Source organism: uncultured Bacteroides sp., assembly GCF_958445495.1.
Taxonomy (GTDB): Bacteria; Bacteroidota; Bacteroidia; order Bacteroidales; family Bacteroidaceae; genus Bacteroides.
The window spans coordinates 1-57671 of sequence record NZ_CAUCSQ010000023.1 but is presented as its reverse complement, the minus strand read 5'-3'; the positions used below and the strand labels follow the sequence as shown (position 1 = coordinate 57671).

Here is a 57671-nt window from a genome sequence, read left to right as displayed (position 1 = left end):
TCCGATTAAGCGCAAAATTAAAAGAAGATTTTCTCCTTTTTATTATCTTTGCAGGAAAACAGAGAGAAAAAATGGAAAAGAAAACTCCCTTAAATATAGGACTTGACATATTGGGAAATCTCGATATTGTCCGAAACCACAAATATCGTTTCATATCGCCGCATTTCGGATTTATAACCAGCTTTGCCAAACTAGAGTCTAATCTTATCATACTGAACCAACCCTACCGTATCAAAGAAGGACGTATCATAATAATCAAACAAGGCCATGCGCGTGTATTAGTCAATCTAATAAAGCAAGATTTCCAGGCCGGCAAATTACTATTAATCGTCCCGAATTCCATTTTTCAGATTCTAGAGATATCTCCAGACTTCGATATGCAAATGATAGCCATGGATACAGAATTTCTTCCCATATCCGAAAAAGACGACTTCTTCACCCGTCTCTCATATTTGCAGAGAAACATCATATTATCTCTAACCCAACAAGAATATACCCGTTTTCAAAGCTATTTCACATTGATATGGGACATATTGCAGGAACCGGTCTTTCGTAAGGAAGCAGTCCGGCACTTACTGGCAAGCCTTTTATACAGTATAGAATACCTTGCCCAGAACAACCAAAAAGAACACAACCGCCAGACACGGCAGGAAGAGATATTCCAGCGCTTCATATCTTTAGTCAATATTCACAGCAAACAAGAACGGAATGTCAATTTCTATGCAGACAGATTATGCCTCACTCCCCGTTATCTCAATACCGTTGTCAGACAAACCAGCCAACAAACAATAATGGACTGGATAAACCAGTCCATTATATTGGAAGCCAAAGTATTGTTAAAACATAGCAATCTACTCGTTTATCAAATCTCCGATGAATTGAATTTCCCTAATCCCTCTTTTTTCAGCAAGTTTTTCAAGCGAATGACAGGCATGACTCCTCTGGAATATCAAAAATCGAAATAAGGCTTATCGGGAAAATTCCTTAATTCTCTGTTCCTCCTCCAATTTACAAATCAACAAGGTATTCCCTTTCTCCGCGATGATATATCCGTCCAGTCCTTGTACGACCACCCGTTTTTCCTCACTTGCATGCACGATGCAATTTTTGCTTTCATACAAACGGATATCACTTCCCACCGTAGCATTTCCACATTTATCCTGTGGCAACAACCCACGCAGGGCTCCCCACGTTCCCAAATCAGACCAGCCGAAAGAAGATGGAAGCACATAGATTTCCTGCGCCTTCTCCATCACGGCATAATCTATAGATATGCTTTCACAGGTCGGGAACAACTTCCGGATTGATTCGGCTTCCTTTTCCGTATAGAAATCAGGAAAAATACGGTCGAAAATCTGGGAAATACCTGGAGCATACACACGCATCACAGAAGTTATGGTACGCACATTCCACACAAAGATTCCCGCGTTCCAAAAATAACTTCCTTCCGAAAGATATTTCTCGGCAGTCTCCCTGTCCGGTTTCTCCTTAAAAGAATCTACGACATAAATCTCTTTATCTGTCGTTATATGTTCTCCTGCGGCAATATATCCGTATCCGGTTTCAGGACGAACAGGTTGAATGCCAATCGTAACAATGGCACTGCTATCATCCGTAAAACGAAGTGCTTTTTCCACCACCCGACGGAATTCTCCCGTATCAATGACCAATGCGTCAGAAGGAGTCACCACAATATTGGCATTCGGATGCAGTTTCTTAATCTTCCAACATGCAAATGCGATACAAGGAGCCGTATTACGTGCACATGGTTCTGCCAGAAGGTTACTTTCCGGAATATCCGGCAACTGTTCGCGAACGATATCCATATACCTCTCCGATGTCACTACCCACATATTTTCTTTAGGGCATATACCGTCAAAACGAGCCGCCGTCAACTGAATTAGTGACTGTCCACAACCCATCACATCTATAAACTGCTTGGGACATTCCGGTGTACTCATCGGCCAAAAACGGCTGCCAATGCCACCGGCCATTATTACCACATGATTATCCATACTTATACTCACTCAATAAAAATATTTTCAGAATAACTTGTGCAAGTTAACCTAAAAAATTCTATTTTACAAGTAAATATAAAAGAAACCTGTTATTTTTAGTTTTTCGTCCTATTTTCTAATCCTATAAAAATCTAATACCTACGCTTTATAGACTCTAAAGCTATGCTTTGGTATTCGTAAAGCATAGCTTTATCCCCTATAAAGCACTACCTTATCATTTCCATCTTATTTCTTTTTCATTGAATTTATACCGGATAAACGGCCTTTCATTCTTTAATCTCAAACATAGGCGTTTTTATTTAGGTAATGACTTAGAAACGAGCGAACTTCTTTAATCTGCCGTGTTTTTCCATTGTTTCAAATAACTCTCCTACAAAGAAATAAATAATCCTTTAATCTATATTGCTAAATAAAATATATTTCTTTTGCAGAACTCTCAATTTTAGGTGTAAAAATGCAATTCAACGAAATTTGATTCGTTTTTACACCTAATCATCTCATAAATAGGCATATCTTTGTAAAAAGATAAAAGTATAGATATGATACAGTTACGTAAAATAGAAAATGAATCACCTCGTGTAATATCTCAGTTAGCAAATAACTATGAGATTGCTAAAAACTTACGTGATATATTTCCTCATCCCTACTCGATTGATAATGCAGTTTCTTTTATTGAATTAGCTAAAACAGGAGAATTAGGACTCGTGTTTGGAATATATTCAGAAAATGAATTTATTGGCTGTTGTAGCCTGAATCCTCAAAGCGATGTATATAGAATTAATGCCGAGATCGGATACTGGATAGGCGAACCATATTGGGGAAATGGATATGCAACAGAAACAGTTAGACTGTTAGTTGAAATGGCTTTTAATCAATTAGGAATGCAAAGAGTATATGCAAATATTTTTGAATATAATATGGCATCAATGAAGGTATTAGAAAAAGTTGGTTTTGAGAAAGAGGCTATTATCAAATCGTCTGTGATAAAAAAAGGACAAATATTTGATGAACATATATATAGTATAAGGAAAACATGAAAGATGAAGCAATAAAACATATAATCGGCAGATACAACTTAAATGATATTGTTGATATACTGTCTAATAAATTGAGTGGTTCAGAGTTAAATTCTTTGCTTTTAGAGGTGTTTGAAAAACGTGTTATGCAAGAAACTCCCTCTTCACTATTGGAAAAATACACTAAAAACAAACTCGTTAAACCTGCACAATTAGACTTTCTGAAATTTAAAGAAGAAGAGTTAGAGTGTTGTAAAATAGTAGCAAATAGTAATTTTGAATTAATTGAGTTATCTCCTGTTGCTCAATTAGGTACAAGTAGTGTAATGGCAACTGTAAACCAAAAGAAAGTTCTTACAGCACTCCGAAATACAGAAGTTCAGTCAGACCCAACAAATTCAATAGCCTTACATTACGCTTCATTGAAGAAAAACAACGAATTGTCGGGGAAAACGTATAATTTCAGCAATGTGTCGAGAGTTATACGGACTCAAGTTTTCTCTAATCCCAACTTTACACCTCATTTCCCTATTCTGTGTCTAATTTCCTGCGGTATGGATACGGGTAGTTTTGAATTTGAGAAAACAGAAATACATAAACACTTTGCTATAACTCAAGATGTATGCAAAAGTGTTTTTGGGTTTAATAATCTGTTTTTTGAGATTATTCCTTGTAAAGGATATGACAGCAACAGCCCATTGATATCTAATAGCTTATCACATATTAAAAATAGCGGTTTTGATGTTCGTATTGCCGAATCAGATTCACAAAATAACTATTACTACGGTATGAGAATTAAAGCCAAAATTATAGCTGATGGTGTAGAATACGAAATTGGCGATGGAGGATTACTTGATTGGACTCAAAAATTATTAGCAAATAAAAAAGAACGTATGCTGACTATGGGGTTAGGAATACAGTTGTTACACCTATTCAGAAAATAATATGTTGAAATCTAAAGTTATATATGAAGATGAAATAAACGACCATGTAAGGATTAAATATCCCTGCTTTGAGTTGAGGGATATTGTTGAATATTACTTTGAAATTACAACGGAAAGTAATTTAATAACTCCATTCTCAATAGTTGCTCTTCCTAATGTAAATATTGTCGCCTCTGTGAATCTTACAAGTAAAAGTCAGACGTTTAAAGTGGATAGAAAACTCGGTATCAAAGATACTACGGGCAATAAACTATGTGGTAGTTTGGCAGATGCAATGACCATAATACACGCACCGGGAACACATGAATTTGCAATTAAATTCAAACCGGGTGTGTTATATCCGTTTTTGAAGGATGATATTCCTTGCTTATTGGACAGTTACAAACCATTGGATAATTATATAGATAACACAATTATTGAAGAGCTAAAATCTAAAAAGACCTTTGATGAACGTGTCAGCTATGCAGAAAACTATCTTCTATCGAATATAGATATCTTCAAGTTTGATTATAAATTAGAGACCGTAATTAAAGCAGTTTATTACATTACTCATTGCGGTGACTTCAAATCGAATATGGTCAGTAAGAAAGTTTGGGTATCAACATCTACACTGAATAGATACTTTAGAGAGGTATTAGGTATGTCACCAAAACAATGCTTTAGAGCCTTGAGGTTTAAAATTGCTTTGATGAATTACCGCTCTAAAGGAAGCAGTAATTCGTATGATGAGTTGGGATATACAGACTTCTCTCATTTTGCAAAAGAGTCTCAATGTCTAACAAATAAAAAACCATCTGAGTTATAGCAGATAAATAGAATCATTCAATAGCAAAGCAAATGCTTCAATAAATATATAACGGAAAAAACTGCGGGAAAAGTTTAATTAACTAATTGTCAAGACGTAAAGAGTAGAAAGTCAGGTAACAGGTAACGAATTAGTAACGGTGCGGAGTCCTTTGCGTTTCTTCGCTCTGCTCTGATAACTTGATATAAATGTACAAAAATAGACTGAAAATAGGAAATAAATGCGGTGTTTTTTATTGGGGGATTTTTGAGGGTGAACGGATGGACGGAAAATGAAAGGGAGGGCAGAAAGAGGATTGCACTATGCATTTTTAGGAGTTTGTAAATCGTCGATATTCAAGATGTATTTTACAGATACAGGGTACAGCCATATATAGAGATATATCTGCACCTGCCCTATGACTTATCTTAAAAAGGGGGTGTATGTGAGGTTTTACGGATGGGGTTATGGCTGTTCGGAAGAAATGTATTATCTTCGTAGAAACCAAAGATAAATATATGCTGCGCTGATATGAAAACGAATAAGGCTGAAATATATAGAAATGCGTTCCGGCTGTTCTTACAGGACAATTACGAGAAAGTGACGGTGGTAAAACTGGAGAAAGCTATCGGATTGTCGTGCCGGGGCATTTACCATCATACGAAGGATAAACTGGGACTGTTCAAGGCGGTTGTAGATACCTATATCTTTGAACCGCACAAGGTGGAAAACAAGTTCGTGTTTGCGGAAGATATTTCATTGCGGGACTTCCTGCAAACCTATATCGAAGGAGTGGAAAGGACAATGGATTATCTAAGCAATGAACTGGGGGTGGATAGAAAGGAATGTGCCAAATGTTATTTTCAGTTCTTGTTCCAAGCGTACAAGTATTATCCGAACTTTGTGGAGAAAATGGATGCTATCTTTGAGAAAGACCAACAAATGTGGCGAAAGATTATTGAGAGGGCAATCGCAACGGGGGAAATCAGAAAGGATATTGCCACGGAAGAGATTGTCGATATGTTCCGAATGGCACATCTGGGAATGTCATACGTGCTGGCTTTTACCACGGGACTTGATGCCGAACGACTGAAACGGCAATTTGACGCTGTATATAAACTGCTGAAATGATTCTTTTTGAACGGCAATTGAATATCATTCAATCTTTTATGTGATATGTGAAGCACCTTTCGGGGTGCTTTTTTTGTGTCTGCACGAAATAATATACAGCAAACACTGTGTTTTCTGAAAGTTTGTGGTATATTTGGGGAAAATGGACTGCACCCGATGTAATTAAGAAGTTTGTTCTTGTTCCCGATTGCGGCATTTTAGGTAACCAACGACAAAGTATGTATGGGCGATTGGTGTTCGGCTACTCCACGCAGGGCGATTGAAAGATGGTGGAATAAATTTGGAAATTGCCCCTACAATCTGAGATGTAAAGTAATTAAGATTTAAATGTCTTTGATTAAGAGGAAGAAAAATAAAAAAAGAAGAATATGGATAAACTAAAATTGATAATACTTGCAATTGCTATATCTGTACCTGTTTGTAGCAGTTTAATATGGGCACTGTCAAAAACGTTTCGTATAGGAGGTCCTGCCGGTGATGGCATCATCCTATTGTTTATCATACCGGCAGTGATTTGTATAGCATTTCCAACCACCCTGATATTGGCTATTTATAAATGCAGTGAACCCGCAACACGCAATATAATCTGGGGGGTAATGATTACCCTTTATATTATTTTTCCCGTGTATGTGGCAATAAGCGAAGTTAAAAGACTGTATCATTGGCACGTGATAGATGAAGCACGGAAGAAACTTCGTGATGACAAGATTTCTTATGAGGGCCTGGTTACCGCATTGTCACGTGCCGGATATCGGGATAATCATCCGTTCAGCTATATGCTTAGCCAAAATAGGATTGATTTTGCAAAGCGCTATATGTGCGAAAATCCCAAAGCGGACTATGAGAATCTGCCAGATATTATGGTTTGGTACTATTATACAAACAAGATTCGTGATAATGAGAGCGATTGTAGCGATTCATTATCCATGCAAGCTGCTGTTATTACAGCATTTCTATTGGATAACGGGTGGGATATAAATGCTACCGGAACAAAAGAGTATAATGGCAGGGGAGGTGGTAGCATTGAGCGTACAGCACTATATCTGGCTATTTTAAACCGAGATTCTTACACGGCTAATTTACTTATTGAACGGGGAGCTAATGTGAACAGCGGTAGATATTCTTGTTTATGGATGGCTATTTTGGAGCATGATGTCAAGCGTGTGCAGATGCTTATAGAACGGGGAGCAAATCCGAATGAAGATTATCATAATGAATCTCTATTGTATATAGCTGTGAAAAAGAATAATACGGAGATTGTCAAAATATTGCTTGATGCCGGAGCAAAGCCCAGAAGTGGCGAATTATTATTGCTACTTGTTGATAAACAGACTAACCCCGAACTATGGAATCTGCTCACACAAGAATATAAATAGTATAAAGCGTTTATTGATATGGAAACAACATCAACATTAAGCCAAGAACTGTTACGGGCAGCGGTAACGACAGAACCAGAGATTGCGGAGAAGGTACAAGTTCTGGTGGAAACAATGGAAGGAATGATACAAAGCGGCAAGGATGCGGGGGAATTTGCCGGGCTGGAACAGCTTGCCGAGAACGGGCGGGTGATGCGGTTCGTGGCAGATACGCTGAACAAGCTGCCGGAAGCGGTGACGTACAGTGACAAGGGATTCGAGGCGTATGTGATGCCGGTTGCCTTGTTTCTTGCTATTTATCATAGCTGACTTATGGCTGCACAACTATAAAAACCGTTTAACAGCTATCATTATATCGGTAGTTACCACCACCGGAGCGGGATATTATTTGTATTATGCGGAATCGGGCAGATTACAAGTACATGATACAGATAAAGACTTTCTTTATCTATTTGAGTTGTTCCAAAGTCTCTTATTCATCCATCTACTTTTGGCAACAGGTATTTCGTGTTTCATAAAAATAACCAACAAAACAAAACTAAAATGAAAATAATACTGCATATACTTCTTTATTTACTGACCTTTTTCGCTTATCTTGAAGCACTGGAATGGGCTATTGAACATGGTCGTGCAAAAGTACCCACAAGCGATGCGATGGGGCAAGGTATGATAGATGCACTCAATACTGTGGTCTATACAGTTTTGGCGATTGCGGCAGTTTATGCCGTTAGCGTGCTGATTGCCAAGTTCCTTCTTAAAGAGAGTATTTTACTCTCGGCTTGTATCAATAGTGGATTGATAGTGCTGTGGATAGCCATCATCGTTTTTGCCAGTTTGAATCAAAAAGTACGACCTATCTCTGATTATCTGATAGTGGAAATAAATACTCCTTACCTTTATCCTATCACTGTTTGTGACTGCAAAATATCATTACCGAATGGTGACGCATATAGGCTTGGAAGAAAGGCATATAAATTGATAGCAGTGGAAAGCGACGCATGGGGAAAAGGGGGCGAAAAGATATATATTCTTTCCGATTCGCTTCCCGTACATATTGATATAAGCTATTTGTCTTATGTGGAAGATAAAGTGTACCATGTGGAAGAGGATTTACCCGTAGAAAAAATTAATAAGTTGTATTATGAGCGGTGGTTGAATGGAAGGAATGAAGAACAACATTATGACGGGTTGGTTATCGGGTGCGCTCCGTATGGAATCGTTCAAATATGGCTACGTAGTGATATACATGGGGGACGGCGTACCGAGGTGTGTTCATTCAAGGGAAAAGAAGAATTGGAAGCCCTGTGGGGGTACAAGATGGATTGTGATGGTATATATTATAAATACGATAAGGAGAAAGTTCGGAATGAGGTCTGGGAGAATCTGGAAGCGAACGGACTGCCGGACACTCTCTTTTTTGATAACAGCCATATCCGGTATAATTACCGTATCGTGGTTGAAACGGAATCGCCGGACGATAAATTGCATAATATGGAGTTGGTTCTCTGTAACGGAGAATATGATAATACTTCCCCAAAACAAACTCCCGATTGTGATTATAAGATGCAGGTCTGCCCTAAATATATTCGGTTGGAATGGCAGAACAGATACCAAAGTACCCACTTGGATTTCAAGCCCAAAGAGATTTTCGATTTTTTCAGTTCGTCATTCGGTGGCGACTGTTCACAACTGGGCGATTTCGTGATACGGTTGGATAAAAGTGGTGAGCTAAAAAATATAAGCCTGAAAATCGGAAAGAATGTGTATCGCTATGATAAAGACACAAAAAAGAAAGAATAAACGCAGCCGGACAAAAAGGGTGCTGATAAGGAGATTGAAGAATGCTATTCTCAAAGTATTACTTTGGATAGGAACAGGTATCGAGTCTCCGCTACTCGTGCAGACAGTTGCCTTTTTTAGAAACGGGGAGTACTTACCACCACATAAGTAACTCAACCCGGTGAAGCAGCCGAAAAGGAACATGTCACGGACGAGGTTTGTCTGCTTGTCCGCAAACACGGTATTGGCTATGGTTTGCAGTTCTTCTTCCGTGAGGTAGCCCCGGTCTGTCTCTTCCATTTCGAGCTTGTACTCGCCGAACGGGTCGGTACGGATAATTCCCCGTGCTTGTAAACGGTCAGGTATTTGTTACAGGCAGACTTTGCACGGAATTTCTTTTCCACCATGTCGCCAAATACCTTGTTCATGGTCTGAAAATCTTTCAAGATACCCGGAAAATCAAAACCTCCGTCATACTCGTCCATACGAAAGAAGCTGCCTCAAGGCAGCCTCTTCCACTTAATATATAATAACCTGCTATTCCTTACCTCATTTATACTCCTCCCAGCTCTTAACGGCTATATCGTCAACCCCCATCGTACAAAAAGCATGGATAAACGCACTTGCCAGACGGGCATTCGTAATCAGGGGAATATTCAAGTCGATAGCCGCACGGCGAATCTTATACCCGTTGTCCAACTCCCCGGCCGTCAGATTCTTCGGAATATTGACCACCATGTCAATCTCCCTGTTATGAAGCATCTCCAATGCCTGCGGATGCCCCTCCTCACTCGGCCAGTACACATGCGTGCTCTCAATGCCGTTTTCAACGAGAGCCTTATGCGTGCCGCCGGTCGCAAAAAGCCTGTAGCCCTTATCCGCCAACATGCGCGCCGCATCCATCATATCCGCTTTCTGCTTCATCGTACCTGTGGAAAGCAGGATATTCTTCTCCGGAATCCGGTAGCCCACGGAAAGCATCGCCTTCAATATGGCACACGAAGTATCCGTACCGATACAACCCACTTCACCGGTGGAAGCCATATCCACCCCCAACACAGGGTCCGCCTTCTGCAAGCGGTTGAAAGAGAACTGCGAAGCCTTGATTCCTACATAATCCAACTCAAAGAGACTCTTCTCCGGTTTTTCGACAGGAAGCCCCAACATCACCCTGGTTGCCAGCTCGATAAAGTTTATCTTCAAAACCTTGCTCACGAAAGGAAAAGAACGGCTGGCGCGAAGGTTACACTCAATAACCTTGATGTCATTGTCCTTTGCCAAATACTGGATATTGAAAGGACCGGAAATACTCAAAGCCTTGGCAATCTCGCGGCTGATACGCTTGATGCGGCGCACCGTTTCCACATACAACTTCTGCGGCGGAAACTGGATGGTCGCGTCACCGGAATGCACGCCGGCAAACTCGATATGTTCGCTGATGGCATACGCCATAATCTCGCCGTTCTGCGCCACCGCATCCATCTCCACCTCCTTGGCATGCTCTATAAACCGGCTCACCACCACCGGATGCTTCTTCGACACATTAGCCGCCAGCTTCAAGAAACGCTCCAGCTCCTCCCGGTTGGAACAAACATTCATAGCAGCGCCCGAAAGCACATAAGACGGGCGCACAAGCACCGGGAAACCCACTTCATCGACAAACTCGTTGATATCGTCCATCGAAGCCAGTTCGCGCCAACGCGGCTGGTCCACCCCTATACGGTCAAGCATGGCAGAAAACTTCTCCCGGTCCTCCGCATTGTCGATGCTCCGGGCGCTCGTACCGAGAATATTCACCTTCTGCGCATCCAGGCGCAAAGCCAGGTTGTTCGGAATCTGGCCTCCGGTAGATACGATAACACCGTGCGGATTCTCAAAATCCAGAATATCCATCACACGCTCGAAAGTCAGTTCATCGAAATACAGACGGTCACACATGTCATAATCCGTAGAAACCGTCTCCGGGTTATAATTAATCATGACACTGCGCCACCCCTCCTTGCGAATCGTATTCAACGCCTGGACACCGCACCAGTCGAACTCCACCGAAGAACCGATACGATAAGCGCCGGAGCCCAGCACGACAATGGATTTGCCGTCGTCCGGATAATGCACATCGTTCGCCGTGCCGCTGTATGTCAGATAAAGATAATTGGTCTGTGCCGGATACTCGGCGGCCAAAGTATCAATCTGCTTCACCACCGGAAGAACCCCCACACGCTTGCGGTGATTGCGGACATAAAGGATGCCGTCTTCCATATCCCCCTCGTAGCCGATGGCGCGGGCTATCTGAAAATCGGAAAAACCCTGCACCTTCGCTCTCCTCAGTAACGGCACGGGCAAGTCTGCAATCTGTTTGTGATTATCCCCCCAGCCGTGCAGCTCCTCGGAAGTCCTCATGATATTCATCAACTTCTGAAGGAACCACTTGTCAATCTTCGTCAATCCATGCACCTGTTCAACCGTATATCCGGCACGGAAAGCCTTGGAAATGACAAAAATGCGTTTGTCGGTCGGTTCACGGAGCGCCTTGTCGATATCCGGGATAACCAGCTCCTTGTTCTCCACAAACCCGTGCATCCCCTGCCCTATCATGCGAAGCCCCTTCTGGATAGCCTCCTCAAAAGTACGCCCGATAGCCATGACCTCCCCGACCGACTTCATGGAAGAGCCCAGTTCCCTGTCCACACCGTGGAACTTGCCCAAATCCCAACGCGGTATCTTGCATACCACATAATCCAGTGCAGGTTCGAAAAAAGCGGAAGTAGTCTTCGTCACCGAATTCTTCAAATCGAAAAGCCCGTATCCCAGCCCCAGCTTAGCGGCGACAAAAGCCAGGGGATAACCGGTTGCCTTAGACGCCAGGGCGGACGAACGGGACAGGCGGGCATTCACCTCTATGACCCGGTAATCCTCGGATTCGGGATCAAAAGCATACTGTACGTTACACTCGCCGACAATGCCGATGTGACGGACAATGCGAATGGCAAGCTCACGAAGCTTGTGATACTCGCTATTCGTCAACGTCTGGGACGGAGCGATGACGATAGACTCGCCCGTGTGGATTCCCAGCGGGTCGAAATTCTCCATATTGCAAACCGTAATGCAGTTGTCGAAACGGTCGCGCACCACCTCATACTCAACTTCCTTCCAGCCCCGAAGAGACTTCTCCACCAACACCTGCGGAGAAAAAGAAAAAGCCTTCTCCACCAGCACATCCAGTTGCCCTTCATCGTCGCAGAACCCGGACCCCAGGCCACCCAACGCATAAGCGGCACGGACAATCACCGGATACCCCAGTTCCCTTGCAGCCCGGCGGGCGGCTTCCGCACTCTCCACCGCCTCGCTCCGGATAGTCTTCACGCCGATTTCATTCAACTTCCGCACGAAAAGCTCCCGGTCCTCGGTATCCATAATAGCCTGCACCGGAGTACCCAGCACCTCCACATCATATTTCTCAAGGATTCCCTCCCGATACAAAGCCACGCCGCAATTCAGCGCCGTCTGACCGCCAAAAGCCAGCATGACGCCATCCGGCCTCTCCCTCCGGATAACCTTCTCCACAAAATACGGAGTGACCGGAAGGAAATATATCCGGTCGGCCACCCCTTCGGAAGTCTGTACCGTAGCGATATTCGGATTGATAAGAACCGTTTCAATCCCCTCCTCCTTCAATGCCTTGAGCGCCTGCGAACCGGAATAATCAAACTCACCGGCCTCACCGATTTTCAAGGCGCCGGAACCCAGCAACAACACTTTCTTTTTAGTTTCTTTCATGACTGTCGGTTATTTCAGAAGATTTACAAACTCATCGAATAAAAACTCCGTATCCGTAGGCCCGCCGGCAGCTTCCGGATGGAACTGTGCAGAAAACCAAGGATTCGTCTTATGCCTGATTCCCTCGTTAGAGCCATCGTTCATATTGATAAACAGCGGTTCCCAGTCCGCCCCCAGCGTATCACTGTCCACGGCATAACCATGATTCTGGGAAGTAATGAAACAACGCTCCGTACCCACCATCCGTACCGGCTGGTTGTGGCTGCGATGCCCGTATTTCAACTTATAAATCCTCGCCCCTCCGGCTTTCGACAACAACTGGTTCCCCATGCAAATGCCGAAAATAGGAAGACTCTCGTTCTTCATCGCCTTACGGATATTCTGCACGGCGGCGTCACAAGTGTCCGGGTCGCCCGGCCCGTTGGAAATGAACAACCCGTCAAAATCCAGCCCGTTGAAATCATAATTCCAAGGCACGCGCACCACCGCCACACCCCGCTTCAACAGGCAACGGATGATATTGGCCTTCACGCCGCAATCCACCAGCAACACCCTTTTCAAATGAGCATCAAAATCCGATAGCCCGGAATTGAGCTGTTCGCGGGAAATGCCTGCCGGAAAAACACGGGAAGCGCCGTCGGGAAGATAAGCGGTTATTTCCTTGCAACTCACCCTGTCCACAAAATTAATGTTCCCGTAACTCTCCGTTTCCAACCCTTCACTCTCCGCATCGTCGAAAACGATTTTTCCCATCATCACTCCATGCTCCCGAAGAACCTTAGTCAGTTCGCGCGTGTCAATGCCCGTGATACCGGGAACCTGTTCCCGTTTCAGCCAGTCGCCGAGGCTCTCCACCGCATTCCAATGGCTGTATTCATAAGAATAGTCACTCACGATAAGCGCCTCCGCATGGATTTTCCCGCTTTCCATGAAAACGGCAAGCCCGTTCGGTCCGACGGTAAAAGGAGGAACCCCGTAGTTGCCCGCCAACGGATAAGTAAGCGTCATCAACTGTCCGGCATAAGAAGGGTCCGTCAGACTCTCCGGATATCCGGTCATGGCAGTATTGAAAACCACTTCGCCCGCCACCGGCTTCTCATAGCCAAACGACTTGCCGGAAAACCGGCTCCCGTCGTCAAGGATTAATGTCACATTTCTCATTCTTCTATTACTGAATCATTGTACGGTTGTCAGAATTGATACAGTTGCTCAATGTAGTCGATAAATGCCCGGTTTACCATCTTCACACCCCCCGGCGTGGGATAGTCACCGCTAAAATACCAGTCTCCCTTATGGGCGGGACAAGCCTCACGAAGCCCCTTCAACGGCTGGTAGACGATTTCCACTTTCGCTCTCGTGCCCTCCGGAGTCAGCAACTCCGCCATCTTGGCGGAAATCTCCTCATCCGTAAACGGCGCATATATCTCCTTGACATAATTCACCATCCGTTCTTTCGGCAATCCCGCCTGATTTTTGGACTTCCGGTAAGCGGCCGCAACCACATCCATCATATCACGTTCCTTCAAAAGCTCGATAGCAGCCTTGAAAGCGATAAACTCGCTCATCTTCGCCATGTCTATGCCGTAATAATCGGGATAGCGGACCTGCGGAGAAGATGACACGATAACGATTTTCTTCGGTCCGAGACGGTCGAGGATACCGATAATGCTCTGTTTCAACGTTGTTCCGCGCACGATACTGTCGTCAATAATCACCAGACTGTCGACCCCCGCGACAAGACTCCCGTAGGTAATGTCATACACATGGGCAGCCAAATCATTACGGCTGTTCCCTTCGGCAATGAAAGTGCGGAGTTTGATATCCTTGACAGCCACCTTCTCGCTACGGATACGGCGGGAAAGGATAGCTTCCAGTTCCTCCATATCCGGATGATGCCCCAATACCGCAATCTGCCGTACCTTCTCTTCGTTCAAATACTTGTCCAACCCCTGCAACATGCCGTAGAAAGCTACTTCCGCCGTATTGGGAATGAAAGAAAAAACCGTATGGTCCAAATCATAACCGACAGCTTTCAGGATATTCGGGACCAGTTTCTCGCCCAGCAGCTTCCGTTCCCTGTAAATGTCCGCATCGCTGCCGCGGGAAAAATAAATACGCTCGAACGAGCAAGCCCGCTTTTCACGGGGCTTGTTTATCTGTACCGTCCGCAGCCTGCCGCTTTTGCCAATCAGCAATGCTTGTCCGGGTTGCAACTCTTTGATTTCTTCCACAGGGACGTTGAAAGCCGTCTGGATAACCGGGCGTTCGGAAGCAAGGACGGCGATTTCGTCATCCTGATACCAAAAAGCCGGGCGAATCCCCCACGGGTCACGGATAGCGAAAGACTCACCGCTTCCGGTCAAACCGCAAATGACATATCCCCCGTCCCAGTCACGGCTGGAAGTACGCAACACGTTCGCCAGGTCGATATGCTCTTCTATGTAATCGGTGACAGCCATCCCCGTAAGCCCCTCGGCCCCGGCAAGGTTGAACAAACGTTCCACTTCACGGTCCAGACGATGCCCCACCTGTTCCAGCATGATATAAGTATCCGCATATTTGCGGGGATGCTGCCCGATAGCGGTAATACGGGCAAAAATCTCGTCCACATTCGTCATGTTGAAATTACCGCAGAGAGCCAGATTCTTGGCACGCCAATTGTTCCTTCTCAAAAACGGATGCACATACGAAATGCCGGATTTGCCGGTGGTGGAATAACGCAGATGCCCCATATACGCTTCGCCGGCGAAAGGTAAAGTGCGTTTGGCGAATGCCACGTCATGCAACTGTTCCGAAGTCAGCTCTTTGAAGTTGCCCTGCACAGCCCCGAAAATCTCGGTAATGGCGCCGGCCCCCAGGGCACGTTCCCGGAACATATATTCCTCACCGGGATTCGCCTCCAGCTTCACGCAAGCCAATCCCGCGCCTTCCTGCCCGCGGTTGTGCTGCTTTTCCATCAGCAGATAGAGTTTGTTCAGGCCGTACATCCACGTCCCGTATTTCCTTTCGTAATATTCCAAAGGTTTGAGCAGGCGTACCATGGCGACGCCGCATTCATGTTTCAACTGTTCCATTTTTAATCCGTTCTTCTTGTTGGCGAATCAGCACATTGCCTTTCCATTTGTCCCGCCTTTACCGTTTTCCACCGGTTACCGGCTTTGCCGGATTCCCCGGCAAACTTACCCTTACATACGGCGATACGGCAGGCGGGCGGAACTGTCCTGTACATACTTCAATATTTTTATTCCGGCTGCAAATATACATATTACAAATAACATAAAGACAACAAATTCCCTATTTATTTGACATAAGCCAATAAAAAGCATGTAAACATATCAAAAAGTTAAATAATATATTGTTTTTGATTCAAAAAGAAACATCTTACAATCAAAGGGGAATTACAGGTATAAAACTAACGGATTGAAAGAACGAACGGCCGTTTTTTTTCACTTTTATATCATAAACGGCATCCTACAAACAAGTCTCAAGGCAGGGAAGCATGATTCCGGCTGTTTATCCTCAAACGGTTTTATGAACGTTTTCCTTTTTGTTTTGCCCCGCCGTTACGGTTTACCAGCATCACGCTTGCCAAAATGACAAATAGCCCGGACAATTGCACCGCCGTCACCTGTTCGCCTCCGAAACCGGCTCCGATAATCACCGCCACTACGGGATTGACGTAAGCGTGCGTAGCGACCTCCGTAGCCGGACGGACTTTCAGCAGCCAGACATAGGCGGAGTAAGCCAAGATGGAGCCGAAAAAAATCAAGTATGACAGCGACAACCACGCCTTACGGGGAACTTCCCCGAAATCCGTAGCCTGCACATCGCCGTTCAGAAAAGCGCACAGCCAGAACATAAGGCTCGCCGCAAACATCTGCCAGGCGGAACCGGCGAACTCATTCACGCTTTCCGTCCCACAGGAACGGTATTTCGTATAAAGCGTACCGAGAGCCCACGACAGGCAACCTCCGATAAGCAGCAGGATGCCGTATTCACTGTGCGTGCCCCGCGTTTCACCGCCCAGTTGCTCCATATACAGCAATCCCACCCCCGCAAAACCCAGCAGGATACCGCCGGCCGCCGACAGGTTCCTGAAATTCCGTTTCCACATCGGCACGTCGAGCAGCATAATCCAGACAGCCGTTGAAGAAGCCACGATAGCCACCAGGCTGCTGCTGACATAACGCTGTGCCAGCATGATGACCGCCATGTCGATGAAGAGCAGCACGATGCCGCTTATTGCAGAACGGACAACCAGATTCTTCCGGCAAACGGCCTCTTTACGGCAATGGCAAAGCACGAGCAACAACAGTCCCGCCATCGTGAAACGCAAGGCTCCGAGCAGGAACGGAGGAAAACCGCTCAACGCCACTCCGATGAAATAATAGGTAGAGCCCCAGACCACATAAACGAGAAAATAGGCGGTAATGACCGCAAGCCGCCTCTTCACAGTTTCCATATCCCCTCCCGTTTACATTCTGCCGGTGAACTTCCGAAACCTTTCCAAGCCTTCCTCCAGGCGTGAACGCGGACAGGCGATGTTCCAACGCATAAATCCCTCGCCAGCCTCGCCGTACATCGTTCCGGCATTGAGGTGCAGCCCGGCATCTTTCACCAATAATCCTTCTATCTCTTCCGAAGTGCGTTTCAGCCTGTGGCAATCCATCCAGACCAGATACGTCCCTTCCAACCGCATAACCGGGAAGTCCGGCAGGTACTTCCGGCAGAAACCCTGCATGTAGAGGAAATTGCCATACAGGTATTCCAGCAGTCGCGACAGCCATTCCTCCCCCTCGTTATACGCCGCGACGGTAGCTGCCACCCCGAAAGGATTCACATCGCAGACTTCATTGATGTTGATTGCCTTGTCGATTTTCCGGCGCATTTCTTCATCGGCGCAGACGATATTGGCTATTTGCAAACCTGCAATGTTGAACGCCTTGCTCGGAGAGACACAAGTTACGGAATGTTGCCGGAACTCGTCCGACAGCGCGGCGAAAGGCGTGTAAACATGTCCCGGAAACACCAGTTCGCAATGTATCTCGTCCGAAACGACCGTCACGCCGCGGCGCAGGCAGATTTCACCGATACGCGCCAGTTCCTCTCTCGTCCACACGCGGCCGGCGGGGTTATGCGGATTACAGAGCAACAGTATCCGTACCCGCCCGTCGGCCGTTTTCCGTTCCAGGTCGTCGAAATCTATCCGGTATGTATCGCCCGTTTGCAGCAAAGGGCTGCTTACCACCTCGCATCCATTGTTGCGGACAGACGAAAAGAAGCAATTATATACGGGTGTCTGTACCAATACCTTGTCGCCCGGAACGGTCAGCGCCTTAATGACGGCTGACACGGCAGGCACAACGCCCGAAGTGTAAATCATCCATTCCCGCCGCAGCTCCCAGCCGTGGCGGCGGCCGAACCAACCTATCACTGCGTCATAATATTCGTCCGGCACGCGGGTATAACCGAATATGCCGTGTGCCACGCGCCGTTGCAAAGCCCCGGTGATGCAGGGAGCCGTCCGAAAATCCATATCCGCCACCCACATCGGCAGCACGCCTTCCGGCTCACTGTCCCATTTATAAGAGTTCGTGCGGCGGCGTTCCACCGGTTCGTCAAAATCGTATCTCATGGCATCAGTCGCTAAAGCAAGTACATTCGTCCCAAAGTTTCAGTTCGCAATCGCCCGGAGCTTTAATATTCCCGTCGATAATAATCTCGCCGTAGCTTTCGGCGGTAATGCTGCCCGTGCGCGGATTTTTCACTCCGCCTATCGCACCTTTGACAGTCGCCCGCACCGAACTGTATTCAAAAGCGCGGTCGCAGTCCGGACCGAAAGTGCAGTTCTCCAATACGAGGTCATGGGCATAACACAGCGGTTGCTCGCCGGTGATGTGGCAATTCACGAGGCGCAGGTTGCGCGAGTGCCAGCCAAGGTATTCGCCGTTCAGCTCGGAATCGTAAATAGTCACGTTCTCCACCTCCCAGAAAGCATCTTTCGTGGTGATTCGGGCATTGCGGAGCTCCACATCCTTCACATACTGGAAGACATATTTGCTGTCGCTTTCCAACCCGTCGATGCGGATATGGCTGCTGAACATGAACGGATAAGTTCCCCCGTGCAGTTTCAGGTTTTTAATATCCAGATTCTTGCAACGCCAGAATACTTCGTCGGCATCGGTCATTTCCACGTTTTCGATTTCGATGTCGGTCATTTCGCGGAACATCTTGGGGGCATCGATACGGGTATCCGTCATTTTCAGGTGGTCGGAATACCACAGGGCGGAACGGCCGCCGACATCGAAGAAGCAGCGGTCAATCGTGAAGCCGTGTACATGCCAGAAAGGATAGTTTCCTTCAAACCGGCAATTGGTTGCGACGATGTTGCTGCACTCCTTAATGGCGGATTCTCCGGCAAGGATAGTCACATGGTCCAAGTGCAAGTCATGCGAGGCGAACAACGGGCGTTCACCTCCGAATTGAGTGTCTTTAATCAGTTTCATAATTGAGTTGTTTATGGGATTGTTTATTCGGATTTTCTTGTTCCTGCCGCAAAGTTCGGAAGAAGAAGAGATTTCCTTTGTAGACAAATTACAGATTGTATGACCCTGATTACAGATTTAGCGATATGGAGTAAAATGACAGGAGTCCCAATCCGCAAAATGACCGTACAGCCCCCGCGTACGACCGGTTCCGGAGGTAACCGGCAATTCCTTGCCCTTTTTTCGGCTTCTTGAAAACGTTTTCACCGGAACGGCCCGAATACGCTTTCCCGCCGTGAAGTACCGGAACACCGGTTTCAGTCATAGGCGTACGTAAAACCAAAACCTCCGGATACTATCGGCGGTTCGTTCCACATTTGTGGAACGGAAGGATAACAGATGTGGGACGAAAGGGAAACAGATGTGGAACGGAAGGGAGACAGCTATGGAACGAATAAGCGACAGCAGACAAACCGGTTAGAAACTACAGACCGGACGGTTCAGGACAGCAGAAAGGGCACATGAAAAACTGATTTCCCGCCCGACAGGGAGAAACGGCGGATTATTCGGCCGTCCCGTTAATCTTCCCGTAACATTTCCGCTCCAAAAACTCCGGGATTAACGCAGATTAGCATATAATTGCCCGATTTGCATTTTCTTTTTTATAATTTTGAGGGCAAACCCGATTTTAATCTATAAAACTAAAAAATCAGACAAATGAGTTTAAAGAAAATGATGATGGCTTCTGCCTTGCTAATGGTTGCCTGCTGCATGCAGGCGCAGACTAAAGTGATTGCCCACCGCGGTTTTTGGAAAACTCCGGGAGCTTCCCAGAACAGTATTTCATCACTTCTGAAAGCGGACTCCATCGGATGTTACGGTTCGGAATTTGACGTATGGCTTACCAAGGACAACAAACTGGTAGTCAACCATGACCCTGTATATAAAATGAGGCCGATGGAGTATTCCAAAGGAGATGCGCTGACGGGGCTCAAACTATCTAACGGAGAAAACCTGCCCAGTCTGGAACAATACCTGGAAGCCGGGAAAAAATGTTCTACCCGGCTGATTCTCGAACTGAAAGCGCTTAACAGCAAGAAACGCGAAACCAAAGCCGTAGAGGGAATTCTCGCCCTGGTAAAGAAAACGGGACTGGAAGACCGGATGGAATACATCACTTTTTCCTTGCATGCGATGAAAGAACTGATTCGCCTGGCTCCCGCCGGGACGCCCGTATTCTACCTGAACGGAGAGCTGTCTCCCAAAGAACTGAAAGAACTCGGCGCTGCCGGCCTTGACTATCACATGGGAGTGATAAAGAAACATCCGGAATGGATAAAAGAAGCCCATGACCTCGGTTTAAAGGTCAATGTGTGGACCATCGACGACGCGGACGAGATGAAATGGCTGATGGACCGTAAAGTAGATTTCATCACTACCAACGAGCCGTTGATTTTGCAGGAAACAGTAAAAAATAATAGATAACGGGAAGAGTTTCCAACCATCGAATATCCGGGTTGAAAGCCCCCGGTTGTTCCTTTAAAAGGAAACAATCGTTTCTCGGTGTCGAACAGGTGTTTCCTTTAAAAGGAAACACCCGTTTCTTTTAAAGGAACGACCCGGTCGAATAGGATATTGAATATCAGCATTTTACAAAACAGGATTTCTGTCTCGAAGAAAGAGGCAGGCTTATCCGGCAACATCAATAAAAGATTACAACCGGCTCACCTGAAATCATCCAGCACGTCTTTCAGTTCCTCCACCGTAAGCTCCCCTACCTGCCGCCATAGCTCATGGCCTTTATGCAACAAAAGGAAAGTCGGAACCGTTTCCACATTACGGGCGTCGGCCACCGCTCCATTTTCTTCCGTATTCACCCTTATCAATTCTACGGTTCTTTCCTCATAAGTACGAAGCACGGGCCCTATCCATTCATAATGAGGCGACCAATCGGCGTAGAACACGACCAATACCAAATGGCCGGTTCCGGCTGCCGCCTCCAGTTGTTTCTGCACATCCGTCATCTTTTCCATATCATTAATTCCATATTATTTAATACAGGATAGAACAACGAACGTGCAAAAAGGTTTGTCCTATTCAATAATCTTCGCATCCTCAATATTTTCCTTCTCCTGATGCGGAACCGGATTTTTCGGACGGCGGCGGGTAAACCTGAACCAGTTCACCAATTCGGAAAGCGAATAGACCAAACTGCTGATGCCGATAATGATAAAGGCGGTGTTACGCGCTCCTGTCGGATTGAACAAGGCGACAATCCCCGCAATCAGAATCAGGGACGGAACCAGGTAAAACGCTCCCGGAACAGGAGTCCAGCGGCGCGCCATCGACAGGGAAGCGATTTGCTGCACTCCTCCCATCATCAAGATAAATCCCAACAGGAACATCAGGACATCCGCAAAAAATTCGGGCATCACAATCAGCCAAAGCCCGAAAAGCAGGCTGCCGACACCCTCTATCGGGAAACGGGGGGCAACTCCCTCTTCCGATTTTTTACGCCCGAAATAACCTAAAAGGCTAATGACTCCGGGAATCAGAAAAGCGACACCTACCGTAATGACGATATAACCGGCAGCGGCATTCGGCCAAATAACCAGTACCAAACCTATCACAAGTGCAAAGAGAATGCGAATAAGGGAATAATTCATTGTTTTCATAACTTCTATTTTTTTAACCAAGTCTGTTTCAATACTTTTGCGAATATAAGTGTTTCCATTGATATATAAAAATAACAAACTGACATTGTAATAAGTTCGTAACAATATTGTTATAACCGTTACATCTTACTTGAATACTTTTGCAGAAAATAAATAAATAGAATCTCCATCATGAAATCAAGCGCAACCCCAAAGAAGCGTCCTTACGTTGAACGTGACATCAGTTGGATGTACTTCAACCAACGTATCCTGATTGAAGCGGCGCGCCCGGAAGTACCGTTGCTGGAACGGCTCTCTTTCCTCGGCATTTATTCGAACAACCTGGACGAGTTTTTCCGCGTGCGGGTGGCAACTCTCAACAGAATCGTCGAATACGCCGACAAAAACATGCAGAAAGAACAGGAAATAGCCAGGCGTACACTGAAACAAATCGGAAAGCTGCACAACCGGTACTACGTCCAGTTTGAAGAGACGTTCGTTTCCATCATGGAAGAATTAAAGAAAAAAGACATTTGCGTTATCAAGGAAACGGAGATGACGGACGAACAGAAAGCATTCATCACCTCCTTTTACCGCAACAGGCTGAACGGTTCGACCAACCCGCTCTTCCTCAACGGAACCCGGCCGCTGGACGACCAGACGGACGAGGATATTTATCTTGCCATCCGCCTGCTCCGCAAAGACGAAAAAGGGAAAATAAAAGAGAAAGACTATGCGGTAATCGAACTGCCCACCGGAGAATTCGGCCGTTTCATCCAGCTTCCCGATTCGGAAGGGAAAACCTATCTGATGTTTCTCGACGACGTAATCCGCTATTGCCTGCCGATGATTTTTGTGGGCATGAAATACACCGACTATGAAGCATACACGTTCAAATTCACGAAAGACGCGGAAATGGAAATCGACAGCGACTTGCGCACGGGAATGCTTCAAAAAATCTCCAAAGGGGTAAAAAGCCGTAAAAAGGGCGAACCGATTCGTTTCGTCTACGACGAGCAAATTCCCAAAGACCTGCTGAAAAAGCTGACCGACCGGCTGAACATCGACAAAAACGACACCCGTGTAGCCGGAGGACGGTATCACAATTTCAAAGACCTGATGAAATTTCCAACCTGCGGACACAACGAATTACGATATCCCGCCTGGGAACCCGTTTTCAAGCCGGAGCTGAACGGTCCGGAGAGCCTGCTCTCCCTGATACGGCAGAAAGACCGCTCGCTGCACTACCCTTACCACAGCTTTGACACTTTCATCCGCATATTGCGCGAAGCCGCCATCAGCAAGGAGGTGAAAACAATCAAAATGACCCTCTACCGGCTGGCAAAAGACTCCAAAGTGGTAAAAGCGCTGATATGTGCAGCCAAAAACGGAAAAAAGGTTACCGTAGTCATCGAACTGCTGGCACGTTTTGACGAAGCTTCCAACATCAACTGGAGCAAGAAAATGCAGGATGCGGGGATTCACGTCATCTTCGGAGTGGAGAGTCTGAAGATCCATTCCAAACTGGTGCACATAGGAACCCGCCACGGAGATATCGCCTGCATCAGCACGGGAAATTTCCACGAAGGAAATGCGCGGATGTACACCGACTATACGCTCATGACCGCCCACCGCCCCATCGTACGGGAAGTAAATGCCGTATTCGACTTCATCGAGAAGCCGTACACGCCCGTCAGGTTCAAAGAACTGATTGTCTCTCCCAACGATATGCGCAGCCGGCTGCTCGCGCTCATCAACAAAGAGATAAAGAATAAGGAACAGGGGAAAGAGGCGTATATCCTCGCCAAAGTCAACCACATCACCGACCGGCCCCTTGTTGAGAAACTCTACGAAGCCTCGACCGCCGGAGTCCGGATAGAGCTGGTAGTACGGGGCAACTGTTCTCTGGTGACAGGCGTTCCGAACGTCAGCGAAAACATATACGTCAACGGTATCATCGACCGTTACCTCGAACACTCCCGTATCTTTATCTTCGCCAACGGCGGAGAGGAGAAATATTACATCGGTTCGGCAGACTGGATGCCCCGGAACATGGATAACCGCATCGAAGTGCTGGCTCCCGTTTACGACCCTGAGATACGGGCAGACTTAAAACGGATTGTCCGTTACGGATTCCAGGATACGGTAAAAGGCCGTGTCGTAGACGGAACGGGAACCAACAGAGCATGGACGCTGCCTCTCATTCCGCCGCTGGACGAGAACGCTATCCCTCCTTTCCGCTCGCAGGAGAAATTATATGACGAATACAAAACTACAGAATGATAAATATGAAGAAAGTCAATTATGCGGCCATCGATATCGGCTCCAATGCCGTACGGTTACTGATAAAATGCGTAAACGAAGAAAATGCGCCCGAACTGATGAGCAAGGTGCAGCTTATCCGCGTCCCGCTACGCCTGGGAGAGGATGCTTTCACGACAGGGGTCATCTCCGCCGAGAAGGAGAAGAAACTGGTCCGGCTGATGAAAGCCTATAAACAACTGATGAAGATTTACGATGTCGTGAATTATCGCGCTTGCGCCACCTCCGCCATGCGCGACGCCAAAAACGGCGAGGCAATCGCCCGGCAGATAGCGAAAAAGACAGGAATCCGCGTGGAAATCATCGGCGGACAGGAAGAGGCGCACATCGTATATGACAATCATATCGAGCAGCTTTTCGCCTCCGGACAAAACTACCTGTACGTCGATGTAGGGGGCGGAAGTACGGAAATCAACCTCATCAGCAACGGAGAACTGAAAAGTTCCCGTTCCTACAACATAGGTACTGTCCGCATGCTCAGCGGCATGGTGAAAGAGGAGGAAAAAGAAGCGTTGCGTACGGACTTGGCGGGTCTCGCCACGGAGTACGCCCCCATCCATATCATCGGTTCGGGAGGGAACATCAACAAACTGTTCCGGCTGGCGGACAAAAAAGACAAAAAGACCTCTTCCCTGCCGGTGGAATCATTGCGGAAAATCCATGAGACGCTGAAAGAACTGCCGCTCGAACAGCGTATCAAGCAATACAAGCTGAAACCGGACAGGGCGGATGTCATAGTGCCCGCTGCGGAAATATTTCTGGAAGTGGCGACACACAGCCAATCTACGGAAATCATCGTACCGACCATCGGCTTGTCTGACGGTATCATCGACAGCCTGTACACACGGGACATGAAGACCTCTCCGGTCACTCCCTCTTAATGAGCGGACAGGCAGACGTGCGGGCAGGTGTTTTTCATCTGAAACTCGACACCTTTCATCGGCAATAAAAAAACCGTATCAACTCTGTTTTTGAAGTGCCCCCCAAAAGTTAGACACAAAACTTTTGGGGGGCGCTTCATTTTGAGTAATGATACGGTTTTTTTGTTTATCAGTCAGAATCTGTAACTGTTCCAAATGCTTGCGAAATTACATGTGAAAGGAGTGTTCATCCTTGTTTCGACACACTCCCCTCCGCCTTTCCTAAAGAGCCGTCTCCAGTATCTTACGGGCGACAGTTCCCGTTACGTTTCCGTTTTCCCCGTACCGGGCTCCCCGTTCATTGAAACGGCGTTCGATTTCCAAAATTGTTTCCTCACCGACGTTCTCCTCATGCAAGCGGGTTGTCAGCCCCAGCGAACGGAAGAATTCTTCGGTACGGCGAATCGTTTCGTCAATCCGTTCTTCCCTGGTACCGGAAGCGATTCCCCATACTCTCTCGCCGTATTGCAGCAGCTTATCCCCTTTAGCCTCCCGGAGCACCTGCAACGTGGCAGGCAGCACAATCGCCAGGGTATGCCCATGCGTCAATCCGTGCAGGGCGGTCAGCTCATGCCCAATCATGTGAGTAGCCCAATCCTGCGACACCCCCATTGCGATAAACCCGTTCAAGGCCATCGTAGCCGAAAGCATAAAATCCGCCATCAACTGATAATCATGCTGGTTCTTACGGATTTCCGGAGCTATCTCCACAAGGGTCTGCAAAATGCCTTCCGCCCAACGGTCCATCAGACGGCTTTGTCCGGCAACAGTCATATACTGCTCCATCACATGCACAAACGTATCCGCCAGCCCGCAAGCCACCTGATGGGAAGGCAAAGTAAAAGTCACCTCCGGGTCGAGGATGGAGAACAACGGGTAATTGGCATAAAAGGGATACTTCTCTCTCGTTTCACGGCGGGAAATCACCGCTCCGTTATTCATCTCCGAACCGGTGGCGGGGAGAGTCAGAACGGTGGAAAGAGGTACGGTACGAGTGACCGGACGGCCGGCAAGCACCAGGTCCCAGGCATCACCGTCATACAGAAGTCCGGCGGAAACCAGTTTTGTGCCGTCAATTACGGAACCGCCGCCGACAGCCAGCAGGTAATCTATCTTTTCCTCTTTTCCCAAAGCAATCGCTTTGCGGAGAGTTTCGACAGCGGGATTGGGCTCGATGCCCCAGAATTCCACGGTATAATGATTTTTCAGAGCTTCTTTCACCTGCTCATACACGCCGTTCCGCTTTACGCTTCCGCCGCCAAAAGTAATCATGATACGTTTGCCGGCGGGAATCTCATCGGCCAGCCGGGCTATCGTCCCGCGTCCCAGAATCAGTTTGACGGGATTTTGAAAGGTAAAATTTTCCATATCGTGTTCAACGTTATTAAGGGGTTATTATTCACATTCCCTGCAAATATACATGAAATCTCCGACACCTCTGCCGGAATCAGGCGATAAATTGCAGTACGGAAGAAGGTATCATGGCCGACAGCCACGGCTTCATATCCTCCGCTACCAATAACCAATAAAGCAACAATATAATAAAAATGGCGATGGCGATACCCACCAGGACTTTTCTCTGTTTCATAACTGTTTTTGATTAAATATTCAATATTTATAAGAACAGCGCAGGAATGAAATTGTTCTATATCATAAAAATGAAGCAGGCAGAGAAAAAAAGTAATATTTTGTTTGCCATTTCAAACAAAGTGTTTATATTTGCCCCCCATAAAATAACAAAAGACAATGAAAACAATGTTAGTAAATACATATTGGTGGTGGCGCCCGTTACAACTCCGACAGTCGTAAGGGAGCCAGTGCTCGTATGTATATACCTCATTAAAGATATAGAGATTTGAAAGAGCCCTGCCGCAACTTGCGACAGGGCTTTTTTATTTGCCGTTTTTTGGAAAATCAAGTAATAATATAAAATACAGATAAGAATATGAAAAGTTTTTTAGTCGATGAAGAGGGCTATTACGGAGAATTCGGAGGGGCTTACATACCGGAAATTCTCCACAAATGCGTAGAGGAATTGAAGGACAAATACCTCGAAGTCATTGAAAGTGAGGATTTCAAGAAAGAATTCGAACAGTTGTTGCGCGACTACGTAGGCCGTCCTTCCCCGCTCTACCCGGCAAAGCGCCTTTCGGAAAAATACGGCTGCAAGCTGTATCTGAAACGGGAAGACTTAAACCACACGGGCGCCCATAAAATCAACAACACCGTGGGACAGATTTTATTGGCACGGCGCATGGGGAAAAAGCGTATCATCGCCGAAACCGGTGCCGGACAGCATGGCGTGGCAACCGCCACCGTATGTGCGCTGATGAATATGGAATGTATCGTCTACATGGGAAAGACGGATGTAGAACGCCAGCACATCAATGTCGAGAAAATGAAAATGCTGGGTGCTACCGTAGTCCCCGTCACTTCGGGCAACATGACCCTGAAAGACGCCACCAACGAGGCGATTCGGGACTGGTGCTGCCATCCGTCCGATACTTATTACATCATCGGTTCCACCGTAGGCCCCCATCCGTATCCTGACATGGTGGCGCGCCTGCAATCCGTCATCAGCGAGGAAATCAAAAAACAACTTCTGGAGAAAGAAGGGCGCGACTATCCCGACTGCCTGATAGCCTGCGTAGGCGGAGGAAGCAACGCCGCCGGAACGATTTACCATTACATCAATGACGAACGGGTGAACATCGTACTGGCGGAAGCAGGAGGAAAAGGCATAGAAACCGGCATGACCGCCGCCACCATACAGCTCGGCAAAACGGGAATTATCCACGGGGCATGCACGTATGTCATCCAGAATGAGGACGGGCAGATTGAAGAGCCCTATTCTATCTCCGCCGGACTGGACTATCCGGGAATCGGCCCGATACACGCCAACCTCGCCGCACAGAAGCGGGCCCGCGTCCTGGCGATAAACGACGACGAAGCCATAGAGGCCGCTTATGAGCTGACTAAATTAGAAGGCATCATCCCTGCGCTGGAATCCGCCCATGCGCTGGGTGCTTTGAAGAAGCTGAAATTCAAGCCGGAAGACGTGGTTGTACTGACCGTGTCCGGACGCGGCGACAAGGACATCGAAACTTATTTATCCTTTTACGAAAAACGATAAGAAAATCATTCACCCGATATCATAATCTGCAATCCAAATGAAAACATTCAATTATACCACCCACAGCAAGCAGGTACTAGGAGACATGCATACTCCGGTCAGCATCTACCTCAAGGTTCGCGACATGTACCCGCAATCCGTATTGATGGAGAGTTCCGACTATCACGCCGGAGAGAACTCCCTCTCATTTATCGCCCTTTGCCCGCTGGCGAGCATCGGCGTCAACAGCGGTATCGTCACAGCCTCCTATCCGGACAACAGCCGCACGGAAGAACCACTGACGAAGGCATTCACCGTAGAAAAGGCGATGAACCGTTTTATCAGCCAGTTTCAAGTAGCCGGCGAGAACAAAAACGTATGCGGGCTCTACGGATACACGACCTTCAACGCCGTGAAATATTTCGAACAGATTCCCGTCAAAGAAAGCCATGACGAACAGAACGACGCACCGGATTTACTGTATATCCTATATAAATATGTGATTGTCTTCAACCACTTCAAGAACGAGCTGACTCTCGTGGAGATGCTGGCGGAAGGAGAAGAAAGCGCTTTGTCGGAACTGGAGGCGGCCATCGAGAACCGGAACTACGCTTCCTACAATTTTTCCGTGACCGGCCCTGTCAGCAGCCCCATCACAGACGAAGAGCATAAAGCCAACGTACGCAAGGGCATAGCGCACTGCCTGCGCGGTGACGTTTTCCAAATCGTCCTCTCCCGAAGATTCGTCCAACCATACGCCGGAGACGATTTCAAGGTGTACCGGGCGCTCCGCAGCATCAATCCTTCTCCCTATCTTTTTTATTTCGATTTCGGAGGATACCGTATCTTCGGTTCTTCGCCGGAGACGCACTGCAAAATCGAAGGCGAGCGCGCTTATATCGACCCGATTGCAGGGACTACCCGCCGAAGCGGTGATGTCGTGAAGGACCGTGAACTGACGGAAGCGCTGCTGGCAGACCCCAAAGAGAATGCGGAACATGTGATGCTGGTAGACCTCGCAAGAAACGACCTTTCACGCAACTGCCACGACGTACGGGTGGTTTTCTACAAGGAGCCGCAATATTACAGCCATGTCATCCACTTGGTAAGCCGTGTCAGCGGAGAGCTGAACGAAAATGCGGACAAGATAAAGACTTTCGTGGACACATTCCCTGCCGGAACGTTAAGCGGCGCTCCCAAAGTGCGCGCCATGCAGCTAATCAGCGAAATCGAACCCCACAACCGGGGAGCTTACGGCGGCTGTATCGGTTTCATCGGGCTGAACGGCGAATTAAACCAGGCGATAACCATCCGTACGTTTGTCAGCCGCAACAATGAATTGTGGTTTCAGGCAGGAGGGGGAATTGTGGCACGCAGCCAGGAGGAGTACGAGCTGCAAGAGGTAAACAACAAATTGGGGGCTTTGAAAAAGGCCATTGATTTGGCGGTAAACTTAAAAAACTGACCGTTCGAAGCAACGGTATCCGCAGGCGGTTGAGCATAAACCCAGAGCCGCATGCTGATTTCCTCAAACGGGAAACCGGGAAAACGATTGGATAATAAATCTTACAACAAGAATAAAATGAAAATATTGCTTTTAGATAATTACGATTCCTTCACTTACAACCTGCTGCACGCAGTAAAGGAACTGGGAATGACGGACGTAAAGGTGGTCCGGAACGACCGGATAGGACTGGACGAAGTAGAACAATTCGACAAAATCATCTTATCTCCCGGTCCGGGGATACCGGAAGAGGCAGGGTTGTTGCTGCCTGTCATAAAAAGATATGCGCCTACCAAAAGCATCCTGGGCGTTTGCCTGGGACACCAGGCAATCGGCGAAGCTTTCGGCGCGCGCCTGGAAAACCTGAAAGAGGTATATCACGGCGTACAGACTCCGGTCAGCATCCTGCGGCAAGACAAGCTGTTCAAAGGGTTGGGAAAAGAAATTCCCGTGGGACGCTATCATTCATGGGTAGTCAGCCGGGAGGGTTTTCCGGATTGCCTGGAAATCACGGCGGAAAGCCGGGAAGGGCAAATCATGGCGTTGCGCCACAAATCTTACGACGTACACGGCATCCAGTTCCACCCCGAATCGGTATTGACCCCGCAAGGGAAAGAAATCATCCAGAACTTTTTAAACGATTAAATTTATGAAACAGATTCTATACAAGCTTTTCGAACACCAATACCTGGGACGCGACGAGGCGCGTGCCATCCTGCAAAATATCGCACAAGGAAAATACAACGACGTACAGGTCGCTTCGCTTATTACAGTTTTCCTGATGCGCAACATATCGGTGGAGGAATTATGCGGTTTCCGCGACGCATTGCTGGAGATGCGTATCCCGGTCGATTTAAGCGAGTTCGCCCCGATAGACATCGTGGGAACCGGAGGCGACGGGAAAAACACGTTCAACATATCCACTGCTTCCTGTTTCACCGTAGCAGGAGCAGGTTTCCCGGTTGTGAAACATGGAAATTACGGAGCGACTTCCGTCAGCGGCGCCAGTAACGTAATGGAGCAGCACGGCGTAAAGTTTACCAGCGATGCGGACCGGTTACGCCGGAGCATGGAAAAATGCAATTTCGCTTATCTGCACGCTCCTCTGTTTAACCCGGCATTAAAGGCGGTGGCTCCTGTCCGTAAAGGACTTGCCGTACGCACTTTCTTCAACATGCTCGGTCCGCTGGTGAACCCCGCGCTGCCGGCTTACCAGCTTTTGGGAGTTTACAACCTCCCGTTGTTGCGCCTTTACACTTATACGTATCAGGAAAGCAAAACCAGGTTTGCCGTGGTCCACAGCCTGGACGGGTATGACGAGATTTCCCTGACGGACGAATTCAAAGTGGCAACCAGCGGAAGCGAGAAAATTTATACCCCCGAAAGCCTAGGCTTCTCCCGCTGCAAAGAGGTCGAACTGGACGGCGGGCAAACGCCGGAAGAAGCAGCCGTGATTTTCGACAACATCATGAACAACACGGCTACGGAAGCTCAAAAGAATGTGGTGGTAATCAATTCTGCTTTTGCCATCCGCGTCATCCGCCCGGAAAAAAGCATCGAAGAGTGTATCGCCCTCGCCAGGGAATCTTTGGAAAGCGGACGGGCGTTAGCCACACTCAAGAAATTTATCGAACTTAACAATTAGTTTCCGCGTTCATGCGGGGAGTATGCCGGAGGACAGGATTTTAACGAATATGCTTGCCGGGCGTCTCCTGCAACGGGAAAAACGGTTTATTTATTGAATTATGAAAGATATACTGTCAGAGATTATAGCAAACAAAAGATTTGAAATCGACCGGCAAAAACAATCGGTTTCCATTGAACAGCTACAGGAAGGAATCGGCGGAATGCCGCCTTCCCTTTCCATGAAACGGGCGTTGGTTTCTTCCGCTTCGGGAATCATCGCGGAATTCAAGCGGCGTTCTCCGTCCAAAGGGTGGATAAAACAAGAGGCGTGTCCGGAAGAAATCGTCCCTTCTTATGCGGCTGCCGGCGCATCCGCCTTATCCATCCTCACGGATGAGAGCTTTTTCGGAGGGAACCTGAAAGATATCCGCAACGCACGGCCTTTAGTGAGGATTCCTATTTTAAGGAAAGATTTCATCATTGACGAGTACCAGCTTTATCAGGCCAGAATCATCGGAGCAGACGCCGTGCTCCTTATCGCCGCCGCCTTAAAACCGGAAAAATGCCGGGAACTTGCCGAGAAGGCGCATGATTTAGGCCTGGAAGTCTTATTGGAGATTCACAGTGCTGAAGAACTGGGTTATATCAATGATAAAACAGACATGGTGGGAATCAACAACCGCAATCTGGGAACGTTTTTCACTGACGTGGAAAATTCTTTCCGGCTGGCGGGGCAGTTGCCTCAAGACGCCGTATTGGTGTCCGAAAGCGGCATCTCCGACCCTCAAACCGTAAAGCGCCTGCGGGCTGCCGGATTCCGGGGATTCCTAATCGGGGAGACATTTATGAAAACTCCGCAACCGGGAAAGGCTTTGGAGAGTTTCCTGCAGGCAATGAAATAACGAAATAATCCGATTATCCAAAACAGACAGCATCATGATTAACGGAAAAACCATCAAAGTATGCGGCATGCGTGAAGCTGAAAACATACGGGACGTAGAATCGCTTCAAGACGTGGACATGCTGGGATTTATCTTCTATCCCAAGTCTCCGCGCTATGTCTATGAACTTCCGGCGTATCTGCCTGTCCGCGCCCGCCGCGTCGGCGTTTTCGTAAATGAGAACAAGCAGGTGGTCAGCATGTACGCCGACCGTTTCGGACTGGACTATATCCAACTGCACGGAACCGAATCACCGGAATACTGCCGTTCATTACGCTCCACAGGAATAAAAATCATCAAGGCTTTTTCCATCGCCCGTCCGAAAGACCTGATAAACGTATATAGTTACGAGAAGGATTGCGATTTTTTCCTGTTCGATACCAAATGTGAACAATACGGCGGTTCGGGCAACCAATTCGACTGGAACATCCTGCACATTTACAACGGGCATCTTCCTTTCTTTCTCAGCGGAGGAATCAACCCTTACAGCGCCAACGCGCTAAAAGAGTTCAGGCATCCGTGTCTCGCCGGTTACGACTTGAACAGCCGTTTTGAAACCCGACCGGGAGAAAAGGACCCGCAACGAATCCGGACTTTTTTAAATGCACTAAAATGATAAATTCAAAACTCTAAATATCATGAACAGAATCAACCGACTTTTCAATAGCAACAAAAAAGATTTGCTTTCCATTTATTTCTGTGCCGGCGCTCCTACTCTGGACGGAACCGCCGCCGTAATCCGCGCCCTCGAGAAGCATGGCGTCGATATGATTGAAATCGGCATCCCTTTCAGCGACCCGATGGCGGACGGCATTGTCATTCAAAACGCCGCTACCCGGGCCTTACGTAACGGCATGTCTCTAAAACTGCTATTCGAACAATTGCGGGACATCCGCCAAGATGTGAAAATCCCGCTGATATTGATGGGATACTTAAATCCGGTTATGCAATTCGGATTTGAAAATTTCTGCCGCAAATGCGCAGAATGCGGAATTGACGGCGTTATCATCCCCGACCTTCCTTTCCGGGATTATCTGGAGCGTTACCGGCTGCCTGCCGAACGCTACGGAATCAAAATAATCATGCTCATCACTCCGGAAACCAGCGAAGAACGTGTACGAGAGATTGACGCTCACACGGACGGCTTTATCTACATGGTTTCATCGGCGGCAACCACCGGCGCCCAACAAAATTTCAACGAACAGAAGCGGGCGTACTTTAAGAAAATCGAAGATATGCACTTGAAAAACCCATTGATGGTGGGATTCGGGATTTCCAACAAGGCGACTTACCGGGCTGCCTGCGAACATGCTTCGGGCGCCATTATAGGCAGCCGGTTCGTCACTTTGCTGGAAGAGGAAAAAGAGCCTGAAAAAGCGATTCTCAAATTGAAAGACGCATTGAAACAGTAGGCTGTGGAACGGAGGCATCCGTCACGTTCGTCATCGGGCAATCCCGCCGGAGGATTGCCCCGATGACCGATGCAGCAAAATTATTTGCAGAAACAGCGGAACGGCACGCTAAAAACAATGCTTGCCGCCCCCCTGTTTCCATCATTTAAAATACAATTCAAGGCATAATCCGGCATACTGCTCAAATACTGTCCGGGAATTACCGCATCGGGATATTGTCCCGGAATATTATCCAAAACATGATTGTTCTTCATCGCATTTCTCCTCATCTCCGGATACGGAAACCCGAAAAAAGCTCCGGGACCGGATTAATTACGGAACGGCGGAACCTTAAACGTCTCCCGCCTGTTTTCTTTCTTTTTCCTTTCAATCCATTGCCTATACTCGCATAAATATTCATATTTATAACATTTTGGGGTAAACAATGAACAAATTCATCATTTACTGTTCATAATCCGCAATTAATCTATATCTTTGTCAGCGTTTTAACAGTAATTCAACAATTATGAGCGTAGAAACCCCTTCCATTCTGTTAATCTACACGGGTGGAACTATCGGAATGATAGAAAACCCGGAAACCGGTGCATTGGAAAACTTTAATTTCGACCATCTGCTTAAACATGTTCCCGAACTTAAAAAATTCAATTACCGCATTTCTTCCCATCCATTCGACCCTCCTCTCGACTCTTCGGATATGGAACCTGCCTATTGGGCGAAACTTGTCAGAATCATCAGTGACAACTACGAACAATTTGACGGTTTCGTGATTCTCCACGGGACAGATACGATGGCGTACACCGCTTCCGCCCTCAGCTTTATGCTTGAGAATCTTGGCAAGCCCGTCATCCTTACCGGTTCCCAACTTCCTATCGGTACTCTGCGTACGGACGGGAAAGAAAATCTCATTACGGCCATCGAAATCGCTGCCGCCAAAAATCCGGACGGGACGGCTGTGGTGCCGGAGGTCTGCATTTTCTTCGAAAACCATCTGATGCGCGGCAACCGTACCACTAAAATCAATGCCGAGAATTTCAACGCTTTCCGTTCGTTCAACTATCCGCCGCTGGCGCATGTCGGCATCCATATCAAATACGAGCCGAACCTGATTCGCAGGCCCGAACCGGGCAAACCGTTGAAACCGCATTATTTATTCGACACCAACGTGGTTATCCTGACTCTCTTTCCGGGCATTCAGGAAAGCATCGTGGCTTCCCTTCTCCATGTTCCCGGCTTGAAAGCGGTTGTCATGAAAACTTTCGGTTCGGGAAACGCACCGCAGAAGGAATGGTTTATCCGCCAATTGAAAGAAGCTACGGAACGGGGAATCATCATCGTCAATATTACCCAATGTGCTTCCGGCGCGGTAGAAATGGGGCGTTACGAAACCGGGATGCATCTTCTGGAAGCGGGTGTCATCAGCGGATATGACAGCACTCCCGAATGCGCCATCACAAAACTGATGTTCCTGTTAGGGCACGGATTGTCCAATGAAGACATCCGGCACAAAATGAACTCATGCCTGATTGGGGAAATCACCAAGCCTTGAAATTGATTCTAAAAGATTATACGCCTTAAAAGATTTGCCGGACCAGGGGCATGTCTCCCTCCCCCCCCAGCCGGCTCCCCGGTTTTAAAACTTACAGCCTGCAAGGTTATAAGGAAATAAACGCGGCATTATCGTTTTTCCTGCCAGGGAACAAGGGTGATTTCAAATCCTCCGTTCCGGAACTGCAAGTAACGGTCAGGAGTTATCCGGAAATTTCCATATCGGCACGGAAATAATACCAAAGAGGAAGTTCCGCCGTTTTTCCCGCGCAAAAGAGCCGGAAGTGTAAACTTTATATGAAATATACCGTTATTTTTGTATGGGACATTAATAACAAACAATCAGACAATTATTGCTTATGATGAAAAAAGCCATTCACTTCCTGCTGATACTCATAGCGGCAACAGGAGGCATTTTATTCGGTTGCGTCGATTCGGAAAAGGATTTGTATAATCCGTCATATAAAACACCCAATCCGATGGGAGACGGATTTGCCGCCCCCGACGGTTTCGGCTGGAGCACGATAACGACAAAAAATGTGACAATCGAAGTGAAAGATGAAGAAGGAGGATTGTATCCTTATATAATAGGAATCTACACAGAAGACCCTCTGGCGGACGAAAACGCATCCGCACTGGCTGTCAGGACTGCCAATAAAGAGAATAATTTCAAGGTTACGGCATCCGTCGCCTTACTCCCGGACCAGAAGGGAATCTACGTCAAACAAACGGACTGCAGGGGACGCATGGAGGTTTATATGTTCGACGTGCCCGAAGACAACGATAATTTCACTTGCAGGCTTTATTACCGGGAACCTGCAACGCAGAACAGGTTTTCAACGGGCAGCGCCGCCGCGGGCAAAAGAAACTCATTCGAAAAACCGGATTATGCTTCCATACCAGACGACGCCCAAGAGCTCGCGGAAATGCAAGGGAGTTATTTGCAGGAAGGCGCATCTTACAAAATCACTTCCGATTATAACGGTACATTAAAATTCCACGGATACGAAGGCGGGGTCAAGACCAGGGTCTACGTTGACGCCCAATGGAGCATTCCGGAAACATTGCGGTTGCAGAACGGAATCGAAATCATTGTTATGGACCATGCCGGAATCGAAGCGCCGGAAGGAATGTTTTTCATCGGAAATTCCATGCTGACTGTTATGGACAAAGGAAGCGTCAAGGCGGAGGAGGTTTCATTCACAGACGGGAAACCGGCGGCGATAAGGAATTGGGGCGTCCTGGCAGCTAACAGGATAACTTTATACTCCGGCGCGACTTTATATAACAAAGGAACCGTCACCTGTAAAGGCATTACAATCAACTCCGACACGCAGATTGTGAACGATAACCGGATGGAGGTGGAAGAAGAGCTCCGGCTACCTTCCGGTTTCTCACTGGAAAACAACGGAGAAATATACGGCAGACGGATGGAGGCAAACTCTAAAGCCGTTATCACCAACAACGGTATAATCGGGTTCGAGACTGTCAGCCTTACGAATACGATTGTCAACAATACGTGCAGCATGGAAGCGACCGGAACTTTTTATGCAAACGGAGTCACATTCAACTTTATCCAGGGTTATCTCAAATCATCCCGGATGAAATTTGTAAACGGGACGTTCAACCTGGACAGGGGGTCGATGCTGGAAGCTACTGCGGAAATCGACTTGTCGGGCACTGATTTCCATGGAACAGGCTCCAATGCTTCCATGATTAAATCTCCGGCCATAAAGGGACAAGGATTTACGTATGACGGCAATCTGGCAGTCGAGTCGGACAACCATGTTTCCAAAAACCAGTGGTGGCCCAATTTTACGGTACGGAACGGCGCTTACATCACAAAAATCGGAAACTCCAAAGTGGTTATCGAAGTTTGTACAGGCAATAAGAATGAAGGAAATGAGGGAGAAAAACCGGAAGAGCCCCAATATCCGATAATAATGGACGATACCCGCAATTACGCCTACTTATTCGAGGACCAATGGCCGCTATACGGGGATTACGACATGAATGACGCGGTTCTGATAATCAGGGAGAGGAGGATTGCCCTTAATAAAGACAATAAGGCGGAGGAATTCAAACTGGACATCGAACTGGCCGCCACGGGGGCTACCCAAAGAATCGGGGCCGCCGTCATGCTGGACGGCGTGCCCGCCAGCGCAATCACCCAACCGGTAGAATTCGGGGACGACTCTCTTATCCCGAACTTCAACCTGAATGAGAACAGGATTGAGAACGGGCAGGATTATGCCGTTATCCCGTTATTTGACGATGCGCACAAGGCACTGGAAAGCGACCGGTACGAACAAATCAACACGGTTGCCGGCCATTCAGGAAACATCGCTCCTAAACGCATCAGTTTTACGGTAAAATTCGGCAATCCGGTTTCACCCGACGAATTGAATATCGGCAAACTGAACGTCTTTATCTTCGTGGAAGGCAACAGGGACAACCGCAGAGAGATTCACATTGCCGGTTACCAACCGACCCGGCTGGCAAACACGGGATTATTCGGCGGAAACAATGACAACAGTTCTCTCTCCGACAAGAAATATTATATCAGTAAAGACAACCTGGCATGGGGAATCATGGTTCCCGCCGATTTCAAATGGCCTCTGGAATATGTAAATATCAAGAGCGCTTATCCGTTGTTCGCCGGTTGGGTAACCAGCGGCGGCCTGGAAAACAAAGAATGGTGGCAAACATCCGATGTGTCCAAAACATACGGGCAATAACCGAGATTTGCCGGAAATGCCTCATCGGAATATGGCAGAAAGGGGGATTCGCCGGATAAAATGCATGTGTATCATGAATTTTACTTTCCCTGATTAAAAGATTATTCTAAAATAATATCTATATTTGCACACTGTCACAAATAATCTGCGGCAGATTACCCAAATCTGTAAAATAACAAAGCAAGCGATAGATAGAAAGGTCTCTAATATGAAGAAGAAAATACTGTTGGTCGATGATAAAGCGACAATCGGAAAAGTTGCGGGTATATATTTAGGCAAAGAATATGATTTCACCTATTTGGAAGACCCCATCAAAGCGATAGAATGGCTTAATGAAGGAAACATTCCCGACCTTATCATTTCAGATATCCGCATGCCATTAATGACAGGCGACGAATTTCTGAAATATATGAAAGACAACGAATTGTTCAAATCTATCCCCATTGTCATATTATCCAGCGAGGAGAGTACGACCGAAAGAATCAGATTATTGGAAGTGGGAGCGGCAGACTATATCCTAAAACCCTTCAACCCTTTGGAACTGAAAGTCCGAATCAAAAAAATCATCGACTAATACCCAGCCTTTTGCATGCAATATTTTGTTTATATAGGCAAGAATAGCAAAACCATAAATCTATTCTCCAAAATCAGCACAGGGATATTTTATACGGCATCCAATTGCAGCAAAGCGATTAAGGCATTGGATAAAATACGGGAAAAATACGACATAGCTTTATTTTTCGAACAGTCGGACTTGTCGAAAGACATTGTGGATATCCGCTATATGCGTAAAAAATACCCGTGGCTGTACATGGTATTAGTCATCGATTCCCTGTCCAAGGAAGAAGCGGCGGAATATCTTAAAGCGGGCATTAACAATACCATTAAATACGAAACTACCCGGGAGTCCCTGAACGCCTTATCGACTTTCCTCACACACAGAAAGGAACAGAAAATACAGGCGTTTCAGTTAAAGACGCAAAATATAAAAGCTTTTCATCTGCCTTTATGGAAAAGGACGTTCGATATCCTTTTTTCGGGAATGGCATTGTTGTTCCTTTCTCCGCTTCTGATATTCACGGCGATAGCTATCCGCCTGGAGAGTAAAGGGCCTATCATTTACAAGTCCAAGCGCGTAGGGAGCAATTACCGGATTTTTGATTTTCTCAAGTTCCGTTCCATGTACACCGGTGCCGACAAGCATCTCAAGGAGTTCAACACTCTCAATCAATACCAGCAGGAAGAGGAGAAAGAAGAAGATATTTGGGGAGAGGAACCGTACACCGGCAATCTCCAGGAGGGGAATGAAGAAGAAATCCTCTTGATATCCGATGATTTCGTCATTTCCGAGGAGGAGTATATCCACAAAAAGTCCAAAGAAATAAACAATGCTTTCGTCAAGCTGGAAAATGACCCAAGAATAACGAAAGTCGGGCGTTTTATCCGTAAATACAGCATCGACGAGCTACCGCAACTTATCAATATTTTAAAAGGGGACATGTCTATCGTAGGCAACCGCCCTCTCCCGCTCTACGAGGCGGAACTGCTGACCAGCGACGAACATATAGACCGTTTTATGGGACCGGCAGGGCTGACCGGCTTGTGGCAAGTGGAGAAAAGGGGCGAGGCCGGCAAGCTGTCGGCGGAAGAACGCAAGCAACTGGACATTAAATATGCAAAAAGCTTTTCTTTCTGGCTGGATATCAAAATCATCCTGAGAACTGTCACTGCATTTATTCAAAAAGAGAACGTATAACTCTTCTTACGAATGATAAGCCGCTACATTTACATAACAGATGATTTGATGTTCCTTTGCACGGCCTTGTTGCTGTTGTACCTTTTTATTCTGGCAATCGCTTCGCATTTAAAACGTATCTCCTATCCTGAAAGCACACGGAAATACCGGTGTGCCATCCTTGTCCCGGAAAACAGCCCGCTTCCCGCAAGATACCGGGAAGAGCCTTATGAATTTATCACGTACCGGGACTTATATCAGGCCGTTAATGGAGTGGACAGGGAGCATTACAGCTTGGTCTTGCTGTTATCCGGCACTGCCGCTTCCCTGTCTCCCCGGCTCCTTGACAAAATCAATGATGTTTATGACGCCGGAATACAAGCTGTCCAACTGCATACCGTCATTGAGAACCGGCAGGGGATTCAAAACCGTCTCCGTACGATATGCGAGGAAATCAAAAACAGCCTTTTCAGGGCGGGAAACACGCAAATCGGATTGTCGTCCCAGCTTGCCGGGACTAATATGGCTATTGACTTAAAATGGCTGCAAGATAACCTGAAAAGTTCCAGAACCAATATCGAGCGGAAATTATTCCGGAAGAACATATATATCGGCTATCTGCCCGACGCCATTGTATATTGCCGGTCTTTTCCCTTGCCTTCCTACCGGAAACGGACCGGGAAAACGGTTTCTTATTTGCTCCCTTCTTTCTTAGGAAGGGACTGGAGTTTTTGCAACCGGATTGTACAAGAGCTGATACCTTCTCCGTTAAAGATGTGCTCCTTCACTGTTTTATGGACATTATCAATCACAATATATGACTGGACCCTGTCTTTCGGTTGGTGGCTCATGCTTCTCGGCTTACTAATCACATACAGCCTGGCGATTCCGGATTATCTCGTAAAGGAGAAAGGGAAAAAACATTCAATATGGAGAAAAAGACATTCAAGCAACAAATCAAAAGAAATGCCGGCTTAAAGCGGTTTATTCACCGCTTTGTCATGCATCCTGTCAAAACCCGGCCCAACTGGTGGATACGCCTGTTCGGTTTCGCATATCTGAAACGCGGAAAGGGGGCTGTCATTTATCGGAGCGTACGCAAAGACCTCCCTCCTTTCAACCGTTTCTCTTTAGGAAAATATTCCGTTGTCGAGGATTTTTCCTGCCTCAACAACGCGGTAGGCGACTTGATTATCGGAAATTATACCCGCATCGGATTAAGAAATACGATTATAGGCCCGGTCTATATCGGCGACCACGTGAATCTGGCGCAGAATGTAACTGTGACGGGACTCAACCATAATTATCTGGATACGGAGAAGAGGATTGACGAACAGGGAATCAGTACGGAACCTGTCACAATAGAAGAGGATGTGTGGGTCGGGGCCAATTCGGTCATTCTCCCCGGAGTGACTTTGGGAAAACACTGCGTCGTGGCTGCCGGAAGCATAGTCAGCCATCCGGTCCCTCCTTATTCCGTATGTGCCGGATGTCCCGCAAAAGTCATTAAAACCTATAATTTTGAAACAAAAAAGTGGGAAAAAACGGGAAAATCATCTCCCGGTAACCATAAATAATGAGAATAACGATACAATATACCTTATAAAGGTGATTGTAACACACACCGAAACCCGCTATCTTTGCAATATCAGAATTGAATTAATTAGTCATAATTTTATTACGTAGCCACATTTAAGTAAAAATGAAATAGGGTCCCGCCGAAGCGATTTCGTCGGGATTTTGTTTTTTCATATCATTCCTTCAATGTCGATATCATCTTTTAATGTTTAAATCCCGGATATGCGGAATGTTCCGGATGTTCCCGTCCAATGAATCCCCCAATACCGCATTTACCGAACGTCTCCAAAATATTCATAAAAAAACGAGCTAATTCCTCTTACGGAATCACTCGCCTCAACATCAGAAAAGCCATAAAGGCTTTTCTTTTTTACTACCTGTTTTTTTCCTGAAAACGAATCTTCTTTTTACCTAAAAAATACCTTACCTATCGTTAATCTTTTTACCTCTTATTAAAACTTTTCCTATCGAACTAAGAACTTTAATACCTTAAACTTATAATCTAATACCTTACTAATTTTCTTTATTCTTATAAACTAACAGCAATTTCCCAATTGCTCTGCAAAGGTACAAAATATTTTCGTGTGCGCAAACGGTTTTGTATTTTATAACACTTCGCGAAGCTATAAATCTTTCACATCGCTCAACGCAACCAGCTTATTTACAATGGCATATATAGTCAGACCCGCCGCACTGTGTATTTGCAATTTTTTACTGATGTTTCTCCGATGGGTAATGACGGTATGGATGGACAGGAACAACTTTTCGGCTATCTCTTTGTTTGTCATTCCTTTCACAACGCAAATCACGATTTCTTTTTCCCGCTGGCTAAGCGCGTCCTGACTGTCATCTTCGTCTTTCTCGGAAGTTGTGTTCAGCAATCCCGCTATCTTCCCGGACAGGGTTTCTAAATCATCAAAAATAGAAATAGACTCATCGTATTTACTCAATAACGAAGCATCTACAAAGGAGGTAACCAGCGCAATCAGTCGTATCTTTTTGCCGGATGTTTCTTCCCGGAACCGGGGCACGTCGAAATAATCGCCGAAAGCCGGATTGACGACTAACATTTCAGGACACTGCGTCCGAAGGCAATCATGCAAAGCTTCGACAGAAAGCAGTTCTATAGGCTGTACTTTTATATTAGAAAGGCGTTTGAACGCAGCAGTCAGTCCCCCGCGAATAATCACGGAGGTCTCTGCAATAGCTATTCGGATAACTTCGTTATTTTTCATTTTCTCTTATCCTCCTTTCCAACTTCAGAATGGCAGGAACAAAAATGTAATCCTCAACCTTACAATGAGATTCCAATCCGGCCTCACATGCATAGATATCGAAAAGGGCCGCATTCAACAGATTCTCATTGGCTTTGGCCGGACAATATTTAATAATGATATTCTTCAACTCCGTCAACTTCTCTCCTACCTGGTCATGGTGCTTGGAGAAAGTGCTAATCTGATAGTTCTTCGGAGCATCTCCTTTAATCAGCGCATCCACATACTTGAACACCGTCTTTTCCTCATAGTCCATGTGTTTGCGCACTTCCCGCGTGTACTCATCGAAAAATTTAAGAATCAGGAATGCCACGTCATCCTGGGAACAATCTATCGCCTCAATTAATTTACGACGAATGGCGGGAAGGGAGAAGTCCAGAAAATAAATATGCGCCTGTCGCAGATAGTCTACCAACGCGGGTATGGAAATATCGTCACTGTCTCCGTCCAACCGGGAAAAACCTTCGGCCATGAAATTGACAACAATGAGAAAAGTCCGACAGTCTACTCCGTTCAGTTCGCATACTTCTTTGACTGTCTTATCACCAAACCCCAACGAAAGCCCGAAACGACTCATCACCTGCAATAAAGAATAGTTATCACTGATGAGATCAATCATCTTGTCAGTAGATTTGTATTTTTGTAAATTGTCCATCTATACCTATTTATATTTATAGAATGCAAAGGAACGGAATATTTTACGGAAATACAATCACTACTTATAGGTATTTTGATAAAATGTTTATAATATCCCATCGGCGGCAAACGACTATTTTACAGCATAAATATAGGTAGGCCTGCCTTTTTTTAGTAACTTTGCCGTTATCTGTATTATTCTTAATAACTAGTAATTTATAATTAATAAAATGGCAAACGAACTCGAACTGAAATACGGTTGCAATCCGAATCAGAAACCGGCCCGTATATTCATGAAAGAAGGTGAACTCCCCATCGAGGTACTGAATGGGCGCCCCGGCTATATCAATTTGCTAGATGCATTCAATAGCTGGCAGTTAGTGAAAGAACTGAAAGAAGCTACCGGACTGCCGGCTGCGACTTCTTTCAAACACGTAAGCCCGGCAGGCGCCGCCGTCGCAGTGGAGATGAACGACACCCTCAAAAAGATTTATTTCGTCGATGACATGAAACTGTCTCCGCTGGCAACAGCTTACGCACGTGCACGCGGCGCCGACCGCATGTCGTCATACGGAGATTTTATCGCACTGTCGGACATCTGTGACGAGGAAACCGCACGTATCATCAACCGGGAGGTCTCCGACGGCGTGATTGCGCCGGGCTACACTTCCGAAGCTCTGGAAATCCTCAAAAATAAAAGAAAAGGGACATACAATGTCATTCAAATAGACCCGGCTTATCGTCCGGCGCCAGTAGAGCACAAGGATGTTTTCGGCGTTACTTTCGAACAGGGAAGAAACGAATTGAAAATCGACGAAAGCATCTTAAAGGAGATGCCGACACAGAACCGGAACATTCCCGCCGAAGCTAAAAGGGATTTGATTATCGCTTTAATCACTTTAAAATATACGCAATCCAATTCCGTATGTTACGTGAAGGACGGACAGGCTATCGGCATCGGGGCAGGACAACAATCACGTATCCACTGTACACGTCTTGCCGGAAACAAGGCTGACATCTGGTATTTGCGCCAGCATCCCAAAGTAATGAATCTGCCCTGGATTGAAAAGATTCGCCGTGCGGACCGAGACAATACAATTGATGTCTATATCTCGGAAGATTACGATGATGTATTGGCGGAAGGCGTATGGCAGCAGTTTTTCACCGAAAAACCGGAAGTGCTGACCCGTGAAGAAAAACGTGCGTGGTTGGATACCATGACGGGGGTATCTCTCGGTTCGGATGCGTTTTTCCCGTTCGGAGACAACATCGAACGGGCGCACAAAAGCGGTGTCAGCTATATAGCGCAACCGGGCGGTTCCGTACGTGACGACCATGTTATCGACACTTGTAACAAATATCACATAGCGATGGCGTTTACAGGAATCCGCCTGTTCCATCATTAAAACACCCACTGCCAATAAGGGAGTAAACCTCATCTTCACCACAGACGATGCGGATTTGAGGGTATCTGCAGGGCGTCCCAATACGGACGTCCTGCAGTGGTTTCAGGTTTCTCCCTTATTTGCCAATATCCCGGTTAGTGTTCTTAACTTAATATAATTCGTTCTCGTCTACATTGCCTGAAATGGTAGAATCGAACCAGGACAAGTCCGTTTTGTCCACTACCCACTTACTGTAATTCTTATAAGCTTTCACTACCGATGACTTTTCTTTCGGGTATCTCCATGCCGCCTCGTCCGAAGAAGAGCGGGGAAAATCCAATGCCCAGCAAGACATGTCTTTCATCCGGAAATACATGCCTCTCGACATATCCGAACAATCCTCTTTTTGCCCGAACAAACTGGCATCCATTTTGGATGTGGGGGCAAAATCCGTCAAATGAATCTCATGGGAGCGTTTATTGACAAATATAAACGGATTGAACCTCATCATGGAAATATTATTAACCGCAGCCTTCAAAGGAATGTTCACAACAGTCTCTTCCGCCGTAACCGGGACGGCTCCTTTCTCCGTATTGATAAAACCGGCCGCATCGCCGGGGAAAAGCCGGTTGGCATCTTCCCAAACCACAAAGGTCGCTTTCTGGTGTCCGGACTCAAATACAGCATTTGTGATTCCTGCAACGTCAATCTCATCCGGGGCTAACGGCAACTCTATCCCGAAACCAATCTTCGTGTAATCCGCCGCACCTTTGGCAATCGGTTTCAACCGCATTTGAATGCCTGCTATTTGATTCTCTTCATTTTTATATATACTATAGGTATAGTTCACGACAAAGTCATTCAAATCATAATCGCCGGCCTTAGGCCACTGGTCTTCAAAAGCCAATGTGCCATGAATAGATTCGGCTACGGTTACTTCTTCGTCAACCGGAATATCCTCTCCCGGTTCGATTGCCCGTTCAGGGGTAGCCGTCACCTTCACCATTACATCGTTAAAATCATAATCCGACTGTCTGTCTCCAAAAGGACGGATATCAAAACCTGTCACACAGCAATTGTATCCTTCCAACTCGCGGGTTACCGCCTGCGACTTTCCCCATGCATTCAATATCGGAGTAGAATAATACATGCCGCTCACATCGCCGTTTACCGCCGGATACGCTTTATTCTTAAAATTATATGCTGTCTTATCCGTTATGTTTTTTGCCTCATCTTTTTTAAAACCTGCACGGGCAACGGCAAACCCGATTCTCGTTCCTTCCGGAAAAGTCTTGCTGTATTCCGAACCGTTCCAATAGAGCAGTTGGATTTTCAATCCCGACGGGCATTGCAACTGGTTTGTATTGGGCAAAAGCATAGTCATGTGAAGATTGCCGGTGTCGTCATGCCCGGTCAGTTCCCCTTCCTTATAATTGTAATACATCAAAGAATTATAGATGGTCTGGTTAGCAACATAAAAGCCTCCGTCACCGACATAAGTCACCCAAACCTGCGCCCCACCCCCGTCAACAATTCTCAAATCCGAGTTTTTTGACAGGTCGGCTTTCTGAACATTCTGTTTTTCCGGATACCAACTGTCTATTTTGTTAATCAGTGCCGGAGAAAGCTGCTCCTTGGAAACCAAAGGAGAGCCTCCTTGGAGCGGAATCCCGTCTTCATTTACTTCCGCATCCCTGTAAGGCACAAACAACTGGTAAAGATTACTGACCGGTCCAGAAAATTCCGGAAGCTTGCCGTCGGCAGCCACGCGGGTTACGGCAGAGGAGTACGGAAAAGCCGTTCCGTGAAAATTCAAGGAAGTAAGATTCCGGACATCGGCCTCCTGCATCTGCCCATACCCGGCGGTAAGGGGAACGACATATATCCGGGAAAGATTATTCGCAATCACCACGTCCGTATTCAGCCTGCCCGAAGCATCCGTATATCCTACACCGGCAGGCTCCGCCACCATCCTGCCCTCCGCTCCGTAAGGCTGGCTGGCAAAAATTCCGATTTTCACACCTTTTTGCACCTTCCCGTCACCGTTAACCGCAGTAACCGATATGCTTTTCTTCATTTTCAACAAGAAATCCGCAACCAAGCCGGATTCCGTTTCTTCCGGCTCTTCCTCATTCGGGCTATATAAATTCTTTTCATCTACACATGAAGCGAAAATCAAACCGATGATTCCAAAAGAAAGGTACTTTAAGTTTCTCATATTCAAATAGTATATAATGTTTGTTTTGGTTCCGCAAAGGTATGTAATTTATTGAAAGATACTAGCAAATATCCGTATTTTATCCCCATTTATAATGAAAATGAGGTTGTTATTCCACTATTAATGGGGATTTTCTAATTCTATAAGACACTCTATCTTTGCAACATCACATTAAAAATGAATCTAAGATGAATAAAATTGGAGTATTTTACGGTTCCACGACAGGAACCACCGAAGACGTTGCCCGTCGAATTGCAGAAAAACTAGATGTTCCTTCCGGAGATGTCTATGAAGTATCCAAACTTACGGAAGCTTTGGCCGGTGAATATGACGTATTGGTATTGGGAAGCTCTACATGGGGAGCAGGTGAATTGCAGGACGACTGGTATGACGGAGTCAACATTCTAAAGAAATGCGATTTGTCACACAAATATGTAGCTTTGTTCGGTTGCGGTGATTCCGACTCGTACAGCGATACTTTTTGCGATGCCATAGGAATTCTTTACGAAGATTTGAAAGATACGCAGTGCAAATTCTGCGGAGCGACAGATACGGCCGGATATACATTCGACTCTTCCATTGCTGTTGTAGACGGGAAATTCGTCGGCCTTCCGCTTGATGAAGTCAATGAAGACAGCAAGACGGACGAACGCATCAGCGCATGGGCTGAACAAGTGAAACAAGAAATAAGCTAACTTTTAATCTTATCATATAAATAGTTTGCATCATGGCTTCTGAAAGAATCATACCCGGTGAAATCCGAATTTTCCTCAATCATATTTATGAGTTCAAAAAAGGCGTACGCAACATGGTACTTTATACGATGAGTAAAGAGCATGAAGATTTTGCCGTCCGCCGGTTGACGAACCAGAAAATCAGTTATATGATACAGGAAGTGGGAACGAACAAAATAAACCTGTTTTTCGGTAAGCCGGAATGTATGGAAGCCGTGCGGCATATCATTATCCGGCCGTTGAACCAACTGACCGCCGAAGAAGATTTTATCTTGGGAGCCATGTTGGGATATGATATCTGCCAACAATGCAAACGCTATTGCAGCAAAAAAGAAGGTATTAAGATAGCTGTTTGATTGATAACTTTTACATTGTAAGCTTTGTTTGTATGTAGTTTGTACCGAGTAGAATCGTTTCGTAAAATGAAGTGGCGGAAACTTACTCCGTAAATATTCATTTTATCAGAAACGGTTCGCTCAACAAACCGCCAATGTAGATATTACTATTAAGATTATACTATCAGAATTAAAAGTTGTGTGTCGGAAACTGCATTTTGCCGACACACAACTTTGTTTATTTTCGTACTACGGTTTCACTCCTTTCCTCTTCCTTGAAATCAAATCGCCTGTATATTACATGATTTTAAAAGAGACAGGCTCGCACATTTCTCTTCTTTTCTCCAACCGGGAAGTCCGGCAAACCATGACAAACCGGAAACTAACGTGACGGAATTACGGTAACCGCTGCCACTTCGCCAGAAATAGGATGCCCGACAGGACACAAGGGAAAAGCAATAGGGAAAATCCTCAAACAAGACCATCATATATAGTTATTAATCCAGCCAAGAATACCCATTTCAGGGGATTGCAGGAAGCCGCAAAAGCCCATATCTTTGCAACATCAGAAATTAATTAGTCATAATTAAAATTACGTAGCCACATTGAAAATACATTGGAATCGGCCGAAGTGATTCTCCCGCATTTCTTTTATTTGGTTGTTAGTTTAGAAAAACCATATAATGTATTCAATATAGAATAAGCATAAATAGCATATTCTAAATAAGAAGATTCAGCTTGTGAAAGCCGGGTCTTCTTATTTTTTATATATCCTGGACCTGTACCGTTCTTATAAATCCGCTTCCTTCTAAAAAGACAACCGGAAGGCTCATGCATTCATAAGTTCTCTCCAGCCGGCAGTTTCGAAAACAATATATTCCGTTATGAACCTTTGCATTTCCTCTTTCTTTATATCATGCAATACGAGCTCTTCCAACAAGGCAAATAACCAGACGGTGTTCAGATGAATAAAAAAATCGGTTATCTCTATATTGAGATGCGGATATTTCTTTTTCATTCCCCGGAAAAATACGGAAATCGTACGGGTCATCAAATCGGTATATTCAGAACGGAAATTCTCCAATGCCGAACCCTGTGCCTGAAAAAGCAACAACCGTAAACGTTCCCGATGTTCCGACACCAGCTCGATATATTCCTGCACAGACGCTTTCTGATAATCTGAATCCACAAAAACATCAATTGTCATCTGCTCGGCATTGTGATTATAGACCATCGCATACAAATCGTTCAGCACCGGCTTTAAAATCGTATGAAATATTTCATCCTTATTAGTAAAATAATGATAGATATTGCTGACTGTCACCCCCGCTTTCAAAGCAATCTCACGCATGGAAGCGTCTTTGTATCCTTTCTCCAGAAAGACCTTTTCAGCCGCATCCAGAATTCTTTCCTGTATATCTTCTTTCAAAAACTGCATAATGGCGATATTAAATAACCTGATGGCAAAAGTAGCCCGAATTGCCCTGCCTGCCAATACCTATATATATGGATTATCTTTGCACGCATTCCTTATTTATAGTTATCGGATTTATTAAGAATACCCATTTCAGGGGATTGCAGAAAAACATCAAAGCTTCTATCTTTGCAACATCAGAATTGAATTAATTAGTCATAATTATTTTACGTAGCCACATTGAAAGAAATACATTGAAATCGGCCGAAGCGATTCTCCCGCATTTCGTTGGTTGGGTTGTCAGTTTAGAAAACCATCTAATGTATTATTCAATTATAGAATAAGTGCAGATAGCATATTCTAAATCAAAAAAGGCGTGTCGGTGAAGACATGCCTTTTTTGACTTCTACATCCAATAATAAAGTTTCAAATGTCATGTTCCTATCATTTAATGGAACGCTTCCGCTTGCAAAATCCGGAAGAAGAGAAGATACCGTTTGTGGATAAATTACAGATTGCATGACACGGATTACAGATAATCCGACGGGAGAGACAGCCATTCTCCCGGTAACTGCCTTGACTATATAAAAACAGCTACCTCGACCACATGAAGGCAACTATCCCGACAATGGATATTTGCCATCGGTTCTCTTATCCTTTCAGAGGGTTTCCAATAGCTCAATCAACCTTCGTGCATGTTCTCCCGATATAGCCTTTTGCCATTCGACAAGTTCGGGAGAAGTACGGTTGCCGTAGCTCACGCCTCCGGTATATACATATCCGGCAAACTCCATCCGGCAAAGCCGGCAAGTGGCCTTGTAGCAAGGCAGGAACTCTTCGATATCATATCCCATCGCCCCCTCGCGGCTATACATCGCCGCGGGCGCTCCCGTAGTAAAAGACAGTACCAGTTTTTTGCCTTGCAGCTTGTCGCCCGTACTGCCGTGCGAGAATCCGTGCCGGAAGGTTTCTTCCATCCAACGCTCCAATATAGAAGGTGCGGAATACCAGAACACAGGAAACTGTAACACGATGATGTCGGCGCGGAACAAACGCTGTTGTTCGGCTTCCACGTTGATTTTGAAATCGGGGTAAAGCTCGTCGAGTTTCACGATTTCGGCTTCCGGCAACCGGTGTCCAAGCGTTTCAAGGATAGTCTTGTTGGCTACCGATGCCGCAAGGTCTGTGTGACCGCTGATGATTAAAACGTTCTTCATATTTGTTCGGATTTTATTATTGTTTATTTATTATACACCCACGCTGCCGTCTACTTTACAGTCGGCACCGGCAAAACGAGAGCGACTTTACTGTTTAAGGATTCGTACATCATTGCTGTTTTTTCGTCGTTTGATAATTCGCTTACTTAATCACGGTTCTCAACCATTCGTCTACCGTAGTTTTCCTGTCTCCCATATTGCCGGAAGTATTGACTTTCGTTTTTACCTGGCAGCAGTTATAGATGGAAAGTCCGTCGAGAACATATGTACTGCCGTGCCGGTTGCCCTCATTTACGCAAACCTCACAGTCCGTAGGATATGCCCTGACGGGTTCAGACATCCGCCCCAACCCTTTGGGCAATATAGTCGCCTACGGCTTTCGTGTTACCACCCCTACAATAATAAACGACCGATTCCTTTTTTCCTTTTATTTCTGCTTTGCCCTCCTGCGCATTCGCGCAAAACGGGATTCCGAAAATACCATAATCAAAATAACAAGGTTATTCACCATATTTTTCTTAGTTTCTTCAATCCTCTTTATCGTCCGGCCTTTGCTACTTTCTGTTGGTTTCCTTCGATAGTGCCCAGCTTGGCGATATCCTCGTCCGTCCGGTTTCCGTGTATGGTGATACGGCTCAGTGCCTCGTTCATGGAGGCATATTCGGCATCGGTAAGCGTCACTTCTGACGCTCCGATGTTTTCGAGAATGCGTGCATCGCTTCGCATGCCCGGTATAGGAACGATATGCCCGGCATACATTACCCAAGCCAACGAAATCTGTGCGGCAGTACAATGCTTCGCCTCGGCGTAGCGGTTGATAAGGTCGAGCAGCACTGCGTTGGCCTGCATGTTCTCTTCCGTATAACGGGTAATTACACGCCGTACATCATCCCCCTCGAAAGTGGCATGGCGGTATTTGCCGCTCAGGAAACCGCCCGCCATCGGCGAATAAGCCACAAAACCGATACCGTTCTCCCGGCAGAAGGGAATCACGTCGGCTTCCCACTTGCGTTCCATAATGGAATATTCGCTTTGCACGGCGGTAATCGGTGTAACGGCATGAGCTGCTCTGAGCTGTTCGAGCATAGGTTCGGACTGTCCCCATGCACGAATCTTGCCTTCCCGTATCAACTCGCCCATCCAATAGGCTACCTCGGCAGAATCGCTCTCTTTCGGGACGCGGTGTTCCATATAAAGGTCGATGTAGTCGGTCTGTAACCGCCGCAATGAACCTTCCACCGCCTGACGGATTCCTGCCCGGCTCAATTTCCCTTCCGGCCTTTCCTGTCCGGGCAAGGTTGCGGGAGTGAATTTGGTGGAGATTACCACTTTATCGCGGAACGGCTTGAGTGCCTTTCCTACGAGTTCTTCATTTTTGTAGCAACTGTATATTTCTGCCGTGTCGAAGAACGTACATCCTTCCTCGTATGCTTTGCGAATCAAGCGGATAGACTCTTCTTCGTTCGGGCAAGCCCCATATCCATGCGTGAATCCCATACAGCCGAGACCGACTGCCGATACTTCCAGATTGCCAAGTTTTCTTGTTTTCATATATTCCTTTTTTTAATGTTTTCTTACAAACTTAAAGCCCCAATCCATATTTCCCGTGGCATTGAGAGCCGCAGGCCAGAACGCACCGAGCATTTCAGTATAGCGTGACATGCTTATGTCACCCAAGTCGAACGTGTCAGTCCAGCCGAAAGAAATCCTTCAACAAAACCGCTACTTCCGCCTTTGCCTTCCATCGAATGGATGCCCTGCACGCAGTTGAATGCCCGTTCTCCGAAAGCGGCAGCATCGGCAAACGAACCGCAGCGGGCACGTGCACCGCCCGTCTCCGCCCAGCTTACGGCTTTTTCGTTGGCGGCATCACGTGCTCCCATCATCACCTCATGTCCGAGTTCTATCAGCTTTGCGGCAATGACATGAGCCACATCGCCCGTTCATTCCATATTTCATTGTTTATTATTCGGATTAAACTGTTTATCGTAATTCAGCAAGAATTTCACTAACTCCGGGTCACGGTGAGACCAGCGAAAATCGGCGGGTTTGTCAAGCGGACGAATGCTTTCCATATCATCCAATGTAAGCGAGAAGTCGAATACATCCAGATTCTGTTTCATACGCTCGACATGCGTACTCTTCGGAATGGCGATGATACCCCGTTGCACCAAGTAACGCAAGGCAATCTGCTGTACCGTCTTATGGTATCGTTCGGCCAAGGCAATCAATACGGAATCAGATAAGAGGTCGGAATCGCCCTGTGCCAGCGGTCCCCAAGCCATGATACGGGTTCCGTAAGGCTTCATTTCCGCTTCCGCATCCCACTGCTGGCTGAATATGTTCGTTTTCAGTTGGTTTACGGCAGGCTTGATTTCAGCATATTCGGCCATATCCACAAAACGGTCGGGATAGAAGTTCGAGAGGCCGATGGCGCGCACCTTTCCGTCCCGTACTGCTTTTTCCATCGCCCGCCATGTGCCCGGATAGTCGCTGAAAGGCTGGTGAATGAGCAACAGGTCGATATAGTCAGTACGCAGCTTGCGGAGCGATTCGTCGATGCTTCGGGCAGCCTTTTCCTCGCCCGCGTTGGTGACCCAGACTTTCGTCGTAAGGAAGAGTTCATTGCGGGGAACACTACATTTGGTAATGGCATTGCCCACCCCCTCCTCATTGTAGTATGCCTGAGCCGTATCTATCAGCCGGTAACCTACGTTAACAGCATCGAGCACGCAACGCTCACATTCTTCGGGTGATACCTGAAACACTCCATATCCCAATACCGGCATTTCGATGCCGTTGTTCAGTTTTACAGTTTGCATAATCTTTTGTTTTAAGGGTTAATACTCTATCCGGGCAATATCGGCATTCTGCATGTCGAAAGCCTTTCCAGCTCTTTCGGCTACGTCAGTATGCATCCGGCTGTGAAGCACACGCATTTCTGCCATTTTCATCTCTACCGTGTCATCGGAAATCCCTTCTTTGACGTTGACGATAAATACATGACGTAACAGTTCTTCTTGATTTGATTTTCCGTTGCAAAATTACCACGTACTTATTATTCCATTGTTACAAAAATCGAGGAGGATTTTTCACTATTCGTGGTTTTCAGTTATTTTTGCAACAAAAGAAAGACAGTTATGGGACATACGGATTTCGACGGGATTATCTTTGCCGACACCTTGCAGGATTTCAATGCTTTGCGCTACGCGGGGCAGACAGTGCATATCCTTTGTCTCGACGGCAATATGGGATTTACCTTTCAAGGTACACGCTACAACATCGCGGCGGGCGACTATGTCATCCTGCCCAATGCAGAACTAGGTTCCGGATTCTCCGTATCCGATGATTTCCGAGGTATGTTGATGGGCCTCTCGGAAACATTCGTCGCCTCTATTGCCATTCGCAGTAATTACGGTATCATCGGGCATCTGTCACTCCTGCAAAATCCTGTGATGAAACTCTCTGCCCGTGATTTCAAGATATGCGAAGCCGCCCTGCGATACCTCCGCATGCGCATGGAAGAAAAAGAACATCTGTTTCGTGAAGAATTAGTAGGCAGCCTGTTGACAGCTCACATCCTCGACCTTTATGACATCCATGCCCGCAGCCGGGACGTGTCGCCACTGCCGGAGCATACCGCCTCGCTGCTGCGGGATTTCATCGGATTGCTATACAACGGCGAATACGTGCGGAACAGGGAACTTGATTTTTACGCCTCCCGCCTCTACATCACCCCGCACTACCTGTCGGAAATATGCCGGAAAGTGAGCGGTCGTCCGGCTACTTACTGGATAGACCGCTTCACCATCCATGAAATCACCCGCCTGCTTCGCCAAAAAGAACTGTCGCTGACAACGATTGCCGAACGGATGAACTTTTCGTCTGTCTCCTATTTCAGTCGTTACGTGCAGAAGCGGATAGGCGTACCACCATCGGAGTATAGGAATAAACTGTGATTATTTTGAAACCACAGCTTTACGGCCTACCAACTTTAAAGACTGTATCCGGATTAAGCGACACTGTAACAGAGACATTTCCCGGACCGAGAATCTTTTTCAACTCCGACTGTGAGAGACCGCGTATTTTGCCCAAGCGGGTAAAACTCCATGAATTGCGGTCGTAATAGATAACCAGCAGATTGCCCTCAGAAAGAATGACATCCCCGGATTCGGTAATAATCTGTTCATCATTGCGAGGAAAAGAGCGAGGCAATTCGCCGAACTTCTCAAAGTCGGCATAATCTTTCATCGGGACTATAATATCGCCGGCCTTCAGTTCACTGACAACGGCCTGTACGGAAGAGTTCTCTTTAAGATCTACCGTAAGCGTATGCCCGTTCACATGGATGTAAAATTGTTTTGTTTCCATTTTATTATCTGTTTTTGATTTATGATTCTCATTGTTCCGTGCAGGGATATTGCTGATGGCACAGGCTTGTGCCATATAAGCCAAGCTGACGAACAGCAACATTATTGATAGTCTGATTTTCATTGCCTCCTGTATTTAGTTATCAGTGCTTTTCCATTCTTACGGCCACATCACCATTATATGCACTCAGTACGCTGATACCGTCTCCATCTATATGTCCGATTTTTATAAGAGCATCCGATTGCGGCCAATCCTTATAGAATATGGCAACATTCCCCCACGGGGCATAAATCGTAATATCGCCGGCCACAGGAGCACAACCGTGTTCCACTCCTTCGATATTCAACTTCGGATCGGGATAGAAAATCTTTTCCGTCCGATTATAATCGCTCAGTGTCACTTCCAGCGGAAGTCGTGAAATTAGGTCGCGTGCAGCCGCGTTGTCTTCCATTGTAGCGGTAATCGCCTGCCCGCCAACCGAAATCCTTATCTTCAGGTCGCCTGTGTCATCGTCGGGGGTGTTCGGATTGTCTTCCCGGGTAGCTCCCAACTGTTCAAGCCACTGTGTGACACGGGTGACCGTCTGACTGCTGCCGGAGGATGTCAGCAACAACGGCTCTGTAAATTCCGCATCGGGGCAGAGGGTACGGGCATCGTTCACCGAACTGGTGATGCCGCTGCCGCCGCTTGTTGCAAAAAGGGCAATCCGTTTACCCGCCAGCTTGCCGGCATGTTCGTGCAGGAAAGTCTGTATCGGCGTAGCAATATGGTTGTACCATACAGGGAAACCGATAAACACAATGTCATACATTGAAAAATCCCCGACAAATGTCTTTATGGCAGGAAAACTTCCTTCGGCAATCATCTCGAACTCTGCCTGCGCACGGTCAAGCATGGCATTATAGTCGCCCTCGTAAGGGTCTGACGGCTCTACTTCCAGCAGATTACAATCGAGTGCCGACCCGATGACCTGTGCCATGCGTTCCGTATTGCCGCTACGCGAAGCGAACAATACGAGGAATTTCCCGTTTTCTCCCGGAGCCGGGTCGGAGGAGCCGGGATTGTTGTTCTCGTCGCCCGGAGGTTCAGGCTGTTCCGATGGAGGCTGAAGATTATCGGGTTCGTCACCGTTGCACGACGGGCAGAATAATACTGCCAACAGTAAAAATGATAAGGGCCAAAGTCGTTTCATAGTTTCTATTAAATTTATTATTACCTGCATCCTTCTTGGGATATTGCAAAATTCGGAATTTCCATCTTCCCCGTTTGTAGATAAATTACGGATATTGCATCCTGATTATGACCTCAATTACAGATTTTATTATGAGGACGGGAATGGGCAAGCGGGAAACCAGTAACTAAGGTTATATAATCAGCAATTAAAGTTACATAAGAGACCGGATTATCCCTTAAATTTGCAGCCGGAACAGAACGACACGTTTTCAGGAATCAAATAAATTATAATAGACGAGTGCCGGATGTGCAGCCACTTCGTCTATTGTCACGAGGTTTCCCACAGTGGCAGAGTACGGATACCACTTCTTGTTGATTTTCTGCAGGACTTTCCTAAAGAATACCATAATACATGACCGTCTTCCTGCCCCACACTACCATACATGCAGCAAAAAGAGAAACTGTTTTTTATCAATACCTGTTTTTCTTCCTGTAGTCAGACAAAGACATGCCCACATGACGCTTGAAATACCGGCACAAGTAAGAAGCATCCTCAAAATTCATTTGCTCTGCAATAGCCTTGACGGGCAGATTCGTTGTTCCAAGTAATACCTTTATTGTCATGATTACTTGTCCGTCAATCAACGATTTTGGACTTTCATTCATAATCTCATTCGTTACTTTGGACAAGTAATAAGGTGTAATACATAATTTTCCGGCATAGAAAGCCACATTGTGTTCGCGACAAATATACTTGTCAAGCAAAATGCCGAACTCGCGGAAGATTTCTTCCGCCCGGTTCATTTTGGGCAGTACTATTTCTTCCGATTTCTTTTGAGCCTCTATGTCAATCACCTGGTAGAGGTAATAAATATAATCTCTGACAAACGGATACAGCCTGTCTTTTGCTATATTACATTCCAACCACTCCATCTGTTTCAGCCACAACTCGATACCTTCCGCCTGTTTCCGGTCAGGACGTAACAAAGGATAGGCTGTAAGGAGGTCCCAGAAGGGAGAAGACACGTTGTAGGAAACCTCTTTGGCAAATTCTCCGGACATCATGCAACAGAAGGTGGAGAAGTCTTCTGATGTGCGGATAAATACCGGGCTCATGTACCCGTCCGCATAGATATTGAGGATATCATTCCGTCTAAACAAATGCCTTTTCCCGTTCAATAACAAAGTAGCACGTCCCGAACGGCAAATCAGCAGCGTGTTACATCCCGGATTCAATATCCGGCCGAGAACCTCCCGCATGTCAGTCCAGCCCATTGAAAACTTCTCGTTCTTGCTTTCAAAATAAGGGTCTAATTGTTTCATGTTTCTTTTTTACAGGCAAAAATACGGTTTTATCTTAATCTATAGCCGGTTTGTTTTTAAAAGTACTGTTTTTATCGGCATTATGTACTTTAATGATATAATATGCGAGGCTAACTTTGCAGCCCGATTAAATAATCAACACGTGAGTTCGATGAATTCAGAACAATGCAAGCTGTGTGTCAATCGTTCGTGAA

54 protein-coding genes and 2 pseudogenes are annotated in these 57671 nt (G+C 46.4%); 29 read left to right on the top strand and 27 right to left on the bottom strand.

Annotated features, from left to right (window positions below; translation table 11 throughout):
* The first annotated feature begins 71 nt into the window (after positions 1–71).
* Positions 72–965 (top strand): helix-turn-helix domain-containing protein, encoded by an 894-nt coding sequence (locus Q5076_RS09885; RefSeq protein ID WP_303012826.1) that lies wholly within the window; start codon positions 72–74, stop codon positions 963–965.
* Between the two features lie 3 nt (positions 966–968).
* Here Q5076_RS09885 and Q5076_RS09880 read toward each other — a convergent pair whose 3' ends face one another.
* Entirely contained in the window at positions 969–2015 is a 1047-nt protein-coding gene (locus tag Q5076_RS09880) for a mannose-1-phosphate guanylyltransferase (RefSeq protein WP_303012842.1), read from the bottom strand.
* A 542-nt stretch (positions 2016–2557) separates the two neighbouring features.
* On the opposite strand from Q5076_RS09880, the gene Q5076_RS09875 reads away from it, so the two are divergent.
* The 7 genes from Q5076_RS09875 (at position 2558) to Q5076_RS09845 (ending at position 9069) form a co-directional block, all read left to right on the top strand.
* Positions 2558–3055: a GNAT family N-acetyltransferase gene (locus tag Q5076_RS09875; RefSeq protein WP_303012825.1), complete on the top strand. Its 498-nt coding sequence runs from the start codon at positions 2558–2560 to the stop codon at positions 3053–3055.
* Entirely contained in the window at positions 3052–3978 is a 927-nt protein-coding gene (locus tag Q5076_RS09870; RefSeq protein ID WP_303012823.1) for a hypothetical protein, read from the top strand. The genes Q5076_RS09875 and Q5076_RS09870 overlap by 4 nt, the downstream gene beginning before the upstream one ends.
* Position 3979: 1 nt before the next feature.
* A complete protein-coding gene (locus tag Q5076_RS09865) occupies positions 3980–4783 on the top strand; it encodes a helix-turn-helix domain-containing protein (RefSeq protein WP_303012822.1) in 804 nt (267 codons plus the stop codon).
* A gap of 510 nt (positions 4784–5293) precedes the next feature.
* Positions 5294–5893: a TetR/AcrR family transcriptional regulator gene (locus Q5076_RS09860; RefSeq protein ID WP_303012821.1), complete on the top strand. Its 600-nt coding sequence runs from the start codon at positions 5294–5296 to the stop codon at positions 5891–5893.
* A 368-nt stretch (positions 5894–6261) separates the two neighbouring features.
* Positions 6262–7269, top strand: a complete 1008-nt coding sequence (locus Q5076_RS09855) for an ankyrin repeat domain-containing protein (RefSeq protein WP_303012820.1) — start codon at positions 6262–6264, stop codon at positions 7267–7269.
* Positions 7270–7287: 18 nt separating this feature from the next.
* Complete coding sequence (locus tag Q5076_RS09850) at positions 7288–7578, top strand: hypothetical protein (protein WP_303012819.1); 291 nt, start codon at positions 7288–7290, stop codon at positions 7576–7578.
* 234 nt (positions 7579–7812) lie between these two features.
* Positions 7813–9069: a DUF2931 family protein gene (locus tag Q5076_RS09845; RefSeq protein ID WP_303012818.1), complete on the top strand. Its 1257-nt coding sequence runs from the start codon at positions 7813–7815 to the stop codon at positions 9067–9069.
* 144 nt (positions 9070–9213) lie between these two features.
* Here the strand turns inward: Q5076_RS09845 and Q5076_RS09840 are convergent.
* From Q5076_RS09840 to Q5076_RS09805, 8 genes and pseudogenes are all read right to left on the bottom strand, one after another.
* Positions 9214–9497 (bottom strand): annotated as a pseudogene (locus Q5076_RS09840) (site-specific integrase); the annotation flags it as partial.
* Between the two features lie 100 nt (positions 9498–9597).
* Positions 9598–12825: a carbamoyl-phosphate synthase (glutamine-hydrolyzing) large subunit gene (carB, locus tag Q5076_RS09835; protein ID WP_303012816.1), complete on the bottom strand. Its 3228-nt coding sequence runs from the start codon at positions 12823–12825 to the stop codon at positions 9598–9600.
* Positions 12826–12834: 9 nt separating this feature from the next.
* Positions 12835–13986, bottom strand: coding sequence for a glutamine-hydrolyzing carbamoyl-phosphate synthase small subunit (carA, locus tag Q5076_RS09830; protein ID WP_303012815.1), 1152 nt, complete (start codon positions 13984–13986; stop codon positions 12835–12837).
* A gap of 29 nt (positions 13987–14015) precedes the next feature.
* Positions 14016–15899 carry an amidophosphoribosyltransferase gene (locus Q5076_RS09825; protein WP_303012813.1) on the bottom strand — a complete coding sequence of 628 codons (1884 nt, stop codon included), beginning with the start codon at positions 15897–15899 and terminating at the stop codon, positions 14016–14018.
* A gap of 2 nt (positions 15900–15901) precedes the next feature.
* Complete coding sequence (locus Q5076_RS09820; RefSeq protein WP_303012811.1) at positions 15902–16054, bottom strand: hypothetical protein; 153 nt, start codon at positions 16052–16054, stop codon at positions 15902–15904.
* A gap of 300 nt (positions 16055–16354) precedes the next feature.
* Positions 16355–17278 carry an EamA family transporter gene (locus Q5076_RS09815; RefSeq protein WP_303012840.1) on the bottom strand — a complete coding sequence of 308 codons (924 nt, stop codon included), beginning with the start codon at positions 17276–17278 and terminating at the stop codon, positions 16355–16357.
* A gap of 21 nt (positions 17279–17299) precedes the next feature.
* Positions 17300–18460 carry a MalY/PatB family protein gene (locus Q5076_RS09810; RefSeq protein ID WP_303012810.1) on the bottom strand — a complete coding sequence of 387 codons (1161 nt, stop codon included), beginning with the start codon at positions 18458–18460 and terminating at the stop codon, positions 17300–17302.
* A 4-nt stretch (positions 18461–18464) separates the two neighbouring features.
* A complete protein-coding gene (locus Q5076_RS09805) occupies positions 18465–19331 on the bottom strand; it encodes a DUF3737 family protein (RefSeq protein ID WP_303012808.1) in 867 nt (288 codons plus the stop codon).
* Positions 19332–19430: 99 nt separating this feature from the next.
* Between Q5076_RS09805 and Q5076_RS09800 the strand changes: the two genes are divergently transcribed.
* Positions 19431–19565 carry a hypothetical protein gene (locus tag Q5076_RS09800; RefSeq protein ID WP_303012807.1) on the top strand — a complete coding sequence of 45 codons (135 nt, stop codon included), beginning with the start codon at positions 19431–19433 and terminating at the stop codon, positions 19563–19565.
* A gap of 462 nt (positions 19566–20027) precedes the next feature.
* Positions 20028–20795, top strand: coding sequence for a glycerophosphodiester phosphodiesterase family protein (locus tag Q5076_RS09795; RefSeq protein ID WP_303012806.1), 768 nt, complete (start codon positions 20028–20030; stop codon positions 20793–20795).
* Positions 20796–21034: 239 nt separating this feature from the next.
* Here the strand turns inward: Q5076_RS09795 and Q5076_RS09790 are convergent, their stop codons facing one another.
* Positions 21035–21334 (bottom strand): thioredoxin family protein, encoded by a 300-nt coding sequence (locus tag Q5076_RS09790; protein WP_303012838.1) that lies wholly within the window; start codon positions 21332–21334, stop codon positions 21035–21037.
* Positions 21335–21403: 69 nt separating this feature from the next.
* Complete coding sequence (locus Q5076_RS09785; protein WP_303012805.1) at positions 21404–21985, bottom strand: HdeD family acid-resistance protein; 582 nt, start codon at positions 21983–21985, stop codon at positions 21404–21406.
* 171 nt (positions 21986–22156) lie between these two features.
* Here Q5076_RS09785 and Q5076_RS09780 point away from each other — a divergent pair, with 171 nt between their 5' ends.
* Both Q5076_RS09780 and Q5076_RS09775 read left to right on the top strand, forming a co-directional pair.
* Positions 22157–24247, top strand: coding sequence for an RNA degradosome polyphosphate kinase (locus Q5076_RS09780; RefSeq protein ID WP_303012803.1), 2091 nt, complete (start codon positions 22157–22159; stop codon positions 24245–24247).
* Entirely contained in the window at positions 24244–25167 is a 924-nt protein-coding gene (locus tag Q5076_RS09775; protein WP_303012802.1) for a Ppx/GppA family phosphatase, read from the top strand. The genes Q5076_RS09780 and Q5076_RS09775 overlap by 4 nt, the downstream gene beginning before the upstream one ends.
* Positions 25168–25428: 261 nt before the next feature.
* Here the strand turns inward: Q5076_RS09775 and Q5076_RS09770 are convergent, their stop codons facing one another.
* On the bottom strand, positions 25429–26574 hold the full coding sequence (locus Q5076_RS09770; RefSeq protein ID WP_303012800.1) for an iron-containing alcohol dehydrogenase: 1146 nt from the start codon (positions 26572–26574) through the stop codon (positions 25429–25431).
* Between the two features lie 79 nt (positions 26575–26653).
* A complete protein-coding gene (locus Q5076_RS09765; protein WP_303012799.1) occupies positions 26654–26794 on the bottom strand; it encodes a hypothetical protein in 141 nt (46 codons plus the stop codon).
* 357 nt (positions 26795–27151) lie between these two features.
* On the opposite strand from Q5076_RS09765, the gene trpB reads away from it, so the two are divergent.
* The 13 genes from trpB (at position 27152) to Q5076_RS09700 (ending at position 41396) form a co-directional block, all read left to right on the top strand.
* Complete coding sequence (gene trpB / locus Q5076_RS09760) at positions 27152–28339, top strand: tryptophan synthase subunit beta (RefSeq protein WP_303012797.1); 1188 nt, start codon at positions 27152–27154, stop codon at positions 28337–28339.
* 37 nt (positions 28340–28376) lie between these two features.
* The gene (locus tag Q5076_RS09755) at positions 28377–29783 is read left to right on the top strand and encodes an anthranilate synthase component I family protein (protein WP_303012796.1); all 1407 of its coding nucleotides are present in this window, start codon (positions 28377–28379) and stop codon (positions 29781–29783) included.
* Positions 29784–29900: 117 nt separating this feature from the next.
* Positions 29901–30467, top strand: coding sequence for an aminodeoxychorismate/anthranilate synthase component II (locus Q5076_RS09750; RefSeq protein WP_303012795.1), 567 nt, complete (start codon positions 29901–29903; stop codon positions 30465–30467).
* 4 nt (positions 30468–30471) lie between these two features.
* Complete coding sequence (gene trpD / locus Q5076_RS09745; protein WP_303012793.1) at positions 30472–31467, top strand: anthranilate phosphoribosyltransferase; 996 nt, start codon at positions 30472–30474, stop codon at positions 31465–31467.
* Positions 31468–31567: 100 nt separating this feature from the next.
* Complete coding sequence (gene trpC, locus Q5076_RS09740) at positions 31568–32350, top strand: indole-3-glycerol phosphate synthase TrpC (RefSeq protein ID WP_303012792.1); 783 nt, start codon at positions 31568–31570, stop codon at positions 32348–32350.
* A 34-nt stretch (positions 32351–32384) separates the two neighbouring features.
* Entirely contained in the window at positions 32385–33005 is a 621-nt protein-coding gene (locus Q5076_RS09735) for a phosphoribosylanthranilate isomerase (RefSeq protein WP_303012791.1), read from the top strand.
* Between the two features lie 22 nt (positions 33006–33027).
* Entirely contained in the window at positions 33028–33801 is a 774-nt protein-coding gene (trpA, locus tag Q5076_RS09730; RefSeq protein ID WP_303012789.1) for a tryptophan synthase subunit alpha, read from the top strand.
* 505 nt (positions 33802–34306) lie between these two features.
* The gene (locus tag Q5076_RS09725; RefSeq protein WP_303012788.1) at positions 34307–35347 is read left to right on the top strand and encodes an asparaginase; all 1041 of its coding nucleotides are present in this window, start codon (positions 34307–34309) and stop codon (positions 35345–35347) included.
* A 358-nt stretch (positions 35348–35705) separates the two neighbouring features.
* Complete coding sequence (locus Q5076_RS09720) at positions 35706–38084, top strand: LruC domain-containing protein (protein ID WP_303012787.1); 2379 nt, start codon at positions 35706–35708, stop codon at positions 38082–38084.
* A gap of 208 nt (positions 38085–38292) precedes the next feature.
* Positions 38293–38658, top strand: a complete 366-nt coding sequence (locus Q5076_RS09715; RefSeq protein WP_303012786.1) for a PleD family two-component system response regulator — start codon at positions 38293–38295, stop codon at positions 38656–38658.
* Positions 38659–38673: 15 nt separating this feature from the next.
* Positions 38674–39840 carry a sugar transferase gene (locus Q5076_RS09710; protein WP_303012784.1) on the top strand — a complete coding sequence of 389 codons (1167 nt, stop codon included), beginning with the start codon at positions 38674–38676 and terminating at the stop codon, positions 39838–39840.
* 12 nt (positions 39841–39852) lie between these two features.
* Positions 39853–40797 (top strand): glycosyltransferase family 2 protein, encoded by a 945-nt coding sequence (locus tag Q5076_RS09705; RefSeq protein WP_303012783.1) that lies wholly within the window; start codon positions 39853–39855, stop codon positions 40795–40797.
* Entirely contained in the window at positions 40749–41396 is a 648-nt protein-coding gene (locus tag Q5076_RS09700) for a DapH/DapD/GlmU-related protein (protein ID WP_303012781.1), read from the top strand. Before Q5076_RS09705 ends, Q5076_RS09700 begins: the two co-directional genes overlap by 49 nt.
* A gap of 624 nt (positions 41397–42020) precedes the next feature.
* Here Q5076_RS09700 and Q5076_RS09695 read toward each other — a convergent pair.
* Positions 42021–42632, bottom strand: coding sequence for a response regulator transcription factor (locus Q5076_RS09695; protein WP_303012780.1), 612 nt, complete (start codon positions 42630–42632; stop codon positions 42021–42023).
* Positions 42622–43326 (bottom strand): hemerythrin domain-containing protein, encoded by a 705-nt coding sequence (locus tag Q5076_RS09690; RefSeq protein ID WP_303012779.1) that lies wholly within the window; start codon positions 43324–43326, stop codon positions 42622–42624. Before Q5076_RS09690 ends, Q5076_RS09695 begins: the two co-directional genes overlap by 11 nt.
* A 211-nt stretch (positions 43327–43537) precedes the next feature.
* Here Q5076_RS09690 and Q5076_RS09685 point away from each other — a divergent pair, with 211 nt between their 5' ends.
* Positions 43538–44713, top strand: coding sequence for a phosphoribosylaminoimidazolecarboxamide formyltransferase (locus Q5076_RS09685; protein ID WP_303012777.1), 1176 nt, complete (start codon positions 43538–43540; stop codon positions 44711–44713).
* Between the two features lie 148 nt (positions 44714–44861).
* Here Q5076_RS09685 and Q5076_RS09680 read toward each other — a convergent pair whose 3' ends face one another.
* Entirely contained in the window at positions 44862–46910 is a 2049-nt protein-coding gene (locus Q5076_RS09680; protein WP_303012775.1) for an LruC domain-containing protein, read from the bottom strand.
* 188 nt (positions 46911–47098) lie between these two features.
* Here Q5076_RS09680 and fldA point away from each other — a divergent pair, with 188 nt between their 5' ends.
* Together fldA and Q5076_RS09670 are read left to right on the top strand one after the other, a co-directional pair.
* Positions 47099–47605, top strand: coding sequence for a flavodoxin FldA (gene fldA / locus Q5076_RS09675; RefSeq protein ID WP_303012773.1), 507 nt, complete (start codon positions 47099–47101; stop codon positions 47603–47605).
* A 32-nt stretch (positions 47606–47637) separates the two neighbouring features.
* Positions 47638–48000, top strand: a complete 363-nt coding sequence (locus Q5076_RS09670) for a DUF2023 family protein (protein WP_303012771.1) — start codon at positions 47638–47640, stop codon at positions 47998–48000.
* A 260-nt stretch (positions 48001–48260) separates the two neighbouring features.
* On the opposite strand, the gene Q5076_RS09665 is transcribed toward Q5076_RS09670, so the two are convergent.
* The 7 genes from Q5076_RS09665 to Q5076_RS09635 all read right to left on the bottom strand — a co-directional run bounded on the left by Q5076_RS09665 (position 48261) and on the right by Q5076_RS09635 (position 53432).
* Positions 48261–48467, bottom strand: coding sequence for a hypothetical protein (locus Q5076_RS09665; RefSeq protein WP_303012769.1), 207 nt, complete (start codon positions 48465–48467; stop codon positions 48261–48263).
* 341 nt (positions 48468–48808) lie between these two features.
* On the bottom strand, positions 48809–49417 hold the full coding sequence (locus Q5076_RS09660) for a TetR/AcrR family transcriptional regulator (RefSeq protein ID WP_303012768.1): 609 nt from the start codon (positions 49415–49417) through the stop codon (positions 48809–48811).
* Positions 49418–50052: 635 nt separating this feature from the next.
* Complete coding sequence (locus tag Q5076_RS09655; protein ID WP_303012767.1) at positions 50053–50610, bottom strand: NAD(P)H-dependent oxidoreductase; 558 nt, start codon at positions 50608–50610, stop codon at positions 50053–50055.
* A gap of 142 nt (positions 50611–50752) precedes the next feature.
* The gene (locus Q5076_RS09650; RefSeq protein WP_303012765.1) at positions 50753–50950 is read right to left on the bottom strand and encodes a hypothetical protein; all 198 of its coding nucleotides are present in this window, start codon (positions 50948–50950) and stop codon (positions 50753–50755) included.
* 197 nt (positions 50951–51147) lie between these two features.
* Positions 51148–52161, bottom strand: coding sequence for an aldo/keto reductase (locus Q5076_RS09645; protein ID WP_303012764.1), 1014 nt, complete (start codon positions 52159–52161; stop codon positions 51148–51150).
* A 113-nt stretch (positions 52162–52274) separates the two neighbouring features.
* A complete protein-coding gene (locus Q5076_RS09640) occupies positions 52275–52544 on the bottom strand; it encodes a hypothetical protein (protein ID WP_303012763.1) in 270 nt (89 codons plus the stop codon).
* A gap of 21 nt (positions 52545–52565) precedes the next feature.
* Positions 52566–53432 (bottom strand): aldo/keto reductase, encoded by an 867-nt coding sequence (locus Q5076_RS09635; protein WP_303012762.1) that lies wholly within the window; start codon positions 53430–53432, stop codon positions 52566–52568.
* Positions 53433–53750: 318 nt separating this feature from the next.
* Here Q5076_RS09635 and Q5076_RS09630 point away from each other — a divergent pair, with 318 nt between their 5' ends.
* The gene (locus Q5076_RS09630) at positions 53751–54569 is read left to right on the top strand and encodes an AraC family transcriptional regulator (RefSeq protein WP_303012761.1); all 819 of its coding nucleotides are present in this window, start codon (positions 53751–53753) and stop codon (positions 54567–54569) included.
* Between the two features lie 19 nt (positions 54570–54588).
* Here Q5076_RS09630 and Q5076_RS09625 read toward each other — a convergent pair whose 3' ends face one another.
* From Q5076_RS09625 to Q5076_RS09610, 4 genes and pseudogenes are all read right to left on the bottom strand, one after another.
* A complete protein-coding gene (locus Q5076_RS09625; RefSeq protein ID WP_303012760.1) occupies positions 54589–55104 on the bottom strand; it encodes a cyclophilin-like fold protein in 516 nt (171 codons plus the stop codon).
* A gap of 19 nt (positions 55105–55123) precedes the next feature.
* Positions 55124–56173: a cyclophilin-like fold protein gene (locus tag Q5076_RS09620; RefSeq protein ID WP_303012758.1), complete on the bottom strand. Its 1050-nt coding sequence runs from the start codon at positions 56171–56173 to the stop codon at positions 55124–55126.
* A 292-nt stretch (positions 56174–56465) separates the two neighbouring features.
* A pseudogene (locus Q5076_RS09615) lies at positions 56466–56561 on the bottom strand (DNA-binding protein); the annotation flags it as partial.
* Positions 56562–56625: 64 nt separating this feature from the next.
* Positions 56626–57477 (bottom strand): AraC family transcriptional regulator, encoded by an 852-nt coding sequence (locus Q5076_RS09610; RefSeq protein WP_303012756.1) that lies wholly within the window; start codon positions 57475–57477, stop codon positions 56626–56628.
* Positions 57478–57671 lie beyond the last annotated feature (194 nt).

Bases quoted from the DNA above. Each gene is read 5' to 3' on its own strand.
- Q5076_RS09885 (WP_303012826.1), top strand. From the start codon at position 72: ATGGAAAAGAAAACTCCCTTAAATATAGGACTTGACATATTGGGAAAT.
- Q5076_RS09880 (WP_303012842.1), bottom strand. From the start codon at position 2,015: ATGGATAATCATGTGGTAATAATGGCCGGTGGCATTGGCAGCCGTTTT.
- Q5076_RS09875 (WP_303012825.1), top strand. From the start codon at position 2,558: ATGATACAGTTACGTAAAATAGAAAATGAATCACCTCGTGTAATATCT.
- Q5076_RS09870 (WP_303012823.1), top strand. From the start codon at position 3,052: ATGAAAGATGAAGCAATAAAACATATAATCGGCAGATACAACTTAAAT.
- Q5076_RS09865 (WP_303012822.1), top strand. From the start codon at position 3,980: ATGTTGAAATCTAAAGTTATATATGAAGATGAAATAAACGACCATGTA.
- Q5076_RS09860 (WP_303012821.1), top strand. From the start codon at position 5,294: ATGAAAACGAATAAGGCTGAAATATATAGAAATGCGTTCCGGCTGTTC.
- Q5076_RS09855 (WP_303012820.1), top strand. From the start codon at position 6,262: ATGGATAAACTAAAATTGATAATACTTGCAATTGCTATATCTGTACCT.
- Q5076_RS09850 (WP_303012819.1), top strand. From the start codon at position 7,288: ATGGAAACAACATCAACATTAAGCCAAGAACTGTTACGGGCAGCGGTA.
- Q5076_RS09845 (WP_303012818.1), top strand. From the start codon at position 7,813: ATGAAAATAATACTGCATATACTTCTTTATTTACTGACCTTTTTCGCT.
- carB (WP_303012816.1), bottom strand. From the start codon at position 12,825: ATGAAAGAAACTAAAAAGAAAGTGTTGTTGCTGGGTTCCGGCGCCTTG.
- carA (WP_303012815.1), bottom strand. From the start codon at position 13,986: ATGAGAAATGTGACATTAATCCTTGACGACGGGAGCCGGTTTTCCGGC.
- Q5076_RS09825 (WP_303012813.1), bottom strand. From the start codon at position 15,899: ATGGAACAGTTGAAACATGAATGCGGCGTCGCCATGGTACGCCTGCTC.
- Q5076_RS09820 (WP_303012811.1), bottom strand. From the start codon at position 16,054: ATGTACAGGACAGTTCCGCCCGCCTGCCGTATCGCCGTATGTAAGGGT.
- Q5076_RS09810 (WP_303012810.1), bottom strand. From the start codon at position 18,460: ATGAGATACGATTTTGACGAACCGGTGGAACGCCGCCGCACGAACTCT.
- Q5076_RS09805 (WP_303012808.1), bottom strand. From the start codon at position 19,331: ATGAAACTGATTAAAGACACTCAATTCGGAGGTGAACGCCCGTTGTTC.
- Q5076_RS09800 (WP_303012807.1), top strand. From the start codon at position 19,431: ATGACCCTGATTACAGATTTAGCGATATGGAGTAAAATGACAGGAGTC.
- Q5076_RS09795 (WP_303012806.1), top strand. From the start codon at position 20,028: ATGAGTTTAAAGAAAATGATGATGGCTTCTGCCTTGCTAATGGTTGCC.
- Q5076_RS09790 (WP_303012838.1), bottom strand. From the start codon at position 21,334: ATGACGGATGTGCAGAAACAACTGGAGGCGGCAGCCGGAACCGGCCAT.
- Q5076_RS09785 (WP_303012805.1), bottom strand. From the start codon at position 21,985: ATGAAAACAATGAATTATTCCCTTATTCGCATTCTCTTTGCACTTGTG.
- Q5076_RS09780 (WP_303012803.1), top strand. From the start codon at position 22,157: ATGAAATCAAGCGCAACCCCAAAGAAGCGTCCTTACGTTGAACGTGAC.
- Q5076_RS09775 (WP_303012802.1), top strand. From the start codon at position 24,244: ATGATAAATATGAAGAAAGTCAATTATGCGGCCATCGATATCGGCTCC.
- Q5076_RS09770 (WP_303012800.1), bottom strand. From the start codon at position 26,574: ATGGAAAATTTTACCTTTCAAAATCCCGTCAAACTGATTCTGGGACGC.
- Q5076_RS09765 (WP_303012799.1), bottom strand. From the start codon at position 26,794: ATGAAACAGAGAAAAGTCCTGGTGGGTATCGCCATCGCCATTTTTATT.
- trpB (WP_303012797.1), top strand. From the start codon at position 27,152: ATGAAAAGTTTTTTAGTCGATGAAGAGGGCTATTACGGAGAATTCGGA.
- Q5076_RS09755 (WP_303012796.1), top strand. From the start codon at position 28,377: ATGAAAACATTCAATTATACCACCCACAGCAAGCAGGTACTAGGAGAC.
- Q5076_RS09750 (WP_303012795.1), top strand. From the start codon at position 29,901: ATGAAAATATTGCTTTTAGATAATTACGATTCCTTCACTTACAACCTG.
- trpD (WP_303012793.1), top strand. From the start codon at position 30,472: ATGAAACAGATTCTATACAAGCTTTTCGAACACCAATACCTGGGACGC.
- trpC (WP_303012792.1), top strand. From the start codon at position 31,568: ATGAAAGATATACTGTCAGAGATTATAGCAAACAAAAGATTTGAAATC.
- Q5076_RS09735 (WP_303012791.1), top strand. From the start codon at position 32,385: ATGATTAACGGAAAAACCATCAAAGTATGCGGCATGCGTGAAGCTGAA.
- trpA (WP_303012789.1), top strand. From the start codon at position 33,028: ATGAACAGAATCAACCGACTTTTCAATAGCAACAAAAAAGATTTGCTT.
- Q5076_RS09725 (WP_303012788.1), top strand. From the start codon at position 34,307: ATGAGCGTAGAAACCCCTTCCATTCTGTTAATCTACACGGGTGGAACT.
- Q5076_RS09720 (WP_303012787.1), top strand. From the start codon at position 35,706: ATGATGAAAAAAGCCATTCACTTCCTGCTGATACTCATAGCGGCAACA.
- Q5076_RS09715 (WP_303012786.1), top strand. From the start codon at position 38,293: ATGAAGAAGAAAATACTGTTGGTCGATGATAAAGCGACAATCGGAAAA.
- Q5076_RS09710 (WP_303012784.1), top strand. From the start codon at position 38,674: ATGCAATATTTTGTTTATATAGGCAAGAATAGCAAAACCATAAATCTA.
- Q5076_RS09705 (WP_303012783.1), top strand. From the start codon at position 39,853: ATGATAAGCCGCTACATTTACATAACAGATGATTTGATGTTCCTTTGC.
- Q5076_RS09700 (WP_303012781.1), top strand. From the start codon at position 40,749: ATGGAGAAAAAGACATTCAAGCAACAAATCAAAAGAAATGCCGGCTTA.
- Q5076_RS09695 (WP_303012780.1), bottom strand. From the start codon at position 42,632: ATGAAAAATAACGAAGTTATCCGAATAGCTATTGCAGAGACCTCCGTG.
- Q5076_RS09690 (WP_303012779.1), bottom strand. From the start codon at position 43,326: ATGGACAATTTACAAAAATACAAATCTACTGACAAGATGATTGATCTC.
- Q5076_RS09685 (WP_303012777.1), top strand. From the start codon at position 43,538: ATGGCAAACGAACTCGAACTGAAATACGGTTGCAATCCGAATCAGAAA.
- Q5076_RS09680 (WP_303012775.1), bottom strand. From the start codon at position 46,910: ATGAGAAACTTAAAGTACCTTTCTTTTGGAATCATCGGTTTGATTTTC.
- fldA (WP_303012773.1), top strand. From the start codon at position 47,099: ATGAATAAAATTGGAGTATTTTACGGTTCCACGACAGGAACCACCGAA.
- Q5076_RS09670 (WP_303012771.1), top strand. From the start codon at position 47,638: ATGGCTTCTGAAAGAATCATACCCGGTGAAATCCGAATTTTCCTCAAT.
- Q5076_RS09665 (WP_303012769.1), bottom strand. From the start codon at position 48,467: ATGATGGTCTTGTTTGAGGATTTTCCCTATTGCTTTTCCCTTGTGTCC.
- Q5076_RS09660 (WP_303012768.1), bottom strand. From the start codon at position 49,417: ATGCAGTTTTTGAAAGAAGATATACAGGAAAGAATTCTGGATGCGGCT.
- Q5076_RS09655 (WP_303012767.1), bottom strand. From the start codon at position 50,610: ATGAAGAACGTTTTAATCATCAGCGGTCACACAGACCTTGCGGCATCG.
- Q5076_RS09650 (WP_303012765.1), bottom strand. From the start codon at position 50,950: ATGTCTGAACCCGTCAGGGCATATCCTACGGACTGTGAGGTTTGCGTA.
- Q5076_RS09645 (WP_303012764.1), bottom strand. From the start codon at position 52,161: ATGAAAACAAGAAAACTTGGCAATCTGGAAGTATCGGCAGTCGGTCTC.
- Q5076_RS09635 (WP_303012762.1), bottom strand. From the start codon at position 53,432: ATGCAAACTGTAAAACTGAACAACGGCATCGAAATGCCGGTATTGGGA.
- Q5076_RS09630 (WP_303012761.1), top strand. From the start codon at position 53,751: ATGGGACATACGGATTTCGACGGGATTATCTTTGCCGACACCTTGCAG.
- Q5076_RS09625 (WP_303012760.1), bottom strand. From the start codon at position 55,104: ATGAAAATCAGACTATCAATAATGTTGCTGTTCGTCAGCTTGGCTTAT.
- Q5076_RS09620 (WP_303012758.1), bottom strand. From the start codon at position 56,173: ATGAAACGACTTTGGCCCTTATCATTTTTACTGTTGGCAGTATTATTC.
- Q5076_RS09610 (WP_303012756.1), bottom strand. From the start codon at position 57,477: ATGAAACAATTAGACCCTTATTTTGAAAGCAAGAACGAGAAGTTTTCA.